Annotated in this window: 34 protein-coding genes and 1 pseudogene (2 of these 35 cut by a window edge); 11 read left to right on the top strand and 24 right to left on the bottom strand. The window is 72.5% G+C overall.

Features of this window, described 5'->3' with window-relative positions; all coding sequences use genetic code 11:
• Positions 1-538, bottom strand: partial view of an inositol monophosphatase family protein gene (locus ACIODU_RS16250; RefSeq protein ID WP_356431394.1) — the 5' portion only. 239 nt of this gene lie to the left of the window's left edge; only the first 538 of its 777 coding nucleotides appear in the window; its start codon is at positions 536-538; its stop codon lies beyond the left edge, outside the window.
• 98 nt (positions 539-636) lie between these two features.
• A complete protein-coding gene (locus tag ACIODU_RS16245; protein ID WP_401768019.1) occupies positions 637-1,764 on the bottom strand; it encodes a ferrochelatase in 1,128 nt (375 codons plus the stop codon).
• Positions 1,765-1,946: 182 nt separating this feature from the next.
• On the opposite strand from ACIODU_RS16245, the gene ACIODU_RS16240 reads away from it, so the two are divergent.
• Complete coding sequence (locus ACIODU_RS16240; RefSeq protein ID WP_401768017.1) at positions 1,947-3,200, top strand: MFS transporter; 1,254 nt, start codon at positions 1,947-1,949, stop codon at positions 3,198-3,200.
• Positions 3,154-4,485 (top strand): D-arabinono-1,4-lactone oxidase, encoded by a 1,332-nt coding sequence (locus tag ACIODU_RS16235; protein ID WP_401768015.1) that lies wholly within the window; start codon positions 3,154-3,156, stop codon positions 4,483-4,485. The genes ACIODU_RS16240 and ACIODU_RS16235 overlap by 47 nt, the downstream gene beginning before the upstream one ends.
• Here the strand turns inward: ACIODU_RS16235 and ACIODU_RS16230 are convergent.
• Positions 4,472-5,377, bottom strand: coding sequence for a hypothetical protein (locus tag ACIODU_RS16230; protein WP_401768013.1), 906 nt, complete (start codon positions 5,375-5,377; stop codon positions 4,472-4,474). The genes ACIODU_RS16235 and ACIODU_RS16230 overlap by 14 nt on opposite strands.
• A 350-nt stretch (positions 5,378-5,727) precedes the next feature.
• Between ACIODU_RS16230 and sepH the strand changes: the two genes are divergently transcribed.
• Complete coding sequence (gene sepH, locus ACIODU_RS16225) at positions 5,728-6,765, top strand: septation protein SepH (RefSeq protein ID WP_401768011.1); 1,038 nt, start codon at positions 5,728-5,730, stop codon at positions 6,763-6,765.
• Between the two features lie 185 nt (positions 6,766-6,950).
• On the opposite strand, the gene ACIODU_RS16220 is transcribed toward sepH, so the two are convergent.
• The gene (locus tag ACIODU_RS16220) at positions 6,951-7,781 is read right to left on the bottom strand and encodes a sulfurtransferase (RefSeq protein WP_401768010.1); all 831 of its coding nucleotides are present in this window, start codon (positions 7,779-7,781) and stop codon (positions 6,951-6,953) included.
• A 59-nt stretch (positions 7,782-7,840) separates the two neighbouring features.
• On the opposite strand from ACIODU_RS16220, the gene ACIODU_RS16215 reads away from it, so the two are divergent.
• Entirely contained in the window at positions 7,841-8,698 is an 858-nt protein-coding gene (locus ACIODU_RS16215; protein WP_401768008.1) for a VOC family protein, read from the top strand.
• On the opposite strand, the gene ACIODU_RS16210 is transcribed toward ACIODU_RS16215, so the two are convergent.
• From ACIODU_RS16210 to ACIODU_RS16195, 4 genes are all read right to left on the bottom strand, one after another.
• Complete coding sequence (locus ACIODU_RS16210) at positions 8,666-9,316, bottom strand: thymidine kinase (protein ID WP_161309558.1); 651 nt, start codon at positions 9,314-9,316, stop codon at positions 8,666-8,668. The genes ACIODU_RS16215 and ACIODU_RS16210 overlap by 33 nt on opposite strands.
• Before the next feature lie 66 nt (positions 9,317-9,382).
• A complete protein-coding gene (locus ACIODU_RS16205; protein WP_401768006.1) occupies positions 9,383-10,693 on the bottom strand; it encodes an alkaline phosphatase family protein in 1,311 nt (436 codons plus the stop codon).
• Positions 10,693-11,289 carry a DUF5998 family protein gene (locus ACIODU_RS16200; protein WP_356431374.1) on the bottom strand — a complete coding sequence of 199 codons (597 nt, stop codon included), beginning with the start codon at positions 11,287-11,289 and terminating at the stop codon, positions 10,693-10,695. Before ACIODU_RS16200 ends, ACIODU_RS16205 begins: the two co-directional genes overlap by 1 nt.
• A 116-nt stretch (positions 11,290-11,405) precedes the next feature.
• On the bottom strand, positions 11,406-14,537 hold the full coding sequence (locus tag ACIODU_RS16195; protein WP_401768004.1) for a GNAT family N-acetyltransferase: 3,132 nt from the start codon (positions 14,535-14,537) through the stop codon (positions 11,406-11,408).
• 156 nt (positions 14,538-14,693) lie between these two features.
• On the opposite strand from ACIODU_RS16195, the gene ACIODU_RS16190 reads away from it, so the two are divergent.
• Positions 14,694-14,975: an HPr family phosphocarrier protein gene (locus tag ACIODU_RS16190; protein ID WP_327234100.1), complete on the top strand. Its 282-nt coding sequence runs from the start codon at positions 14,694-14,696 to the stop codon at positions 14,973-14,975.
• Positions 14,976-15,143: 168 nt separating this feature from the next.
• Here the strand turns inward: ACIODU_RS16190 and ACIODU_RS16185 are convergent, their stop codons facing one another.
• From ACIODU_RS16185 to ACIODU_RS16175, 3 genes are all read right to left on the bottom strand, one after another.
• Positions 15,144-15,833, bottom strand: a complete 690-nt coding sequence (locus ACIODU_RS16185; RefSeq protein ID WP_356431378.1) for a GntR family transcriptional regulator — start codon at positions 15,831-15,833, stop codon at positions 15,144-15,146.
• A gap of 271 nt (positions 15,834-16,104) precedes the next feature.
• Entirely contained in the window at positions 16,105-17,472 is a 1,368-nt protein-coding gene (locus ACIODU_RS16180; RefSeq protein ID WP_401768277.1) for a M16 family metallopeptidase, read from the bottom strand.
• A gap of 17 nt (positions 17,473-17,489) precedes the next feature.
• The gene (locus ACIODU_RS16175; protein WP_356431380.1) at positions 17,490-18,845 is read right to left on the bottom strand and encodes a pitrilysin family protein; all 1,356 of its coding nucleotides are present in this window, start codon (positions 18,843-18,845) and stop codon (positions 17,490-17,492) included.
• Between the two features lie 190 nt (positions 18,846-19,035).
• Between ACIODU_RS16175 and ACIODU_RS16170 the strand changes: the two genes are divergently transcribed.
• Entirely contained in the window at positions 19,036-21,486 is a 2,451-nt protein-coding gene (locus tag ACIODU_RS16170) for a DNA topoisomerase (ATP-hydrolyzing) subunit A (RefSeq protein ID WP_401768001.1), read from the top strand.
• A gap of 39 nt (positions 21,487-21,525) precedes the next feature.
• On the opposite strand, the gene ACIODU_RS16165 is transcribed toward ACIODU_RS16170, so the two are convergent.
• Positions 21,526-22,698, bottom strand: coding sequence for a CobW family GTP-binding protein (locus ACIODU_RS16165; RefSeq protein WP_401767999.1), 1,173 nt, complete (start codon positions 22,696-22,698; stop codon positions 21,526-21,528).
• 110 nt (positions 22,699-22,808) lie between these two features.
• Positions 22,809-23,216, bottom strand: coding sequence for a hypothetical protein (locus tag ACIODU_RS16160; protein WP_401767997.1), 408 nt, complete (start codon positions 23,214-23,216; stop codon positions 22,809-22,811).
• Positions 23,217-23,413: 197 nt separating this feature from the next.
• On the opposite strand from ACIODU_RS16160, the gene ACIODU_RS16155 reads away from it, so the two are divergent.
• On the top strand, positions 23,414-26,629 hold the full coding sequence (locus ACIODU_RS16155; protein ID WP_401768275.1) for an AMP-binding protein: 3,216 nt from the start codon (positions 23,414-23,416) through the stop codon (positions 26,627-26,629).
• An 829-nt stretch (positions 26,630-27,458) separates the two neighbouring features.
• Here the strand turns inward: ACIODU_RS16155 and ACIODU_RS16150 are convergent.
• The 9 genes and pseudogenes from ACIODU_RS16150 to ACIODU_RS16110 form a co-directional block, all read right to left on the bottom strand.
• On the bottom strand, positions 27,459-27,665 hold the full coding sequence (locus ACIODU_RS16150; RefSeq protein ID WP_401767995.1) for an MbtH family protein: 207 nt from the start codon (positions 27,663-27,665) through the stop codon (positions 27,459-27,461).
• A gap of 44 nt (positions 27,666-27,709) precedes the next feature.
• Positions 27,710-31,054: a condensation domain-containing protein gene (locus ACIODU_RS16145; RefSeq protein ID WP_401767993.1), complete on the bottom strand. Its 3,345-nt coding sequence runs from the start codon at positions 31,052-31,054 to the stop codon at positions 27,710-27,712.
• A complete protein-coding gene (locus ACIODU_RS16140) occupies positions 31,038-36,695 on the bottom strand; it encodes an amino acid adenylation domain-containing protein (RefSeq protein WP_401767991.1) in 5,658 nt (1,885 codons plus the stop codon). The genes ACIODU_RS16145 and ACIODU_RS16140 overlap by 17 nt, the downstream gene beginning before the upstream one ends.
• A gap of 276 nt (positions 36,696-36,971) precedes the next feature.
• Entirely contained in the window at positions 36,972-40,172 is a 3,201-nt protein-coding gene (locus tag ACIODU_RS16135) for an amino acid adenylation domain-containing protein (RefSeq protein WP_401767990.1), read from the bottom strand.
• Positions 40,173-40,350: 178 nt separating this feature from the next.
• Positions 40,351-42,211: pseudogene (locus tag ACIODU_RS16130) on the bottom strand (glycosyl hydrolase family 28-related protein); the annotation flags it as partial.
• Between the two features lie 288 nt (positions 42,212-42,499).
• Positions 42,500-44,104, bottom strand: a complete 1,605-nt coding sequence (locus ACIODU_RS16125; RefSeq protein WP_401767988.1) for a glycoside hydrolase family 13 protein — start codon at positions 44,102-44,104, stop codon at positions 42,500-42,502.
• 321 nt (positions 44,105-44,425) lie between these two features.
• On the bottom strand, positions 44,426-45,373 hold the full coding sequence (locus tag ACIODU_RS16120; RefSeq protein WP_356427732.1) for a carbohydrate ABC transporter permease: 948 nt from the start codon (positions 45,371-45,373) through the stop codon (positions 44,426-44,428).
• A 15-nt stretch (positions 45,374-45,388) separates the two neighbouring features.
• Positions 45,389-46,345: a sugar ABC transporter permease gene (locus ACIODU_RS16115; protein WP_356427734.1), complete on the bottom strand. Its 957-nt coding sequence runs from the start codon at positions 46,343-46,345 to the stop codon at positions 45,389-45,391.
• Between the two features lie 7 nt (positions 46,346-46,352).
• Complete coding sequence (locus ACIODU_RS16110; protein ID WP_401767986.1) at positions 46,353-47,702, bottom strand: ABC transporter substrate-binding protein; 1,350 nt, start codon at positions 47,700-47,702, stop codon at positions 46,353-46,355.
• A gap of 605 nt (positions 47,703-48,307) precedes the next feature.
• Here ACIODU_RS16110 and ACIODU_RS16105 point away from each other — a divergent pair.
• From ACIODU_RS16105 to ACIODU_RS16095, 3 genes are read left to right on the top strand one after another with little or no spacing between them, the layout of a single operon-like run.
• Positions 48,308-49,354: an ABC transporter ATP-binding protein gene (locus ACIODU_RS16105; protein ID WP_401767984.1), complete on the top strand. Its 1,047-nt coding sequence runs from the start codon at positions 48,308-48,310 to the stop codon at positions 49,352-49,354.
• Between the two features lie 10 nt (positions 49,355-49,364).
• On the top strand, positions 49,365-50,183 hold the full coding sequence (locus tag ACIODU_RS16100) for an ABC transporter permease (RefSeq protein ID WP_401767982.1): 819 nt from the start codon (positions 49,365-49,367) through the stop codon (positions 50,181-50,183).
• A gap of 21 nt (positions 50,184-50,204) precedes the next feature.
• Positions 50,205-50,963 (top strand): ABC transporter permease, encoded by a 759-nt coding sequence (locus ACIODU_RS16095; RefSeq protein ID WP_356427745.1) that lies wholly within the window; start codon positions 50,205-50,207, stop codon positions 50,961-50,963.
• 112 nt (positions 50,964-51,075) lie between these two features.
• On the opposite strand, the gene ACIODU_RS16090 is transcribed toward ACIODU_RS16095, so the two are convergent.
• Together ACIODU_RS16090 and ACIODU_RS16085 are read right to left on the bottom strand one after the other, a co-directional pair.
• Positions 51,076-52,119, bottom strand: a complete 1,044-nt coding sequence (locus tag ACIODU_RS16090) for a LacI family DNA-binding transcriptional regulator (RefSeq protein ID WP_161307185.1) — start codon at positions 52,117-52,119, stop codon at positions 51,076-51,078.
• Between the two features lie 189 nt (positions 52,120-52,308).
• Positions 52,309-56,595 (bottom strand): discoidin domain-containing protein, encoded by a 4,287-nt coding sequence (locus ACIODU_RS16085; protein WP_401767979.1) that lies wholly within the window; start codon positions 56,593-56,595, stop codon positions 52,309-52,311.
• Between the two features lie 320 nt (positions 56,596-56,915).
• Between ACIODU_RS16085 and ACIODU_RS16080 the strand changes: the two genes are divergently transcribed.
• Positions 56,916-57,671, top strand: the beginning of a protein-coding gene (locus ACIODU_RS16080) for an ATP-binding protein (RefSeq protein ID WP_401767977.1). The gene runs 912 nt beyond the window's last position; 756 of the gene's 1,668 nt are visible here — the first part of the coding sequence; the start codon lies at positions 56,916-56,918; the stop codon falls past the right edge of the window.

Here is a 57,671-nt window from a genome sequence, read left to right as displayed (position 1 = left end):
CCCGCCGGATGTCCCTGAGCCGCGGGATCAGCCGGTGGGCGACGTCCGCCTGGTGGGCGCGGACGGTGGTGACGTAGTTGAAGCCCGTCGACACCAGGGCGCGCTCCAGCGGCGGCGCCGGGCGGCAGCGGACCGGCCGGTCGTTGAGGAAGGCGCCGCCGCCAAGGACTGCCCGGAAGGTCTCGCGGCGCATCGGGATCTCCACCACGCCCGCCAGCCGCTCCCCGTCGCGCTCGGCGGCGATGGAGACGGACCAGGTCGGCAGGCCGTAGAGGTAGTTCACCGTGCCGTCCAGCGGGTCGATGACCCAGCGGATGCCGCTGGTGCCCGCCGAGCTGGCGCCCTCCTCGCCGAGGAAGCCGTCGTCGGGGCGGTGTTCGGTCAGGTAGCCGGTGATCAGCTTCTCGGCGGCGATGTCCATCTCGGTGACCACGTCGATGGGGCTGGACTTCGTGGCGGCGACGGCGAGGTCGTCGGGCCGGCCGTCGCGCAGGAGCGCGCCCGCCCGCCGGGCCGCCTCCAGGGCCAGGGCCAGCAGTTCACCCGCGAGGGGGTCGGTGGCCGGGGCGCCGGCGGGTACGTCGTGCGGGGCGTCGTGCGCGGGGTCGTGCGGGGCGTCGGTCACAGCGGGCTCCTTCAGGCGTACGGACTGTCGGCGCCCGCGGCGGCGGGCCGCGGGGCCCGGGCCGGGCAGCAACCGACCGGGCAGAGGTCGTGGCTGGGACCGAGCGCGCCCAGGGCGCAGCGCTCCACCGGCTGCCCCCGTTCGGCGGCGGCCCGCTCCAGCAGGAGATCGCGTACGGCCGCGGCGAAGCGCGGGTCCGCGCCCACGGTGGCCGAGCGGCGGACGGGCAGGCCCAGCTCGGCGGCCTTGGCGGCGGCCTCGGTGTCGAGGTCGTACAGGACCTCCATGTGGTCCGAGACAAAGCCGATGGGTGCCATCACGACGGCGGGGACGCCCTGTTCGCTCAGCGCCTCCAGGTGGTCGCAGATGTCCGGTTCGAGCCAGGGGATGTGGGGGGCGCCGCTGCGCGACTGGTAGACGAGCCGCCAGGGGTGCTCGACGCCGGTCTCCGCGCGGACGGCCTCCACGATCACCCGCGCCGCGTCGAGGTGCTGGGCGACGTACGCGCCGCCCTCGCCGTGCTCCTCCACGGGGCCCGAGGTGTCGGCCGCCGCGACCGGGACGGAGTGGGTGGTGAAGGCGAGGTGCGCGCCCGCCCGTACGTCCTCGGGCAGGTCGGCCAGGGAGGCGATCACGCTGTCGGTCATGGGGCGCAGGAAGCCGGGGTGGTTGAAGTAGTGCCGCAGCTTGTCCACGCGGGGCGGCTCGATGCCCTCGGCGGCGAGGGTGGCGAGGGCGTCGGCGAGGTTCTCGCGGTACTGCCGGCAGCCCGAGTAGGAGGCGTACGCGCTGGTGGCGAGGACGGCGATCCGGCGCCGGCCGTCCTTGGCCATCTCCCGCAGGGTGTCGGTGAGGTAGGGCGCCCAGTTCCGGTTCCCCCAGTAGACCGGCAGGTCCACGCCGTGGGCGGCGAAGTCCTCGCGCAGCGCGTCCAGGAGGGCGCGGTTCTGTTCGTTGATCGGGCTGACGCCCCCGAACAGGAAGTAGTGCTTGCCCACTTCCTTGAGCCGCTCCTCGGGGATGCCGCGGCCCTTGGTCACGTTGGCCAGGAACGGAACCACGTCGTCCGGTCCTTCGGGGCCGCCGAAGGACAACAGGAGGAGGGCGTCGTACGGGGTGGTGGGGTGCTGTTCGGGCATGTTTTGATCCTGCCATCCGCCGGGGGACGGCGGACCACCGCCGCCCCCGGGGCGCCGCCTTCGGGCCACCCGGGCCGGTACCGCGGACCCGCGGCGGAAAAAGCGATGGGCGCGCCCGGGATCCGGTCGTAGGCTGTGGCGGCCTCAGCGATTCCCTGAGCGTGTCCCTGCCGGAGCGCCGCGTGCCCAGTTCCTACCGCTCGATCTTCGCCGCTCCCGGGACCAGGCGTTTCAGCGCCGCCGGCCTGCTCGGCCGGCTGCCCTTCGCCATGCTCGGCATCGGCGTCGTGACGATGGTCTCCCAGCTCACCGGGCGGTACGGCCTGGCGGGCGCGCTGGCCGCCACCCTCGCCGCCGCCGAGGCCGTGGCGGGCCCGCAGATCGCCCGGCTGGCCGACCGGTACGGGCAGCGGCGGGTGCTGCGCCCGGCGACCCTGGTCGCCGCGACGGGCATCGCGGGCCTGCTGGTCTGCGCCCAGCGGGGCGCCCCGGAGTGGACCCTGTTCGTCTTCGCCGGGGCCGGGGGCTGCATGCCGGGCGTCGGGGCGATGGTCCGGGCCCGCTGGGCGGCGATCCTGCGCGGCTCGCCCCGCGCCCTGCACACCGCGCACGCGTGGGAATCGATCATGGACGAGCTGTGCTTCATCGTCGGCCCCGTCGTCTCCATCGGGCTCTCCACCGCGTGGTTCCCGGAAGCGGGCCCGCTGCTCGCCGGGGTCTTCCTGGTGGCCGGGGTGCTCTGGCTGACGGCGCAGCGCGCGACCGAACCCGTACCGCAGCCGCGCGAGCGGCACATTCGCGGCGGCGCGCTGCGCTCCCCCGGGCTGCGGGTGCTGGTGGCCACCTTCGTCGCGACGGGGGCGATCTTCGGCGCCGTGGACGTGGTGACGGTCGCCTTCGCGGAGGAGCGGGGGCACAAGGCCGCGGCCAGTCTGGTGCTCGCGGGCTACGCGGGCGGATCGTGCCTGGCGGGGATGGTGTTCGGGCTGGTACACGTGAAGGGGCCGCCCGCCCGGGGGTGGGTGGTGGGCGTCGGCGTGATGGCGCTGAGTATGATCCCCCTCCAACTGGCCGGGAACCTGCCGTTCTTGGCCGTGGCGCTCTTTGTCTCGGGCCTGTCCGTCGCACCGACGATGGTCAGCACCATGGCCCTCGTCGAAGCACACGTACCGCGCAGCAAGCTGACCGAGGGCATGAGCTGGACGACCACCGGGCTCGCGGTCGGGGTCGCGCTCGGCGCCTCGACCGCCGGCCGGGTGGTGGACGAGGCCGGGCCCCGCGCGGGGTACGCGGTGCCCGCCGTGGCGGGAGCGCTCGCGGCCGCGGTGGCGTTCCTGGGGTACCGCCGGCTGCGCGAGCCGGTCACTGTTCGGGGAGGGCACGGGCCGGATGAGCGACGACCGTACAGGCACGACGAGCAGGACCGCGTGGCGTAACTGGGCGGGGAACGTCACCGCACGGCCCGCCCGTACCGTCTCCCCCGCCTCCGTGGACGAGCTGTCCGCGGTCGTCCGCAGGGCCGCCGCCGACGGGCTGAAGGTGAAGGCCGGCGGCACGGGGCACTCGTTCACCGCCGTGGCGGCCACCGACGGGGTACGGATACGGCCCGACCTGCTCACCGGCATCCGGGAGATCGACAGGACCGGCAGCCCGGTCACCGTCACGGTCGAGGCGGGCACCCCGCTGAAGCGGCTGAACGCGGCGCTGGCGCGGGAGGGTCTGTCGCTCACCAATATGGGCGACATCATGGAACAGACCGTCGCGGGCGCGATATCCACCGGCACGCACGGCACCGGCCGCGAGTCGGCGTCGATCGCCGCGCAGGTACGCGCCCTGGAGCTGCTCACCGCGGACGGTTCGCTGCTGCGGTGCTCGGCGGAGGAGAACGCGGACGTGTTCGCCGCCGCGCGGGTCGGCCTGGGCGCGCTGGGGGTGATCACGGCGGTCACGTTCGCCGTCGAGCCGGTCTTCCTGCTGACGGCGCGTGAGGAGCCGATGAGCTTCGACCGGGTCACGGCGGAGTTCGACCAGCACGTCGCGGAGAACGAGCACTTCGAGTTCTACTGGTTCCCGCACACCGGGAATTGCAGTACCAAGCGGAACAACCGCAGCGCCGGCCTGCCCGCCCCGCTGGGCCGGGTGGGCGGCTGGGTGGAGGACGAGTTCCTCGCCAACGGTCTCTTCGAGGTCGTCTGTGCGGTCGGCAAGGCCGTTCCCATGGTCGTCCCGCCGCTCGCGCGGGTCTCCAGCCGCGTCCTGTCGGCCCGTACGTATACGGACATCCCTTACAAGGTCTTCACTTCTCCGCGCCGGGTGCGTTTTCTGGAGATGGAGTACGCCCTCCCCCGGGAGCACGTGGTGGAGGCGTTGCGCGAGGTCAGGGCGATGGTCGAGCGGTCGCCGCTGAAGATCAGCTTCCCGGTGGAGATCCGGACGGCACCGGCGGACGACATCCCGCTGTCGACGGCGTCGGGGCGGGAGAGCGCGTACATCGCGGTGCACCTGTACCGGGGCACGCCGCACCGCGCGTACTTCACGGCGGTGGAGCGGATCATGATCGCGTACGGCGGCCGGCCGCACTGGGGCAAGGTCCACACCCGGGACGCGGCGTACCTCGCGGGGGTGTATCCGCGCTTCGCGGAGTTCACGGCGGTACGGGACCGGCTCGACCCGGACCGGCTGTTCGGGAACGACTATCTGCGGCGGGTCATCGGGGACTGACGCCCGCCGGGGGCGCGGCCGGGGTCGTGTCCGGGGTCTTCGCCGGGGGTGACGCGGCGGGCGGGGTCGCCGGGGGCGGGGTGAGGGTGGAGTGCGAGGGCGTCGGGGACGGGGACGCGGGCGGGGTGCCGCCGCCGTCCTGGCCCGTACCTCCGCCGGAGGTGGTGCCCGACGCAGGCGGCGGGGCCGGGGCCGTACCGCCGCCCGATCCGCCACCGCTGTCCGTGCCGGGCGTGCTCCCCGGGTCCCGGGCCGGGGCGCGGGTGCCGCCGGGTGACCGGGAGGGCGAGGACCGGTGGTGGCCGCCGCCGACGGCGGTCCCGACCGTGGTCCCCTTGCCGCCGCTCAGGTCGTGGCCCGAGACCAGTTCAAAGCCGGTGATGCCGATCATCGCCACCAGGAAGACCACCACGGCCGCCCGGACCGGGCGCTTCCATCCACGGACCCGGGTGCCGTGGACGGTGGCCTCGCCGAACTCCCCGGTGGCCCTGCCGAACTCTCCTGCCGCTGGGCCGGACCCCCCGGCCGTGCGGCCGAAGTCGCCGTCCGGGATCCCGCGCGGTGGGGCCTTCCGTAGCGACGGCGGGTCGGCCGGGACCTGACGGCCCTTCGGTTTCGCCTGGACCGTGACCACGCGTATCCGCTCGCCGGTGCGGCGGAAGACGTGCTGGAAGACCGACGCCCCGCAGGTGGCGACCACGCTGACGACGCCGGCGCCGATGATCGTGCCGTACACGCCGAGCTGGGAGGCGAGGACGGCCGCCGTGATCGCCGCCACCGCGCTGCCCGCGACCTGCGGCACGCTCAGATCCAGCCGCTTCTGTGTCGGTTTCGCGTCGTTCTCCCCCCGGTCCTCGTCCCTGTCCCTGCCGCCGGTCTTCCTCTGGTCCATCTCCACCCCCTGCCGACCCATCTGTCCCACCCTGCACCAGGAAGGGACCGTTGAGCGAAGGGAATCGTTCCGCTTCTGTGGATTGTGTGAAGCTTGACACGCACGTGTGAGGGATGCCCGGGCCCAACTCCCCCGCCGGTGGAGAACTTGAGCGGCGTGCCGCTCCACCCGCATGGCCCAAATGGAGTACTGTGGCGAGCCCTGGGGCCGGACTCCCGCGATCCAGGTCACTTGCCCGACACGCCGGGCAGCACGGCAAGGTTGTGGCAGGCTGCACCCGGGCAGGCCACACTCGACTAGCGGAAGCAGCGACGCACGTGACGTCGGCAGGCACCACCCGGGAGGTCCCCATGCCCGAACTGCGTGTCGTGGCCGTCTCCAACGACGGCACACGACTGGTGCTCAAGGCTGCGGACAGCACGGAATACACGCTTCCGATCGACGAGCGGCTCCGGGCCGCCGTCCGCAACGACCGCGCCCGGCTCGGCCAGATCGAGATCGAGGTGGAGAGCCATCTCCGGCCTCGTGACATCCAGGCCCGGATACGGGCCGGCGCCTCCGCCGAGGAGGTCGCGCAGCACGCCGGCATCCCGGTGGACCGGGTCCGCCGGTTCGAGGGCCCGGTGCTGGCGGAGCGCGCCTTCATGGCCGAACGGGCCAGGAAGACCCCCGTACGCCGGCCCGGCGAGAACGCGGGACCCCAGCTCGGCGAGGCCGTGCAGGAGCGGCTGACCCTGCGTGGCGCCGAGAAGGAGACCGTCCAGTGGGACTCCTGGCGCCGCGACGACGGCACGTGGGAAGTCCTGCTCGTCTACCTGGTCGCGGGTGAGCCGCACTCGGCGAGCTGGACGTACGACCCGCCCCGGCGGCTCGTCCAGGCCGTCGACGACGAGGCGCGCGCGCTGATCGGGGACACGGACGACACGCTCGCCACGAAGGAGCCGAGCTTCCCGTTCGTGCCCCGGATCGCCCGGCTGCCGCGTGACCGGCCGATGGACCGCGCGCTGGACCGGGGGCCCGAGCGGGCCTCGCTGCCCGAGTCGGACGAGAGCGAGCGGGACTCGCTGACCAGCCTGCTGGAGGCGGTGCCCAGCTTCCGGGGCGACATGGTCGTGCCCGAGCGGCCCGCGCCGCCGGACCCGCCCGACGCCGATCCAGGGCCGGCCCCGGACGACGAGGAGGAGCCGGTCGCGCCCGCCGCGTCGGCGGGGGCCGGTTCGGCGTACGCGGACGTGCTGATGCCCCGGTCCGTGACGGGTCATCGCGACCGGCTCACGGGCACGACGGACCGCCAGGCGGAGGCGGACGGCGTCCGCCCGGGCCGCCGGGCGGCGGTGCCGAGCTGGGACGAGATCGTGTTCGGTACGAGACGGAAGAAACAGGACTAGCCGGGACCGGCCGGGAGACCGGCGGAGCTGGTCGGAGACCGTGGAGGAGCGCCGCCCGCGCGTGGGCGGCGCTCCTTCGGTCGTACGGGATCCTCCTGCCGTACGCGCTCCTCCTGCCGTACGGGCCGGACTCACGCCGTCGTACGGGATCGGGCTCCAGCCGTCGTACGGATCGGGCACACGCCCTAGCGCGGGTCCGGGCCCGTGGCGACCGGGCGGGACTCGTCCGAGGACCACTCCGACCAGGAGCCCGCGTACAGGGCCGCCCGGTGTCCGGCGATCTCCAGGGCCAGCACCTCATGGGCCCCGGAGACGCCCGAGCCGCAGTACACGCCCACGTTCCCGGTCTCCTCGGCGGCTCCCAGCGCGCCGAACCGGGCGGAAAGGCGGTCGGCGGGCAGGAAGCGGCCGTCCTCGGCCACGTTCTCCGTCGTCGGGGCGGACACCGCGCCCGGGATGTGGCCGCCGACCCGGTCGATCGGCTCCACGTCCCCGCGATAGCGCTCCGCCGCCCGCGCGTCCAGCAGCAGGCCCTCGTCCGCCAGCGCCGCCGCGCCGTCCGCGTCCAGCAGCGGCATCCCGCCCGGCACCGGCGCGAAGTCGCCCTCGGCCGGGGACGGGGTGTCGGTGGAGAGCGGGCCGGTCCAGGCCGCGAGGCCGCCGTCCAGGACCCGTACGTCCGGATGGCCCGCCCAGCGCAGCAGCCACCACGCGCGGGCCGCCGCCCAGCCCTGCCCGCCGTCGTACACGACCACGGGCGTGTCCGCCGAGACGCCGGCCCGGCGCATCACCGCGCCGAAGGCCGCCACGCCCGGCAGCGGGTGCCGGCCGCCGGCGCCGGCCGGGCCCGCCAGCTCCGTGTCGAGGTCGATGTAGACGGCACCCGGCAGGTGCCCCGCGTCGTACGCGGGACGCCCGGGAGGGCCGCCCAGGCTCCAGCGCACATCCAGGAGGACGGGCGGTCGCGGCCCGGCTGACTCGCCCGCGAGTTGGGCGGCGGAGATGATGGCAGTCATGGATGCATCCTCGCGCATCCTTCCCTACGGCCACGACCACGGTCCGAGGAGCAGTGACGATGTCCGACGCACCGGTCCGGGCCACGCCCGGCACCCCCTGCTGGGTCAACCTGATGGTGCACGACGTGCCCGGTGCCGAGGCGTTCTACGGCCCTCTGTTCGGCTGGGAGTTCGCGCAGGGGCCGCCCGAGCTGGGCCTCTACATGCGGGGCCGGATCGGCGACCACGAGATCGCGGGCATCGGCCAGCTCCAGCCGAACCCGATGCTCCACGTCTGCTGGACGACGTACCTGGCCACGGACGACGCCGACGCGACGGCGAGCGCGATCAGGACCAACGGCGGCACGGTCGCGGTCCCGCCCCTGGCGGCGGGGCTGGCCGGGCGGCTCACCATCGCACTGGACCCGGCGGGCGCGCTCTTCGGGACCTGGGAGCCGGGCACCCACCCCGGCACGATGCTCACGGGGCCGCACGGCACCCCCGTCTGGTGCGAGCTGATCACGCCGGAGACGGCGTCCATCGGCGCGTTCTACCGGGGACTGTTCGCGTACGACGAGCGCGCCGGCGGCGACGGCGCGGGCGGCGACGGTCCGGGGCCGGACGTCCAGACGCTGGCGCTGGCGGGGACGCCGGTGGCCTCGCTGCACGGCATCGGCAGCGGCCGCTTCCGGGAGCGGCACCCGTACTGGATCGTCTACTTCGAGGTCGACGACACGGACGGGGCGGCGCGGCTGGCGACCGAGCGGGGCGGCCGGGTGCTGCGGGCGCCGGAGGACGGGGCGTACGGGCGGACGGCGATCGTCACGGACCCGGAGGGCGCGCTCTTCGGGATCGTACGGTCGCCGGACCGGGACGTACGGTCACCGGAGGGCGGGGCCCCGGGGTCAGCCGGGGGTGACGGGCAGGACGTCCGGTGACAGGGCGCCCGCGTGGGAGGCGGCGCTGGTCATCCTGCGCCGGTGGTGGCGCCGGCAGAGCACCTCGTACCCGACGTCCCCCGTCGAGTGGTGCACGTCGCCCACCACGACCTGCGCGCCCTCGACCACCATCCGGCCGCCGACCGTCCTGGCGTTGTGCGTCGCCCGGGCGCCGCACCAGCACATGGCCTCGACCTGGAGCGCCTCGATCCGGTCGGCCAGCTCGATGAGGCGCTGGGACCCGGGGAACAGCTTCGTACGGAAGTCGGTGGTGATGCCGAAGGCGAAGACGTCCAGGTTGAGGTCGTCCACGATCCGGGCGAGCTGGTCGATCTGGCGCGGGGCGAGGAACTGCGCCTCGTCCACGATCACGTGGTCGGCGCGGCCGCCGCGGGTGATGTGGTCCACGAGGTAGGCGTACAGGTCCATGTCCTCGTCCGCCTCGACGGCGTCCGTGACCAGGCCCAGACGCGAGGACAGCTTGCCCTCGCCGGCCCGGTCGTCGCGCGTGAAGATCACGCCCTGGAGGCCACGCGCCGAACGGTTGTGCCCGATCTGGAGGGCCAGCGTGCTCTTCCCGCAGTCCATCGTTCCGGAGAAGAAGACGAGCTCTGGCATGCGGGGTGACGGCCTTTCGGATGTACGGGAACTCTGCGCCACGGCGCGCGATGGGCTACCGGGCGACTAGGAGCGTACTTCGAGGAGGGGGACCAGCTGTTCGACGGGGGTCATCGAGCCGTGCATCCCGACCATCGCGGACTCGTGGGGCTCCTTCACCGAGGCGGTGATCACGACGTCGGTGTGGGCCGCCGCGACCACGTCGCCGATCCTGCCGTACACCCGCTCCTCCACCGTGCCCGGCGGGCCGAACCAGCCCGCCGCGACGGCCTCGTCCCGGCTCGCCACCCAGAAGCGGTCGCCGATCACCTCGCGCCACACGGTCAGGACGTCGGCCTCGGCGCCCGGGACGGCGTACACGTGGCGGGCGCGGCCCTCGCCGCCCAGCAGGGCGACTCCGGCGCGCAGTTCCCAGTCCTCGTCGAAGTCGATGCGCGACTCGTCGTCGAAGGGGATGTCGATCATGCCGTGGTCGGCGGTGACGTAGAGCGCGGCGCGGGGCGGGAGTTGCTCGGCGAGGCGCTGGACGAGGCGGTCGACGTACATCAACTGCCCGCGCCAGGCGTCGGAGTCGACGCCGAAGCGGTGGCCCTTGCCGTCGACCTCGCTGTAGTACGTGTAGACCAGCGACCGGTCTGCGGCGGCGAGTTGGGCGGCGGCGAGGTCCATCCGGTCCTCGCCGGTGAGCCGGCCGTGGAACGTGCCGCCGCTCAGCGCGACCTGGGTGAGCGGGGTGTTCCGGAACGTCGGGGACGACACCTGGGCGGTGTGCACGCCGGCCGCGTCGGCGAGCTGGAAGACCGTCGGGTACGGCTGCCAGACGTGCGGCGCGGTCCAGGGCTGCCAGCGCAGCTGGTTCATCAGCGCGCCGGTCGCGGGGTCGCGGACGGTGTAGCCGGGCAGGCCGTGCGCGCCGGGCGGCAGGCCGGTGCCGACGGAGGCGAGGGAGGTCGCGGTGGTGGCGGGGAACCCGGCGGTGATCGGCCGTCCCGTGGAGCCGCGGGAGGTGCCGAGCAGCGAGGTCAGGTACGGCGCCTCGGCGGGGTGGGCCTTGATCTGCTCCCAGCCGAGGCCGTCGATCAGGAAGACGCAGTTGCGGTCGGCGGGGGTGAGTTCGGGGATGGCCGCGGTCAGGTTCGGTACGCCCTGTCCGGCGGCGAGGGTGGGGAGCAGGTCGGCGAGGGAGCCGCTGCCGTACTCCGGTACGGGGGCGGTGCCGAGGGCGAGCGGGACCGGGTCGTCGGGCCAGTGGGCCGGGGCGGGGGTGTGCGCCTGTGCGGGCCGGGAGGCCGTCTGCGGGGTCGGCGTCGGAGGCTGCCGGGGGCGCGCCGGCTGCGGGTGGGGCCGGGGCCGTGGCCGGGGGGGCTGCGCGGACATCAGCGCGTGGTCGCGGCGGTGGCCGCGGTGGCTTCCGAGAGGGCCTGGGCGAAGGCGAGCGTCTGGCGCACGGTGTCCGGGCCGTCGCCGGCCTCGCTGACCCGCAGGCTCAGGTCGTCGGCGGTGGAGCTGCCCGTATAGCCGTGGTCCGCCTCGCAGTTGGGGTCGCCGCAGGCGGCGGGCTCCAGGTCGATGCGGGAGACCGCGCCCCATCCGATGGTGAGGACGACCTCGCGGGGCAGGGTGCCGGGGGTGTACGACTCCGGGTTGCCGACGACCCTGCTGACCACGACCGACGAGATGCGGTCGATCTTGACGGATTCGGTGGAGGTGGTGGCGTAGGGCGTCGGGGAGCTGGTGTCGGAGGCCTGTTCGTCGGTGTGGCTGACGATGAAGCGGTGGGCCGTCAGGACCAGGACGGTGACGTGGCGGCGCACCTCGTTCGCGTCGAAGGTGGTCTCCTGGTGCACCACGTACGACACGATCGGCTCGCCGCCGACAGCGGCTTCCACCGCCTCGGCCACGAGAGCCGGGTAGTAGCCGCTGCGCTCGATCGCCGTGCGCAGCCCCTGGGTCGTCGTACCGGTCTTCGCCATGGGCTCCATCCTACGGTGGCCGGATGGCTCCGGAGGACGGCGTGCGGGCCCGGTCCGGGACGGCCCGTGTGCCCGGGGTGCGTCCGGGCTGTGTCCTGGCTGCGTCCGGGGGATCGTCAGTAGCTCGGCAGGCGGCGCGGGCCGAAGTCGTCGCGGGCCGGCGGCGGGGCGAGGCGGACGCCCGCGCCGAGGACGGAGAGTCCGTGGGTGGCGACGACGACGGGTTCGAGGTCGACGGAGACGATCTCGGGGTGGTCGTCGACGAGCCGGGAGACGCGGAGCAGCAGTTCTTCGAGGGCGGGGGTGTCGACGGGCGTGGAGCCGCGCCAGCCGAACAGGAGCGGGGCGGCCCTGATGGACCTGATCTGCTCGGCGGCGTCGCGGTCGGTGGCGGGGACGAGGCGGTGGGCGAGGTCGCCGAGGAGTTCGGAGGCGGCGCCGGCGAGGCCGAAGGAGAGGACGGCGCCGGCGGCCGGGTCGATGGCGGCGCGTACGACGGTGTCGACGCCCCGGGGGGCCATGGACTGGACGACGGGGAGGAGTTCGGCGGGGGTGCCGAGGGCGTCGCTCAGCTCGCCGTACGCGAGGCGGAGTTGGGCCTCGTCGCCGAGGTCGAGCCGGACGCCGCCGAGGTCGGCGCGGTGGCGGAGGTGGGGCGCGGTCGTCTTGAGCGCGACGGGGTAGCCGAGCCGCGCGGCGGAGGTGGCGGCGGCGTCGGGCCCTGGCGCGGGGAGGGTCGGCCGTACGGAGATCCCGTACCGCCCGAGCAGTTCCACCGTGTCGTCGTCCCCGAGCCTCACCCCCCGCGGATCGGCCACCCCTTCCGCGAGCGCCCGCCGGATGAGCGCCCCGGCCCCGGCCTCGTCGATGTCGTCGTACTCGGGCACCTTCCCCGGTTCGGCGATCCCCCGCCGCCAGGCGGCATACCGCACCACCTCGGCAAGGGCACGCACGGCCCGCTCGGGCGCGGGGTAGGCGGGAACGGTCCGGGGCGCGGCGGACGGCTCCGCCGGGGCGGGGGCGCCCTGACCGCGACCCGCACGCGCCGGGTCGCCGAGGGCGGCCGGGCGGGCGTCGCCGGGGCCGCCGGAGGGCGCCGCCCCCGGGGCGGAGGAGCCCCCGTCGTCAGCGGCGCGCGCCGCGCTGCCCGGGGCGGCCGGGCGGGCGTCGCCATCGGTGGTGCCGGAGCGGGGCGCCCCCTGGGCCGACCCGCCGTCCGCCGGAGCCGGGGTGGCCGGACGGGTGTGCGCCGTCGCGGACGTGGCCGGGCTGGACGTGGGCGTCGTGGGAGCGGACGCCGGGGCGGGGGCGGCCCCACGGCGACCGGCGGGCTCCGGGTCGCCGGGGGTGGGTGGGGTTGTGGGGGTGGCGCTTGTCGGGGGTGGGGGTGTTGTCGAGAGGGCCTCCGGGAGGTCCGGTAGTTCCACGTGGACCACTGCCACCGGCTTGGGCGGGGTGTGGGTGGTCGCTTCTCTCAGGGCCCGGGCCAGGGCGGTCGCCTCCGTGGTCTCCGGGCGCGGGGGCGTGGACGTCTCGCCCACGTGGGGGATCACCGTGACCACCACCGCGTCGCACGACGGGTCCGACAGCGCCGCGGTCAGGGCCGTACGGAAGTCCCGCGGGGTCGCGGACGTCGTCAGGTCGCGGGGCGGGAGCGGGCGCAGGCCCTCCGCCAGGCAGGCGTCGTACGTGAGGAGCCCCAGGGACTCGGAGTTGCCGAGGATCGCGACACGGGGGCCCGCCGGGAGGGGCTGGGACGCGAGGAGGAGGCCCGCGTCGACCAGTTCCGTCACCGTGTCCACGCGGATCACGCCCGCCTGGCGCAGCAGCGCCGAGACCGTGGCGTCCGGGATGCGGGTCACCGGCACCGCGTGGCCGGGCGGCGCGCTGCCGTTGTGGCGCGCTCCCTTGACCGCGACGACCGGTTTCACGGCGGCCGTGCGGCGGGCGAGGCGGGTGAACTTCCTGGGGTTGCCCAGGGATTCCAGGTACATCAGGACGACGTCGGTGTCCGGGTCCTCGTACCAGTACTGGAGGAAGTCGTTGCCGGACACGTCCGCCCGGTTGCCCGCCGAGATGAAGGTGGACAGGCGCGCCCCGCGCCGGTGCAGGCCCGCCAGCAGCGCGATCCCGATCGAGCCGGACTGCGTGAACAGCCCGATGCGGCCGCGCGCCGGCGGCTCCGGCGCGAGGGACGCGTTCAGCCGTACGGCCGGAGAGGTGTTGATGATCCCGAAGGCGTTGGGACCGATGAGGCGCATCCCGTACGAACGCACCTGCCGGACGAGTTCGCGCTGGCGCGCGCGCCCCTCGTCGCCGCTCTCCGCGTATCCGGCGGAGAGGACCACCAGCCCCTGGACGCCGTGCTCCCCGCAGCGCGCGACCGCTTCGGGCACGCGCCGCGCGGGCACCGCGAGGATCGCGAGGTCGACGGGGCCGGGGATCTCCACGAGCGAGCGGACGGCCGGGACACCGTCCAGCTCCCGGGTGTCCGGGGCGAAGGCGTCGTTCACCGCGTACGTACGGCCCGTGAAGCCCGCGGCCCCGAGGTTCCGCAGGACCGTGCGGCCGACCCCGCCCGGCGTACGCCCCGTGCCGATCACCGCGACCGAGCCGGGCGCGAGCAGGCGCTGCACGGAGCGCGCCTCCGCGCGCTGCTCCCGCCCGCGCTGCACGGCGAGCGACGCGTCGGTCGGCTCCAGGTCGAGGGTCAGGTGGACGGCCCCGTCCTCGAAGCTGCGCCTCTGGGTGAACCCGGCGTCCCGGAAGACCTTGATCATCTTGCCGTTCGCGGGCAGCACCTCCGCCGCGAACCGCCGGATCCCCCGCTCCCTGGCGACCGCCGCGATGTGTTCGAGGAGCGCCGAGGCGATCCCCCGCCCCTGGTGTGCGTCCTGTACGAGGAACGCGACCTCCGCCTCGTCGGCCGGCGCGGACGCGGACCGACCCCGGCCGTCGACGCGGTCGTAGCGCACGGTCGCGATGAACTCGCCGCCCACCGTCGCCGCGAGACCGACCCGGTCCACGTAGTCGTGGTGGGTGAAGCGGTGGACGTCCTTGTCGGACAGCCGGGGATAGGGCGCGAAAAAACGGTAATACTTCGATTCGTCGGAGACCTGTTCGAAAAAGCTGACGAGGCGCTCCGCGTCGCCGGCCGTGATGGGCCTGATGCGGGCGGTGCCCCCGTCCCGCAGCACCACATCCGCTTCCCAGTGACCGGGGTACGCGTGCTCCGACGGCGTCTCCATAGGTCGAAGCCTACGGCGGACGGGCCCAGCGGGTCGGCAGGAGTGGACCGTACCGCACGTGAGAGACTGGTCTAGACAACCTCATGATTCCGACTCATGATTCCGACCTCGCGACCTCCTCGCGACATCGACCTCGTGACACCGAAGGGCACCACCATGGCTGAGCGACACGTCAACGTCGGCTGGACCGAGGGCCTGCACGCCCGCCCCGCCTCCATCTTCGTCCGCGCGGTCACGGCCACCGGCGTCCCCGTCACGGTCGCGAAGGCGGAGAGCAGCCCGGTGAACGCGGCCTCGATGCTCGCGGTGCTGGGCCTGGGAGCGCGGGGCGGCGAGGAGATCGTGCTCGCCTCGGACGCGGAGGGCGCCGACGCGGCGCTGGACCGGCTGGCGAAGCTGGTCACCGAGGGGCTCGACGAATTGCCCGAGACCGTCTGACCCGCCGGGCTGTCGGCCGGACGACCCGCCGACCGGACACCGTCCCGAATTCATTTCACGTCCTGGCCGTGGTGCGCGAGAATTCAGCGCACCACGGCTCGGCCTTTTCCGTGCGGGCAGCGGAAAAGAAGTCCTGCGTATTACGTCTCTTTGTATACGGCGCGGATGTTAAGAACGAGCACTCGCGGTGTTTACGGCATGTTGCGAAGCCCTCACCTTTTCCCGGCCCCGCTCCGGCCGCCGCAGCCGGTGCACGGCCGCCGTGCGCTCGGCGTGCAGCGCCGTGAGCGCCCGCGCGCGCTCGGCGTCGCCGCGCGCCACCGCGTCCACGATCGCGCCGTGCTCGGCCCAGGACTCCACGGGGTGGGCGGGCTGCTCGACCACGTACATCCAGGCGATCTTGTGCCGCAGCTGGGTGAGCAGCGAGGTCAGCGCGGGACTCCCGGAGGCCTGCGCGAGGGTCTCGTGGAACCACGCCCCCAGCGCGCGCAGATCCTCGCCCTGCCCCCGCCTGGCCCGTTCCTGCCCCAGTCTGACCAGGCCGCGCAGCACCTTGAGGTGTGCTTCGGTACGGCGCTGGGCGGCCCGGGCCGCGCCGAGCGGTTCCAGCAGGAGCCGTACCTCAAGGAGGTCCGCCGCCTCCTGGTCGGTGGGCTCGGCCACACACGCGCCGACGTGGCGGCGGGTGGTCACGAAGCCCTCCGACTCCAGCGTGCGCAGCGCCTCGCGCACCGGGACGCGGGAGACTCCGTACCGCCGGGCCAGCTGTTCCTCGGTGAGCCGGCTGCCCCGCTCGAATACACCGGAGACGATGTCGTCGCGGATCGCCGTGCATACCGAGTGCGCGGGAATGCGCATGTCCGAACCTCCGACTTAATCCGCGCGAAACACTGCCGATTGACGCCTGTTCCGTGACTCTATTGCAATCTTCGCGGATTTCCGATGGGTGCCCGGAATTTGTGCATACCTTTTGGCCACCCGGCCGGGTCGGCGGGCCCGTTCGCGGCGGACGCCGGAGGATCGAACGGACATACGGGGAAACCCCGGCGACGTGGTGCCGCCGGGGTTTCCCCGTGTCCGGAAAAGCGCGTGTCCCGAATCAGCCCGAATCGGCCCGGATGAGCCCGAATCAGCCGCTGACGACCGTCACTTCGCCGATTCCCAGCGCCGCGACCGGCGCCTTGATCTGGGACGCGTCGCCGACGAGCACCGTGACCAGCCGGTCCACCGGGAACGCGTTGACCGCGGCGGCGGTCGCCTCGACCGTGCCCGTCTCGGCCAGGCGCGCGTACAACCGCGCCTGGAAGTCGTCCGGGAGGTGCTGCTCGACCTGGTCGGCCAGCGTGCCCGCGACGGAGGCCGCCGTCTCGTACTTGAGCGGGGCCACCCCGACCAGGTTCTGCACGGCCACGTCGCGCTCGGCGTCGGTCAGCCCCTCGGCGGCCAGCGTGCGCAGCACCGTCCAGAGGTCGGAGAGCGCCGGGCCCGTGGACTCCGTGTCGACGGAGCCGCTGATGGCGAGCATCGCGGCGCCCGTGCCGTCCGGGGCGGAGCGCAGCACCTGGCCGAAGGCCCGTACGCCGTAGGTGTAGCCCTTCTCCTCGCGCAGCACCCGGTCGAGCCGGGAGGTGAGCGTGCCTCCCAGGCAGTACGTGCCCAGCACCTGGGCCGGCCAGACCCGGTCGTGCCGGTCGGCGCCGATGCGGCCGATGAGCAGCTGGGTCTGGACGGCGCCGGGGCGGTCCACGATGACGACCCGGCCGGTGTCGTCCGCCGTGATGGCCGGGGCGGGACGCGCGGCGGCGGTGTTGCCGGTCCACGCGCCGAGGGTCTCGGCGAGCAGTCCGTCGACGTCCACGCCCGTGAGGTCGCCGACGATCACAACGGTGGCGGTGGCGGGGCGGATGTGCGCCTCGTAGAACGCGCGTACGGCGGCGGCGTCGATCCGGCCGACCGTCTCCTCGGTGCCCTGGCGGGGCCGGGACATGCGCAGCGAGGCCGGGAACAGCTCCTTGGAGAGCTGCTTGGCGGCGCGGCGGCCGGGGTTGGCCGTCTCGTGCGGGATCTCGTCGAGGCGGTTGCGGACCAGCCGCTCGACCTCGGCGTCCGCGAACGCCGGGGCGCGCAGGGCCTCGGCGAGCAGACCGAGCGCCTTGGGCAGCCGGGAGACCGGGACCTCCAGGGAGACCCGCAGGCCGGGGTGGTCGGCGTGCGCGTCGAGCGTGGCGCCGCAGCGCTCCAGCTCGGCGGCGAACTCCTCGGCGGTGTGCTTGTCGGTGCCCTCGGACAGCGCCCTCGCCATGATCGTGGCGATGCCGTCGAGGCCCTCGGGCTCGGCGTCCAGCGGCGCGTCGAGGTTGATCTCGACGGCCACCACCTGCTGCCCGGGGCGGTGGCAGCGCAGCACGGTCAGCCCGTTGTCGAGCGCACCGCGCTCGGGCGCGGGGAAGGCCCACGGCCTGGCCACGCCGGCGGTCGGCTGCGGGTGGAACTCCATGGTCACGGCAGCGTCGGTCACTGGTCCGCCCCCTCGTGCTCGTCGGTCTCTTCGGCGGCTTCGTCTTCTGCGGTGACCGGTTCGTACACCAGCACGGCCCGGTTGTCCGGGCGCAGCCGGGCGGCGGCGACGGCCCTGACCTCGTCGGCGGTGATGTCCAGCACGCGCGTGACGGCGCTGAGCGCCAGCTGCGGGTCGCCGAACAGCACGGCGTACCGGCACAGTTCGTCCGCGCGGCCCGCGACCGTACCGAGCCGGTCCAGCCACTCGCGCTCCAGCTGGGCCTGGGCGCGCTCCATCTCCTCGGCGGTGGGGCCCTCGGCGGCGAGCCGGGCCAGCTCCTCGTCCACGGCGGCCTCGATCCGCGGGACCTCGACCCCGCCGGACGTCTTGACGTCCAGCCAGCCGAGCGAGGGGGCGCCGGCGAGGCGCAGGAGCCCGAAGCCGGCGGCGACGGCGGTCTGGTCGCGCCGTACCAGCCGGTTGTGCAGGCGGGACGACTCGCCGCCGCCGAGGACCGTCAGCGCCAGGTCGGCGGCGTCACACTCACGGGTGCCGTCGTGCGGCAGCCGGTAGGCGGCCATCAGCGCCCGCGCCGGGACCTCCTCGTGGATCTCCTCGCGCAGCTGGCCGCCCATGGTCTCGGGGAGCGAGCCGTCGCGCGGCGGCTGCTTGCCGTCGTGGGAGGGGATCGAGCCGAAGTACTTCTCGACCCAGGCGAGCGTCTGCTCGGGGTCGATGTCGCCGACGACCGACAGCACCGCGTTGTTCGGCGCGTAGTTCGTACGGAAGAAGGCGCGCGCGTCTTCGAGGGTCGCCGCGTCCAGGTCGGCCATGGAGCCGATCGGCGTGTGGTGGTACGGGTGGCCCTCGGGGTACGCGAGCGCGGTCAGGCGCTCGAAGGCCGTACCGTACGGCACATTGTCGTACCGCTGGCGGCGCTCGTTCTTGACGACGTCCCGCTGGTTCTCCATCGACTCCTCGTCGAGGGCGGCGAGCAGGGAGCCCATCCGGTCGGCTTCCAGCCAGAGCGCCAGCTCCAGCTGGTGGGTGGGCATGGTCTCGAAGTAGTTCGTGCGCTCGAAGCTGGTGGTGCCGTTCAGGGAGCCGCCGGCGCCCTGGACCAGTTCGAAGTGACCGTTCCCCTTCACCTGCGCCGAGCCCTGGAACATCAGGTGCTCGAAGAGGTGGGCGAGTCCCGTACGGCCCTTGACCTCGTGCCGGGAGCCGACGTCGTACCAGAGGCAGACCGCGGCGACCGGGGTCAGGTGGTCCTCGGAGAGCACCACGCGCAGGCCGTTGGCCAGCCGGTGCTCAGTCGCTGTCAGGCCGCCGGAACCGGCCTGCGCTGTGGCCGTGTGACCCATGGGCATGTACGTCCCTTCGATCGCGATATGGAGAAGTCCTGCCACTGTATGCAAGCGGGCCGACGCCTGGCGAAGTTCCCGTGCGTCACACGCTGGGAGACGGGGCGAGGTCGGCGTTGTCGGTGGAGCGGTCCACAATGGTCGGCGTCAGTTCAAGTAGTCGCCGTTCAGAACCTGTGAAGGAGCCGCAGCAGCGATGGCCCGCCGCAGCACGAAGACCCCGCCGCCGGAGGACTTCGAGGAGAAGATCCTCGACATCGACGTGGTCGATGAAATGCAGGGCTCCTTCCTCGAGTACGCGTACTCGGTGATCTACTCCCGCGCTCTGCCGGACGCCCGTGACGGCATGAAACCGGTGCACCGCCGCATCGTGTACCAGATGAACGAGATGGGGCTGCGCCCCGACCGCGGGTATGTGAAGTGCGCCCGTGTCGTGGGCGAGGTGATGGGAAAGCTCCACCCGCACGGGGACGCGTCGATCTACGACGCGCTCGTCCGGATGGCACAGCCGTTCTCCATGCGGCTGCCGCTGGTGGACGGTCATGGCAACTTCGGGTCGCTCGGGAACGACGATCCGCCGGCCGCCATGCGGTACACCGAGTGCCGGATGGCTGACGCCACGTCACTGATGACGGAGTCGATCGACGAGGACACCGTCGATTTCCAGCCGAATTACGACGGCCAGGAGCGGGAACCGGTCACGCTGCCCTCGGCGTACCCGAATCTTCTGGTCAACGGAGCCACCGGGATCGCGGTCGGCATGGCGACGAACATGCCGCCGCACAACCTCGGTGAGGTCGTGGCGGCGGCCCGCCACCTGATCCGGCATCCGTCGGCCGACCTGGACACGCTGATGCGTTTTGTGCCGGGTCCCGACCTGCCGACCGGCGGCCGCGTGGTCGGCCTCGGCGGCATCAAGGACGCGTACGAGACGGGCCGCGGGACCTTCAGGATCAGGTCCACGGTCACGATCGAGGACGTCAGCGCCCGCCGCAAGGGCCTGATCGTCACGGAGCTGCCGTTCACCGTCGGCCCCGAGAAGGTGATCGCGAAGATCAAGGACCTGGTCTCCGCGAAGAAGCTCCAGGGCATCGCTGACGTCAAGGACCTCACGGACCGTTCGCACGGTCTGCGCCTGGTCATCGAGGTCAAGAACGGCTTCGTGCCGGAGGCCGTGCTGGAGCAGCTCTACAAGCTCACGCCGATGGAGGAGACCTTCGGCATCAACAACGTGGCGCTGGTCGACGGCCAGCCGCTGACGCTCGGGCTCAAGGAGCTGCTGGAGGTCTACCTGGACCACCGGTTCACCGTGGTCCGCAGGCGCAGCGAGTTCCGCAGGAGCAAGCGGCGCGACCGGCTGCACCTGGTGGAGGGGCTGCTCGTCGCGCTCATCGACATCGACGAGGTCATCCGCCTCATCAGGTCGAGCGACAACTCCGCGCAGGCGAAGGAGCGGCTCATCGAGCACTTCTCGCTGAGCGACATCCAGACGCAGTACATCCTGGACACGCCGCTGCGCCGGCTCACCCGGTTCGACCGGATCGAGCTGGAGGGCGAGCGCGACCGGCTGACCGGCGAGATCGACGAGCTGACCGGGATCCTGGACTCGGACGCGGAGCTGCGGAAGCTGGTCTCGACCGAACTGGCCGCGGTGGCAAAGAAGTTCGGCACCCCGCGGCGCACGGTGCTGCTGGAGTCCGGCGCCTCGACGGTGGCGGCGGTCCCGCTGGAGGTCGCGGACGACCCGTGCCGGGTGCTGCTGTCCTCGACGGGACTGCTGGCCCGTACGGTCAACGGCGAGCCGCTGGAGGGCGGGGACGGCCGGCGGACGAACCACGACGTGATCCTCTCGGCCGTGCCCGCGACGGCGCGCGGCGACGTGGGCGCGGTGACGTCCGGGGGGCGGATGCTGCGGATCTCGGTGATCGACCTGCCCCAGCTGCCCGACACGGCCTCGGCGCCGAACCTGTCGGGCGGGGCGCCGGTCGCGGAGTTCCTGACGCTGGAGCCCGACGAGGAGCTGATCTGCCTCACCACGCTGGACGAGTCCTCCCCGGGGCTCGCGCTGGGCACGCTCCAGGGCGTGGTCAAGCGGGTGGTCCCCGACTACCCGCCGAACAAGGACGAGTTGGAGGTCATCTCCCTCAAGGAGGGTGACCGGATCGTCGGCGGCCAGGAGTTGCGTACGGGCGAGGAGGACCTGGTCTTCATCACGTCCGACGCGCAACTGCTGCGCTTCCAGGCCGCGCAGGTACGGCCGCAGGGGCGGCCCGCGGGCGGCATGGCGGGCATCAAGCTGGCCGAGGGCGCCACGGTGATCTCGTTCACGGCGGTGGATCCGGCGGCGGACGGGGCGGTGTTCACGGTGACCGGCTCGCTGGGCACGCTGGACGACTCCGTACGGACGGCGAAGCTCACCCCGTTCGACCAGTATCCGCGCAAGGGGCGGGCGACGGGTGGCGTGCGCTGCCACCGGTTCCTCAAGGGGGAGGACTTCCTCGCGCTGGCATGGGCGGGCGCGGGGCCGGCCCGGGGGGCGCGCAAGAACGGGGCTCCGGTGGAGCTGCCCGCGCCGGACCCGAGGCGGGACGGGTCGGGGACGCCGTTCACGGCGGAGATCGCGGCGCTGGCGGGGCCGGCGCACTGACGGGGGCCGCCCACCGCACGCCGCCCACCGCACGGGCTCTCAGTCGCCGGTCGGGCCTTCGGGTCCGTCCGGCGCCTGTGTTTCGGGGGCTGTCCACGGTTCGGGGGCTGTCGACGGTGGCGCTTCGGGGCCGTTCTCGTCGGACGGTACGTACCGCAGGACACCCCACATCGCACGGTCGTCGGCGGCGTCCTGGACGGCGGGGCCCTGGCAGGCCGCCAGCTCCTTGAGCAGGACGTCCCCGTCGATGCCCGCGCCGATCAGGACCAGCTGGGTCAGGCGCTCCTCGCCGGGGCCCCAGGGCTCCGGGCGGAAGCGCAGGAAGCGGCCGACGGTGTGCAGGGCGTAGCGGTTCGCGGGGTCGCCGTCGCCGAAGTCCACAAAGCCCTTGATCCGGTAGAGCCCTTCGGGCCGTGAGTCCAGGAACCGCATGAGGCGGCGCGGGTCCATCGGGGCGGTGGCCGTGAACGACACGGTGTCGTAGGCGGCGTGCGGGTGGCCGTGGTGGGGATCGGTTCCGGCGTCGTGCGGGTGGGGCTCGTCCGCGTACAGGTCCTCGAAGGTCAGTTGGCGTACCTTCTCGTCCTCGGCCGGCCGGACCGCCGGGTCGAAGAGCAGCTCGGGGTCGATCCGTCCGTACGAGGAGGAGATCACCGGCGTCCCGGGGCTCAGCTCGCGCAGGGCGGAGCGGAGGCGCCGCCGGTCGTCCTCCGGGACGCGGTCGGTCTTGTTGAGGACGACCAGGTCCGCGAGGGCCAGGTGACGGTCGATCTCGGGGTGGCGGGTGCGGGTGGAGTCGAACTCGGCGGCGTCGACGACCTGGACGAGTCCCCCGTACACCGTGCCCGGCTGGTCGCCGGTCAGGATCATGCGGACCAGTTCCTGCGGCTCGGCGAGACCGCTCGCCTCGATGACGATGATGTCGATCTTCGCCTCGGGGCGGGTGAGGCGCTCCAGATAGCCGTCGAGTTCGCTGGCGTCCACGGCGCAGCAGAGGCAGCCGTTGCCGAACGAGACGGTGGAGCCGACCTGTCCCGCGACCGTCATGGCGTCGATCTCGATGGCGCCGAAGTCGTTGACCACGACCGCGATCCGGCGGCCAGCGCGGTGGCGGAGCAGGTGGTTGAGGAGGGTCGTCTTGCCGGAGCCGAGGAAGCCGGTGAGCACGACCACCGGGATCTGCCGCCTGCCGGCCGGGTCCGTGCCGCTCATCGTCGTGCCCTCCGTGCTGGTGGTGTCTGTGTCAGTGCGTCCATGCCGCTTGTTCCAGGGTATGCGGCGGGGCGGCGCGCGGCCCGGGGGCGGGACGCGCGTCATCGCCCTTACGGAGAAGTCTCGTCCAGCAGGGCCCAGAGCGCGGTCTCGTCCTCCTCGTCCATCGTGAAGGCCGCCGTGAACAGCCGCAGTGTGTCGGCCGACAGCAGGTGTCCGCCGAGGGCGCGGGAGACCCGGTCGCGCAGGGCGCGGGGCAGGAGTTCGCTTGCGGCGGCGTCGCCGTTGAGCCAGAGCCAGTGGGCCAACACCCGTGCGACGGCGGCCTGGTTGACCGGTTCGTGGGTGGCGCGGACGACCTGGCGGAGCCAGCGGTCGCGGTACGGTCCTGGGCGGGCGAGCAGCTCGGCGAGGTGACGGCCGGCGGCGGATCCGGTGCCTGATCCGGTGCCGGGGCCGGTGCTCGTACCGGCGCCACGGCTCGTACCGGCGGGGCTTCGGGGGTGGGTGACGGCCACGTGGTCCGCTCCTGGGCGTAGAGGTGGCGGGTGCGACACAACTGCGACACAGCGGCGATATTCTGACGAAGACCGCGCATTGGTCCAGACCATAGCGGAGCCGCGGGCGCTGACGCCATGGTCGCCATCTTCTGTTCTCCGGGGAGTGGTTCGGCGCTTCGGCGGGTCCGCGACGGGGTCGCTCGCCGAAGCCGCACCTGGAGGTCGTCATCACCCGCTCCGCGCCCAGCAGCCCGCGTACCGCCCGCCCGCCGGCCGTTCCCGCGTCGACCGTTCCCGAGCTGCTGGACGCGCGGGCCGCCGAACATCCCGACCGGCTCGCCCTCCAGGTCGTCGGCGGTGGCGCGGTCACGTACCGGCAGTGGCGGGACCAGGCGCTCAGGGCCGCCATGGGCCTGGCGGAGGCGGGGGTACGGCCGGGGGCGCGGGTCGCCCTGCGCTTCCGTAACGACGCGTGGGAACGGTTCGCCGTCGCGTTCCTCGCCGTGCAGTACGCGGGCGGGGTGCCGGTGCCCGTACGGGAGGACCTCGCGGAGCCGGAGGCGGCGCGGCTCGCGGCGCTGGCCGGGGCGGGAACGGTGGTGCGTGACGGGGCAGTTGGGCGGGGCACGTCATCGCCCGCTCCCGGTGCTCTGCCCGGCGCGGTGGACCTCGTCCTGGCCGAGCTGCTGACGAAGCATCAGGATACGCCGCCCGAACCCCCGTACCGGGTAGGGCCGTTGGACGAGGCCCAGGTGATCGGCACGTCCGGGACCACCGGTGCGCCCAAGGGGGTGTTCGCCGCGCACGGCAATCTGACGGCGGGGCTGACCCTCAACCCCCGCCCCCGGCCGTACGCGCACTCCCGGCACGCGCTGTACGCGTTCCCCCTCGGCACGAACGCCGGGCAGGTGATGCTGCTGAACGCCCTCACGGGCGCGCCCGCCACCGTGATCCTCCCCCGCTTCGACGCGGACGAATTCGGCCGTACCGTCGAGGAGTTCGGGGTCGGCACGGTGTTCCTCGTCCCGTCGATGGCCATCGAGCTGCTGAACGCGGGCACGGCGCGGACGTACGACCTGTCCAGTGTGCTGCTGGTCAGTTCGTCGGCCGCCGCGCTGCCGGGTCCCGTCGCCACCGCCCTGGCGGCGGCGCTGCCCGGGGCCACCCTGGTCAACACGTACACCTCGGCGGAGGCCGCTCCGGCGCAGATCTCCGCGATCGTGGACGCCCGGCACCCCGGGTCGGTGGGCCGCCCGGCCGACCCCGCGGACCTGCGGATCCTCGACGCGGAGGGGCGGGAGGTGGGGGTCGGCGAGGTGGGCGAGGTGTGGCTGCGGCAGCCGGGGCCGCCACGTGGCTATCTCGGCGGGGGTGCGGGTGCGGGTGCCGATGCGGGTCCCGGTGTGGGTCCCGATGCCGGTGCTGCGGACGGCGCGCGGGTGTTCCGTGACGGGTGGGTGCGGATGGGGGACCTGGGGCGGGTGGACGACGGGGGCCGGCTGTATCTGGTCGACCGGGAGAGCGACGTCATCAAGTCCGGTGCGCTGAAGGTCTCGACGCTGCGGATCGAGGAGGTCCTGCACGCACACCCGCACGTGGCCGACGCGGCGGCGCTCGGCCTGCCGCACGCGGTGATGGGCGCGGTGCCGGTGGCCGTGGTCGTCCCCGGCCCGGACGGCCTCGATCTCGACGAGCTGCGGCTCTTCCTCAGCGCGCGGCTCAGCCGACCCGAACTCCCCCTCCGCGTCCTGCTCGTGGACCAGCTGCCGAAGAACCCGACCGGCAAGGTGGTCAAGCACCTGCTGCGCCCGCTCTTCGACGCTCCGGTGGACGGGGCGGCGGCGGTCGTCGCGCCCTCCTCCCCCACCGAGCTGCGGCTGGCGGCGATCTGGCGCAAGCTGCTGGGCCGGGCGGTGGCGGACGTGTCGGCGGAGTTCTTCGCGCTCGGCGGGGACTCGTTCCGGGCGGTGCAGCTGGCGGCGGCGCTGGAGGCGGAGTTCGGGGTACGGGCGGGCACCGCGCTGATCTTCGAACGCCCCTCGCTGCGGGCGCAGGCGGCGTGGCTGGAGGCGCGGGAGGGCGCGGGCGGCTCCACCGCGGCCGGCGGCGCCGAGCCGGACCCGGCCACGGTGACGGCGTACCTCACCCGCCTCCGCGCCCAGCCGCACGCCGTCCCGCTCACCTCCCAGCAGGAGAACTTCTTCCGCTGGATGGCGGAGGCGCCGGGCCGGGACGCGGGGGCGGTCACCGCGCTGTTCCGGGTCACGGACCGGCTGGAGCCGGAGACCCTGGGGCGGGCGCTGACCGAGGCCGTACGGAGGCATCCCGCGCTGCGGACCCGCTTCGAACCGGTGGCGGGGGAGCCCGGCGTGGTACGGGTCGCGCTGGACGAGGAGCCCGCCGTACGGATCACCCTGCGCGAGGCGCCCGGCGCGAGCGACGCCGAGGTGGACGAACTGCTGCTCGCCGAGCGCGACCGGCTGACGGATCTGGCGCGGGACCCGATGGCGCGGCTGCTGGTGGTGACGCGGGGGCCGGAGGACCACGTGGTGCTGCTGGCGGTGCACCACATGGTCGCCGACGGCTGGTCGGTGGGGGTGCTGCTGTCGGACCTGGGCGTGCTCTACTCGGCGCTGCGACGGGGGCGGACGGCGCCGCCGGTACGGTCGGGGCCCGGTTACGAGGAGTTGGTGGAGTGGTCCCGCGCCCACTGGCCGGAGTCGCGGCGGCACTTCGCGGGCGCGCTCGCGGGCGCTCCGGCGGCGGTGGAGGTGTTCCCGGGGCGCCGGGAGGTGGCGGAAGTCCTCACCAAGGCGTACCGGTTCGACCTGCCGGCCGAGCGGGCGGAGGCCCTGCGGGCGCGGGCGGGTGAGCTGGGGGCGACGCCGTTCCTGGCGGTGACGGCGGCGTGGACGGGCTTGCTGGCGGCCCGGAGCGGGCAGAGCGAACTGGTCCTGATGACCCCGGTCCCCGGGCGGCCGCGCCCGGACGCGGAGCACGTGATCGGCTGCTTCGTCCAGTCGTTGCTGCTTCGGGTGGACGCGTCGGGGAGCCCCGGCTTCGCGGAGCTGGTGGACCGGCTGCGGGTCACGGCGACGGAGGCGCTGGACCACCAGCTGTACCCGTTCGCGGAGTTCAGCCCTGCGGCGCCGTTCGCGGCGTGGCTCCGGTACGAGGCGTGGACGGCGCCCCCGCAGCTCCCGGGCGTACGGTGCGCGCCCTGGGAACTGCCCCGCGGCACGACGGTCCCGTGGCCCCTGCCGGGCGGGGACCGGGGGGTGCCGGAGCTGACGGTGGTGGAGCAGCCGGGGGGTGGTCTGCGCTGCTGGCTCCAGTACAACGCGGTGGCGTTCGAGGAGCGCGTGATCGTGGGCCTGGCGGAGGATTTCGTACGGTCGCTGGAGGAGGCGTGCGGCGCGCCACGGCGTTGACGTGGCGTCCTCGCCGGACGGGCTCGATGGTCGGGCGGCTGGCTCGCCCGCGTCTGGCGGGACCGCGGCTGACGCGGCGGTTGTCCTCAATCGCCGGACGGGCTCAATGGGCCCCCAGACGCTGACGACGCCGGGCGTCAGCGCGCAACCGGCGAACCGCCGCTAACGCGGCGTCGTCCTCAAACGCCGGACGGGCTTGGTGGGCCCAGGCGTTGACGGCGGCGCGCACGCAGCTCGATCACGCCCGGCAGAACCGCCGCTAAGGCGGCGGTGTCCTCAAACGCCGGACGGGCTTGATTTGCCTCGTCGCCGGGCGAACACATCAGGCCGGTCCGGTGTTCCAGAACGAACACCCCCGCGCGTGCCCCCGACATCAGGCGGCCAATTCCAGCCCGTCCGGCGCTTGAAGACACCCCCACGCGAGCCGCAAGCCCCCTCCAATGCCGCGGGCACCTCAAGCCCGTCCGGCGATTGAGGACACCGCCCGTACGACCCGCACACACCCCCCGGCGCCAGGCGCGCAAATCCAGCCCGTCCGGCGATTGAGGACAACCAACCCACCGGCCCGCGCGGGGCCCCCGCCAAGCGCCACACATCGAACTCGCTACGCCGCGAGCCGCGCGTGCCCTCCCGCGCCGGGCGGCCATATAAAGCCCGTCCGGCGATTGAGGACACCCCCCGTGCGACCCGCACACCGCCCCCCGGCGCCAGGCGGACAAATCAAGCCCGTCCGGCGCTTGAGGACACCCGCCCACCGGGCCGCGCGGGCCCGGCAAACCCGTCCGGCGATTCCCCTCGCGGCGGCGGCCCGCGCAACGTCCGCCAAAAGTCAGGCGCGCGCGCTCAGCGGGCGCAGGTCCGTCCACACCTCCCCGATCCTCGCCCCGCACTCCTCCCGCGACCCCCGCGTCCCCTCCGCCCGCCACCCCGCCGGGATCTCCTGGTCGGTCGGCCAGACCGAGTACTGCTCCTCGTGGTTGACGACCACCGCGAACATCGTTCCTCCTGGGGATGTGGGACGTGGGAAATGGGACATGGAGCAAAGGGCCAACACGAAAAAGGACACACACCGCCGTCGCCTCACGGCGACAACCCCTCCACCGCCTCCCCCTCCGACATCGCGTCGATCTCCGCGATCAACAACTCCTCCACCCGCGCCGCCAGATCGGACAGCACCCGGTGGTCGAAGACATCCCGGATGCTGATCTCCAGGCCCGCCACCGTGCGGATCCTCGCCGCCACCCGCGTCACCCGCAGCGAGTCGCCGCCCAGGGAGAAGAAGTCGTCCAGGGCGCCCACCCGCTCGATCCCCAGCACCTCCTCCCACAGCTCCGCGACGAGCGCCTCCGCGTCCGTGCGGGGTGCGACGTACGCGGGGGCCGCCGCGGACGGTCCCGGCAGCGGGAGCGCCGAGACGTCCGGCTTGCCGTTCACCGTCAGAGGGAGCCGGTCGAGGACCACCAGTGCGCTCGGCACCATGTAGGTCGGGAGCACGCCCCCTACGTGAGCCAGGAGTTCGGGCACCTGTGGCCGCGTCGCGGCCGGCAACGGGACCACATAGCCCAGCAGCCTGCCCTCCCGCACGACCACCACCGCCTGCGCCACCCCCGGGTGGCTCGTCAGCGCGTGCTCCACCTCGCCCGGTTCGATCCGGTAGCCGCGAAGCTTCACCTGCCCGTCCGTCCGGCCCAGGAACTCCAGCTCCCCGTCCGGCAGTCGGCGCACCCGGTCGCCCGTGCGGTACATCCGGCCGCCGTCCGCCACGAACGGGTCCGGCAGGAAGCGCTCCGCCGTCAGGTCCGGCCGACCGGCGTATCCACGGGCCAACCCGTGTCCGCCTAGGAAGAGTTCGCCCTCGGTGCCGTCGGGCACCAGCCCGAGCCGTTGGTCCAGCACATAGCACCGCACCCCGGCCAGCGGCCGCCCGATCGGCGGCCGGGCGACCACACCGTCCGACGGCACCGACAGGTCCGCGCTCGTGGCGATCACCGTCGCCTCCGTCGGACCGTACGTGTTCACCAGCCGGACCCGCCCGCCGTGCCGCGCGTGCCACCGCGCCAGAACGGTGCCGTCCACGGCCGAGCCCCCCAGCACCACCAGCCGCAGATCCGCCGGCCAGGTGAACTCGTCCTCCATCAGCACCAGTTCGTGCCAGTACGCGGTCGGCAGATCGAGGACCGTGACCCCCGCCCCGTCCTCCGCGCGCAGGACGTCGGGGAGCGTACGGGAGCCGCCGGGCAGCAGGACACAGCAGGCGCCGGACGCCAGGGCGGGCCAGATCTCCTCGGCGTGGGTGTCGAACCCGATGGAGGCGAACTGGACAATCCGGTCGCCGGGCCGGAGGCCGTACCCCTCCCGGGATCCCTCCCCGTCGGCCGTCCCGATCGGCGCCGCCCCAGTCGCCGCCGCCCCGATCGCCGCCGCCCCCGTAGCCAACATCCCCGTCATCCACTCCACCCGGTCGGCGAGCGCCCCCTGTTCGACCACCACCCCCTTGGGCCGCCCCGTGGACCCCGAGGTGAACAGCACGTACGCCGGATCGGTCGCCCCGACCCCGGGCCACCCACTCGTCGCACGAGCCGCAGGTCCGTCCGGCCACTCATCGGGCACAACCAGCGCCGGTATCCCCAGGTCAGGCCCCTCCCCCGCCGTGATCAGCAGCCGCGCTCCCCCGTCCGCGACCAACTGCCGCAGCCGCTCCGGCGGATACGCCTCGTCCAGCGGCAGGTAGCCGCCGCCCGCCTTCCACACAGCAAGCAGCGCGATCACCAGCGCATAGGACGGAGGGGTCCGTACCGCCGCGACCCCACCCTCCAGCGGCCCGATCCGCGCGGCCAACAGCGAGGAGCGGCGGTCCAGTTCGGCGTACGAGAGCGTGTCCTCGCCGAGCGCCAGCGCGGGCGCGTCGGGCCGCAGGGCGACCTGTTCGGCGAAGCGGGCCGGTACCGTACGGCGCCCGGGGTCCAGCCGGGGCCCGGTGCCGCGCGCGAGCACGGCGGCCCGCTCCGCCGCGTCGAGCAGCCAGTCGCCGTGCACGGGGAGCAGCGGATCGGCGGTGGCCCGGGTCAGCAGGGTGCGGTAGCGCCGGGCCAGGGTCTCGACCGTCGACCGGTCGAACAGCTCCTCGTCGTACGAGAAGGAGCAGGTCAGCCCGGTCTCCGTCCGCCAGGTGTCCAGCAGCAGATCGGCCTTGGCCCGGTCGAAGCCCGAGTCCAGGGACAACAAGGTGACGCCAGGGGGGAGTTCGGGTTCGGCGGCGCCTCCCCCCGTCTCGTGCTGGCTCTGGAGCACGAACAGCGTTCGGAACGGCAGGCCGCCGGGCGGTTCGCCCAGGTCCGCGGCCAGCCGCTCCAGCGGTACGTCCTGGTGGGCGAGCGCGCCCATGGTCGCGGACCGGACGCGCCGCAGCACCGTACGGAAGTCCGGGCCACGGCCCGCGTCCCCCCGCAGGTCCGCGCGGATCACGGCGGTCCGGGTGAAGTAGCCGATCAGCGCCTCGTGCGCCACGTCGGGCCGGCCCGCGAGCGGCGTACCGACCGTGAAGTCGTCCTGGCCGCACCAGCGGCCCAGCACACTCTGGTAGGCGGCGAGCAGCACCATGAAGGGGGTGCAGCGCTCCTGCCGGGCCAACTGATCCACGGCGTCGGTCAGTTCGGGGCCGAGCGCGAGGTCCGCGAATCCGGCGGGCCGCCGCGGATCCGCCGGGCGGGGACGGTCCAGCGGCAGCCGCAGCGGTTCGGCGCCCGCCAGCCGGTCCCGCCAGTGGACGTACGCCTGCTCCCGCTCGTCGGGGCCGAGCCGCGACTCCTCGGCACGCGCGTGGTCCCCGTACTGGATGGCGAGGACGGGCAGTTGGGGTACGGAGTCCGTCAGGGCGGCCCCGTACAGCGTCAGCAGTTCGTGCCAGAGCACCCCGGCCGACCACCCGTCGCCCGCGATGTGGTGCAGGACGAGGCACAGCGTGTGTTCGTGTTCCCCCGCGCGGACCAGCACGGCGCGCAGCGGCGGTCCGGCGGCGAGGTCGAAGGGCGTGTTGACGTACGGCGCCACCGCCCCGGTCAGGGCCCGCTCGACGTCGTCGTCCCCGGCCGGGGACACGTCGTGGCGGACGAGCAGGACGGGGGCGGGCGGGTCGACCACCTGCCGGGGCCCGTCGCCGACCACCACGAACCGGGTACGGAGGATCTCGTGCCGGGCCGTGAGGGCGTCCAGGGCAGTGCGCAGGGCGCGGACGTCGAGCGGGCCGCGCCAGCGCCGTACGAGATACAGGTGGTAGCCGGTGTCAGTGGGGTCGAGCTGTTGCAGGAACCACAGGCGGCGCTGATCCACCGTCAGCGGATAGTCGATTGCGGGACGTGGGGGATGGGGTGGTGTCGGCGCCCGGAACGGCGTCGGCGTCGGCGTCGGGTCAACGGCCGCTGTCATGGGCCACCTTGTCCTTCGTACGGGCTTGCGGGGTCGTCCGGGCTTGCGGGGTCGTACTCGATTGCGGGGTCGTACGGGCTTGCAGGGTCTCCAGGCCGACCAGGTCGTCGGAGACCGCGTCGGGCACCTCGCGGTCGAACCGGGCCAGCACGGGGATCCGCAGGCAGACCACCGCGAGCAGGGCCATCGCGAGGCCGAAGAGCAGATAGAGCAGACCGATCCCCCGGCCCTCGCCGGTCCCGATGACCTGGCCGACGGTGCCGGCGAGCGCGCCGTGCTCCTCCATCAGCGGCTGGAGCAGTCCGGGCGCCAGCGGGGCGATCACGGCGAAACCGACCGGAAGAGTGGACCAGGCGACCATGGTGTTGACGGCGATGATCCGCCCGTGGAAGCGCAGCGGCACCTTGGTCTGGATGATCGTCGCGTACGTGCCGTTGAGCAGCGCCAGGCCGAGCGTCATCCCGAACGCCCCGAGGGCGACCAGCGGCAGCGAGGGCCGCAGCCCGGTGAGGACGCAGGCGACCGCCAGGCCCGCCGTGGCGTAGAGGACCCCGCGCAGCCGGTGGTGCCGGGGGCCGCCCCAGATGAGCAGGGTGAGCCCGCCGACCACCGCGCCCGCCCCTGCCGCGACCGCGACCCAGCCGGTGGCCGCCAGGTCGGCGAAGGAGAGCACCAGCGGGGTGGTGAGGAGGAAGAGCGGGGACAGGAAGATGTTGAGGGCGGCGAAGAACAGCAGCATCGCGCGGAAGTGGCGGCTGCCGAGCGCCCGCCGGAACCCGCCCTTGATCTCTTCCAGCACACTCTCCCTGCGCACGGCGGCCATGGCCTTGGGGAACCGTACGGCGAGAGTGATCGCGACGGCGGCGGTGTAGCTGACGACGTCGAGGACGAGGATGCCGCCGAGTCCGATTCCGGCGAGCAGCCCGACGGCGAACAGCGGGACGAGGAACTGGGCGAAGCCCAGGGCCATTTGGGTTACGCCGTTGGCGCGGCCGAGGAAACGCTTGGGGACGAGTTGGGGCACCGACGAGCCCCAGGCGAAGCGCTGGAAGACGAGGGCGAGGGAGAGCAGGCCGATCAGGGCGTAGGCGTGCCAGACCTGGAGGCTGTCGGTGAGGTAGAGGACGAGCAGCCCGGCCTGGGTGGCACCGGCAGCGAGGTCGCCGGCGAGCATGACCTTGCGGCGGTCGCTGCGGTCGACGACGGCGCCCGCCAGGGGGGCGGCGAGGATGCCGGGGACGAGGGCGCAGGCGGCGAGCAGGCCGAAGCTGGCGAGGGAGCCGGTCCTGAGGTAGATCCAGATGGGGAGCGCGAACTCGGTCAGGGCCGAGCCGATCATCGAGACCTGCTGGCCGGTGGCGACGGCCAGGAAGCGGCCGAGGCTGGGACGTACGGTCGTACGATCCTCCCGGGCCGGACCCGCTGTGTGCGCCCCACCGATCTCAGCGGCTTCACCGGTCTCGGCGGCCCCACTGGTCTCAGCAGCCTCACCGACCGGAACCGGATCCGTGCCTCCCTCCCGCGACACCCCCTCCAGCCACCACGTGGCCCCGGGGGTACGGGCATGGCGCCGGTCCGCGCCCTCCGCGACGGCCGGGGCCACCTCGGTGAGGATCACGGCCAGTTCCTCCGCGCGGTACTTGAGGAAGAAGTGCCCCGCCTCGTCCAGCACCACCACGGCGGCGGTGTCGGTGAGGCGGTGCCACTCGCGGTAGCGCTCCTGGTAGAACTCGGTCGCCGGGTCACGGTCGCCCGCCAGCGCGATGACCGGCGCCCGCAGCCGGCCGCCCTCGGTGCGGAACAGCTCCCCGAAGTAGCGCTCGGCCTCCTTCGTGCCCGTACGCCGGTTGTGGACGATCAGCCGCAGCTGCTCGGCGCTGAAGTCGTCGGTGTCGAGGCCCGCCGCCGTCAGGGCGTTGACCATGTCCTGGTCGCTGCGCAGCCGGTCCACGAACGCCGAGAAGCGTTCCGCGAGCGCGGCGCCCCGGCTCTCCGGACGGGCGAAGGGGAAGATGCCGCCGAGATGGACGGCGTCCACCTCGCGGCCCGCCGCCTCCAGCCGCCGCGCGACCTCGACGATCAGCATGACGCCGAGCCCGCAGTGGCCGTAGAGGACGATCCGGCCCTCGACGCCGTCCAGGATCTCCTGCGCCGTCTCGGCGGCCACCTGGTCGAACGGCCGTGCCTCCTCGCCCAGTTCGTGTCCGGGAACGGCGAGCGAGTGCAGCGCCCAGTCCGCCGGCAGCGCGTCCGCGAGCGGTTTGTAGATGAGCGCGCTGCCACCGCCGTAGGGCGCGCAGACCACACTGCCAGTGGTGCGGGTACGGGGCGGGGTCAGCCGGTGCAGCAGTCTGCGGGGGCCCCGGTCCTCCTCGGAGGAGGTGAGCAGGGCGGCCAGCGCCCGTACGGTCGCGTGCTGGAAGAGGTCCATCACCCCCAGCCCGGCGGCCTGTTCGGGCAGGGCGCGGCGCAGCCGGGCGACCACCTGGGTGGCCATGAGGGAGTGCCCGCCGAGGACGAAGAAGTCGTCCAGCGCGCCGATCCGCTCCACGCCGAGCAGGTCGGCCCAGAGGGACGCGATCAGCTCTTCCGTCTCGCCCTCGGGCGGGACGTGCTCCCCCGCACTGGGGCTGTTGTCCTCGGGGGCGGGCAGCGCGGCGCGGTCGACCTTGCCGTGCGCGAGCAGCGGGAGCCGGTCGAGGACGACGTACCGCGCCGGGATCATGTAGTCCGGCAGGAGGTCGAGCAGGCGGGTGCGCAGGTCGGCGGGGGCGGGCGGTTCGCTGTCGCCCGCCCGTTCCAGGTAGCCGACCAGCTGTTGTCTCACGCCCTCGCCCCGGGCGACGACGACCGCCTGTCCGACGCCGTCCACGGCGCTGAGGGCGGCCTCGATCTCGCCGGGCTCGACGCGGTAGCCGCGTACCTTGATCTGGTGGTCGGCGCGGCCGAGGAACTCCAGCTCGCCGTCGGCCCGTTGGCGCACGAGGTCGCCCGTACGGTACATCCGCGCGCCGGGCTCGCCGGTGAACGGGTCCGGCACGAACCGGTCGGCCGTGAGGTCGGGGCGGCCGAGGTAGCCCCGGGCCAACCGGTCACCGCCGACGTGCAGTTCGCCGGTGACCCCGGGGGGTACGGGCCGCAGCGCCGCGTCGAGGACATAGGTCCGCGCCCCGGCGAGCGGCCGGCCGATCGGGGTGGAACCGTGGTGCGGTCCGTCCGGGGTGACCTCGTGGACGGTGACACCGACAGTGGTCTCGGTGGGTCCGTAGTGGTTGAACACCGCACACCGGCCGAGTGCGGCGAGGCCGCTCGCCCAGGCCGCCGAGGACGCCTCGCCGCCCAGCACCAGCGCCTTGCGCGGCAGAAGGCGCTCAGCGGGTGCGTCGGCCGTCAGGGCGGCCAGGTGGGAGGGGGTCATCTTGAGGTAGTCGATGCCCGACTCCTCGATACGGTCGGCGAGTTCGGCGCCCGAGATGCGGCGGGGCAGCAGGTGCACCCGGCCGCCGGTGGACAGGCCGAGGTAGAGCAGGGTGATGCTGAAGTCGAAGGCGAGCGACTGGAGCAGCCCGTACGACGCGTGGTCCTCGACGCGCAGCCGATCCCGCGCGCCCACAAGGTAGTTGAGGATCTGCCGGTGCTGGACGGCCACCCCCTTGGGGGTTCCGGTGGAGCCCGAGGTGTAGATGACGTACGCCAGGTCATCGGGACCCGCTGACTGGGGCAGTGGATCGGCACCGGCGGTGGTCTCCGCCGCCGGGTCCAGGTGGAGCACCCTCCCCCGGAATCCGGGTGCCTTCGCGGCCAGGTCGGAGTCGGTGACCAGCACCGACACCGCGGCGTCCGCGAGCAGGAACTCGACCCGGGCGGTGGGCTGTTCCGGGTCGAGCGGCAGATACGCGGCGCCGGCCTTGAGGACGCCGAGCATGGCGACGGCCAGCTCCGGGGACTGCTCCAGGCAGAGGGCGACCACCGCGCCGGGGCCCACGCCGAGCGCGCGGAGCCGGTGTCCGAGGCCGGTCGCCCGGCGTTCCAGTTCTCCGTACGAGAGGCTGCCCCGGCCGTCCGTGAGCGCCACGGCCCCGGGGGTCTCCGCCGCCGCCCGGGAAAGCAACTCGGAGAGCGTAGGCGGAGTTTGGGCGGTGAGGGGCGGTCCGGCGGACCACGCCGCCAGCCGGGCCCGCTCGCCGTCGGCCAGCAACGGCAGGGCTCCGAGCGGGCGCCCCGGGTCGGCGAGGGCGGCGGTCAGCAGCACCTCGAAGCGCTCGGCCAGCCGCTCGACCGTCGTCTCCTCGAACAGGTCGGTACGGTAGGTGAACAGGCCGTACACCCCGCCGTCCGCCTCGTCCCGCAGATACAGCGCGAGGTCGTGGTGGGTGGTGGTGGCGCGGTAGCCGAACCCCTCCGCGCGCGGCGCCCCGGCCGTGGCCCCGACGGCGGACTCGCCGTAGTTCTGGAAGGCCAGGGTGGCCTGGAAGACGGCGGCGCGGCTGACGTCACGCTCCACCGCGAGGTCGCCGACGATCTGCTCGAACGGCACCTCCTGGTGCGCGTACGCGTCCAGGGTCCGTTCCCGTACCTGCCCGAGCAGGCGCGCGAACGTCAGGTCCGGGGTGATCCTGGCCCTGATCGGCAGCATGTTGACGAAGATGCCGACCAGCGGCTCCAGTTCACTGTGCAGCCGGCCCGCCACGGGCGAGCCGACCGCGAAGTCCCCCTGGCCGCTGTGCCGGGACAGCAGGGTCTGGTACGCGGCCATGAGCACCATGTAGCGGGACGCGCCGTACGCCGCCGCGACCTCGGTGATCCGCTCGGACAGGGCGCGGTCCCAGCGGAACTCGTGCGCCGCGCCCTCGAAGGTGAAGGTCGGCGGGCGCGGCCGGTCGACCGGCAGCTCCAGCGCGGGCACCCCGTCGAGTTCGGCCCGCCAGTGGTCGCGGGACGCGGTGAGGGTGCCGTCGGCGAGCCGGCCGCGCTGCCAGGCCGCGTAGTCGCCGTACTGGAGCTGGGGTTCGGCCAGTCCGTGCGGGGTGCCGTCGGTGTGGTGGGCGTGGAGCGCGTCCAACTCCCGCTGGAGGAGGTCGATGGACCAGCCGTCGCAGACGATGTGGTGCATGACGAGCGCGAGGACGTGGTCGTGCTCGCCGATCCTGACGAGCAGGACCCTCAGCAGCGGGCCTTCCGCCAGCACGAAGGGCCGGGCGAGCAGGTGCTCGACCGCCTCGGCGGCCCGGGCCTCGCGCGCCTCCGGATCGGGCTCCTGGCTCACGTCGAGGAACTCCGCGCCGAACGGGGCCGGTTCGGCCACCACCGCGTGGGCGGTGCCGTCCTCCGTCGCGGGGAAGACCGTACGGAGCACTTCGTGCCGGGCGACCAGATCGGTGAGCGCGGCGTCGAGCGCGATCCGGTCGTACGGGCCCCGGATGCGGCGGGCCGGGGCGAGGGTGTAGGCGGTGGATCCGGGGGTGAACTGCTCCATGAACCAGAGGCGTTCCTGGCTGCTGGACAGCGGCGGCGCGGTGCCCTCGGGTCTGCGGTCGACCGTACGGCCCCGGCCTCGGCCCCGGCCGCCGCGCAGGCGCTGAGCCAGCAGGGAGCGCTTGGCCTCCGACCACTCCGTGGTCGGGGGGCGTGTTTCTGTCATCGTCGTCCTGTTCAGGTCAAGATCGCCGGTGCTGGGCGGCGCCGGGGGGGCGGCGGGCCAGGGGGCGATGCCGTCGGCCCTGCGGTGGGGCACAGGGGACGCGGTGGACACAGGGGACGCGGTGGGGCGCGGGGGTCGAACGGGGGTGAGGGTCGAGCGGGGGTGGGGTCGAGCGGGGTGATGGTCGACGGGGGGTGGCAGTCGAAAAAGGTCGGACATGGCCCCCATGGTTCGGCGGGCGGGAGTCCGGGGTGACGCCGGGAAGGGGCCGCGCGATCAGCGCGACGCGCTCACCACTTGGGCGATCCCCGCCACCGTCGGGGTGTCGAAGAAGACGTCGAAGTCCACTTCCACACCGAGGGATTCACGGATGCGCGCGGCGATGCGGATGATCGTCAGCGAGTGGCCGCCCAGATCGAAGAGGTCGTCCTCGGGGTCGACGGCCGGCAGGTCCAGCACCTCGCACCAGATCGCGCACAGGGCCGGGACGAGCCCGTCCCCGGCGGAAGCGGCCGGGACGGCGGCGGGCGCGGCGGCGGCCACAGCGGCGGCGGAAGGGGTGAGGGGGACCACTTCCCGTACCGACAGTGCGCGCCGGTCCAGCTTGCCGTTGGGGGTGGTCGGCAGCTCCTCCAGCATGACGTACCGCTGCGGGCACATCACCGACGGCAGGGTGCGCCGCAGGTGCGCGCGCAGCGCGTCGGCGTCCGGGGCGCCCCCGGCCGGCACCACGTACGCGACCAGTACGGGACCGTCGGCGCCGCCCTCGTGCAGGACGACCGCCGCCCGCGCGACCACCGGGTGCTCCAGCAGGACCGCCTCGATCTCGCCCAGCTCGATCCGGTGGCCCCGGATCTTGACCTGCTGGTCGACGCGGCCCAGGCACTCCAGTTCGCCGTCGGCGGTACGGACGGCCAGGTCACCGGTGCGGTAGAGGCGCGACCCGGGCGGCCCGTACGGGTCGGGCACGAAGCGCTCCGCCGTCAGCCCGGGCCGGCCGAGGTAGCCGAAGGCGAGACCGTCCCCGCCGAGCAGCAGCTCCCCGGCCTGTCCGACCGGGACGAGCCGCAGGTGCCGGTCGACCACATGGGCGCGGGTGTGGGCGATCGGGCGGCCGATCCCGACCCGGACCGGTTCCGCGGGGATCTCCGCGCGGGTCGACCAGATCGTCGTCTCGGTCGGGCCGTAGACGTTGAACAACCGGCCCACCAGGGAACGGAGTTCGCGCGCCAGCGGCAGGGACAGCGGCTCGCCGCCGGCCAGGGCGGTGAGCCCGGCGAGACCGGCGGGACCCGTGTGATCCGCGCGTCCCGCCGTGCCCGGCTCCGCCGCCAGCAGCACCTGCCACCCGGTGGGAGTGGCCTGGACGTGGGTGACCTTCTCCTCGCGGATCAGCCGGAGCAGGCCCGGTCCGTCGGTCGCCAGGCCGTCCCGGGCGAGCACCAGCCGCCCGCCCGTGACCAGCGGCAGGAACAGTTCCAGCGCCGAGATGTCGAAGGAGAGCGAGGTCAGGCCGAGCCAGACGTGTCCGGGCCCCGACCCCAGCAGCCCCGCGAACGAGCCGAGGAGGTTGACGAGGGCCCGGTGGCCGACCGCCACGCCCTTGGGACGGCCCGTGGAGCCCGAGGTGTAGAGGACGTACGCGGTGTCCGTCGACACGGCCCGGGCCTCCGGCTCCCACGTCACCGCCGCGCGGTGCGCGACCGGGAGTGCGAGGTCGTCCAGCAGCAACACCGGTGTGGTGGCGGCCAGTTCGGGGGCGGGTGGCCGGTCCGCGAGCAGCAGGGAGGCACCGGAGTCGGCGGCGATGAACGCGAGCCGCTCGGCGGGATAGCCGGGGTCCAGCGGCAGGTAGGCCGCGCCGGTGAGCAGGACGGCGAACAGGGCGACGGGGAGGGCGGAGGTACGGTCCAGATGGACGGCGACCAGGTGCCCGGGGCCGATCCCGCGTGCGCGCAGTGCGGCCGCCAGGGAGGCCGAACGGGCTTGCAGGGTACGGAAGTCGAGCGTCGCGTCCGTGGCGGTGACGGCCACGGCGTCCGGCGTGAGCTCGGCCTGGCGCTCCATCAGGTCCACCACGGTCGGGGCGCCCGCGAAGCCCTCCGGGAGCCGGGCGTCCGGTCCGGGTCCCGGCGTCTGCCAGGTCTCGGTGAGGAGGCGCAGTTCGTCCCCGGCCAGCAGGGGCAGGTGGGCGAGCGGGCGGTCCGGCGTGGTGAGCGCGGCGTCGAGCAGGGTGGTGAAGTGTCCCGCGATGCGTTCTGCGGTGTCCGGGGCCACCACGGCGGGGTCGTACTGGAACGCGATCAGCGTGCGCGCCGGTTCCTCCACGATCTGGAGGTGGAGCGGGGAGCGTGCGGCGCGGTGGAAGACGGCCCGGTCGACCCGGGTCCGCGCGCCCTCGAAGTGCGGGTCCGCGCCGGATCTTCGGTAGCTGAAGGTGACCGGCGTGAGGCCCACGCGCGGGCCGAGTCCGCGCGCCACGGCTCCGTACGGGACCGCGCGGAAGCGGTAGAGCGTACGGAGGTCCTTGCGCAGCGCCGAGGCGAGGTCGGCCAGTCCGGTGGTGCCGGGGTCCACGGCCGGTGCGGGGACGGGGAGTTCGTTGACGAACAGGCCGACGGCGTCCCGCTGTTCGGGGGTGCGGGTGGAGAGGGACACTCCGACGGCGGCGCCCTCGTTGCCGTACCGCAGCAGCAGCGCGTGGACGGCGGCGAGCAGCAGTTCGAAGACGGTCACCCCGGCTTTGTCGGCCGCCGCGCGCAGGTCGTCGTGCGCGGCCCCTTCGAGCCACCGCTCGACGCACTCCCCCGCCCCGGCGGCCCGCGGGGAGACCTGGGCGGCGGGCCGGACGCCGGGCAGCAGGACCGGCGCGTCGGCCAGGCCGGCCGCCGCGTCCTCGCCGTACCACTCGGCGGCTTCCCGTACGGCCGACTCCGGGGGCGCGGCGGACGGCGGTGCCGGCGCGGCGGCCGGGCGTACGGGCGTGGCGCCCCGCAGCCGTGCGGTGTACGCGTCCGCCAGATCGGTGAGCAGGACGTCCTTCGACGTGCCGTCGAAGACCGCGTGGTGGGCGACGGTCAGCAACTCCGCTCCGCCGTCGGCGTGTTGGTAGAGGGTGGCCCGGATCAGCGGGCCCGTGTCCAGCCGGAAGGGGCGCGCGATCTCCGCCTCGACCCGCTCCGCGTACTCGGCCGTGGTGTCGGTGCTCACGTCGGCCACGACCAGGGACGGCCGCGAGGGCGCGGGCACGGAGCCGAGCCGGCCGTCCCGCTCCACCAGCGCGCACGCCAGGGCCGGATGACGGCCGACCGTGTCCTCCCAGGCCCGGGCCAGGGCGTCCGGGTCGATCCGGTCGAAGACCGTACGCACCGGCAGGTGGTAACAACGGCCCGCCAGCTCCAGGCGCTCGGTCAGCCAGACGCCGTACTGAGCCGGGCCGGCCGGAGAAAAAAGAGGGGCAACGTTCTGTTCAGGCATCGTCGCTGCTCACTTCTGCCGCGTGTTGCGGGCCGCAATGGTCCAGACCTGTGCAGAGATTGGCACAGCAAAATGCAGGCCGTCAAGACAAACCGTGAACTACTCCGACGGCCCCCAACTCTTCATGTTCTGCGGTGATTTGGGGGACACGACAGGACGGTCCCGGGCCCTGGACGCGGACAGCCGCCCCCGGCGTCACAGGAGTGACGCCGGGGGCGGCTGTCCAGGCCGGCGGCGGGAAGCCGCGCCGGATCAGGCGGGGTGGGAGCGTGGGATCAGGGCGTGCGCGCGGGCCAGGAGCAGCCCTGCCAGACCGTGTTCCAGCCGGAGTTGCCCCCGCCGTCGGTCAGCGCGAAAGTGCCGCCCGGGTAGGGGCAGTTGTAGATCCCGGCCGCCCCGACACCGGTGGCCCTGACGTTGCTGAGCCGCGCACTGCCCGCGGTCTCCGCCTGGACCGCCACGGTGCCCACCTTGGTGATGGTGGCGCCGTTGATGTTCACGTTCCTGACGACCTTGCCCGTCCCGCCCCCTGAGACGAACTGGAACGCGCTGTACGGGCTGTTGTCGAATGTGGTGTTGTTGATGTTGACCGTCGCGTCGATGGCGCTGTCGTACGCGTCGACCCGCAACGCCCCGTGCGGGTGGCCCCAGTTGGGGTTCAGCGCACCGGTCCGTACCAGAGTGTTGCCCGAGACGGTGATCGTGCCGGCCAGCGGGAAGAAGGGGTCGGCGAACTTCTGGTTGGAGATCGCTATCCCGCTGCCCAGGGCGTTGGTGTCCTGGATCTGGTTGTTGCTGACGGTGATGTCACGGCCGCCGTAGATCGCCACCCCGTTGGCCAGGTTCGGCTGCGAGATGGTGTTGTTGGCGAACGTGCTCGACGCGTTCGTCGAGTTGAGCGACCACATGGCGAGGGAGTCGTCGCCCTGGTTGCGCAGGAAGTTGTTGCGCACCTGGACGCCGTTGGCCCCGCCGTTGAGGTTGAGGCCGTCGGCGGTCGTGTCGAGGATGCGGTTGTTCTCGACCACCAGGTTGTTGTTGTTCCCCATCAGCCAGAAGCCGACCTTGAGGTGCTGGATCCACACCCCGGCGACCACCGAGTTGGGGCCGAGCGAGCCGTTGACGAAGTTGTCGGGGTTGTTGTCGACGCGCTCGGTGACCTCGCCGAGGACGGCGAAGTCCCGCAACTGCACCCGCCCGGTGGGGGCGTTGGACTGGTCGATGAAGCGCGAGGTGCGGATCACCGAGTGCCAGCTGCCCGCGCCCTTGATCTGGACGTTGTCCACCCCGCTGAGCGACTGCGTCAGCCGGTAGGTCCCCGGCGGGACCCAGACGGTGCCGCCGCGCGCCGCGTTGATCGCGTTGCGGAAGGCCTGGGTGGAGTCGCCCGCGCCGCTGGGGTCCGCGCCCTGGGAGACCACGGAGACGGACCCGGCCGGCGCGGCGGACGCGCCCGCGACCTGTTCGAAGTCGGCGACGTCCACGGTGGTCTGGACGCTCGGGACCAGCTTGACCTTGGCCCCGGCGGCGAGGTTCTGGCCCAGCAGCAGACGGGTGTTGTCGAAGAAGTGGTGCGTCCTGGCCCCGGCGATCCAGGGGGTGTCGATGTACGAGTACTTCGACGTGACCGGGAGCGACTTGTTGACGCTCTGCCCGTTGACGTACACCGCGAGTGTGCCGGACTGCCCGTCCGGGACGCTGTAGGCGACGTTGAGGGCGTTGGCGGCGGCCGGGAGGGTGAACTCGACGCTCTGGCCCGCGTTCAGCCGTACCGCCTGGCGGCCCGACGCCTCGGAGGCGAGGGAACCCTGCGTGTAGTCGGGGCCGATCTTCGTACCGTTGGTGGTGGCGCTCTCGGCCTCCACGGACCGGAAGGGGAGACTCGCGCCGGCGGCGGCCACCGCGGGAGCCGCCACTGACGCGCCGGCCTTCACGGGTGGGGCGGCCGTCGCCGTGGGGGCGACGAGGACGAGCCCCGTCGCGGCGACCGCCACCGCTGTGGACAGTGTTGTGGTCATGTACCTGACATGTGCGTGCATGTGCGGATCCTGCACCTTTCTGTGGGGGGGGTGGAGCCTAGGGGGTGTCCGCGAAGTGGGGTCGTCCGCCCGGAGGGCGGGGCTCGCGGCGTCTGGTGCGTGCGATCGCAAGGCGGACGACCCACCCCGTACCGGACGTACGGGGTGGGTCCGACAACGCCGCGAGCGCGCGTGCCAGACGCCGCGAGCCAGACCCCACTTCGCGGACACGCCCTAGGCCTCCGCTCGCCGCTCCGCGCCGTGGGACGGGGCGGAGCGGCGAGTGGTCGTACGGGGCGGGCCGCGGGATCAGGCCCGCAGCCAGGCCGCCGTGTCCCGCGGGAGGCGCCCGCCGGTGCCCAGCGGGTCGCTGGTCAGCAGGACGGCCGAGTGGTCCGGCAGGTCGGCGGGCTCCGCGCCGAGGTTGAGGACGCAGATCAGGCCGTCGGCTCTCGCGAAGGACAGCACACCGGGCGCCGCGTCCAGCCAGTTCACCGGACCGTCGCCGAAGCCGGGCTCGGTCCGCCGCAGCCGCAGCGCCGTGCGGTAGAGGTTCAGCATCGAGGCGGGATCGGCCGCCTGGAGATCGGCCGCGTACGACGCCCAGGACGCGGGCTGCGGCAGCCACGGCTCGGCCTCCGAGCCGAATCCGGCGTACGGCTCGTCCGCGACCCACGGCAGCGGTACGCGGCACCCGTCCCGCCCCGGGTCCTTGCCGCCGGAGCGGAAGTGCATCGGGTCCTGGATGCGGTCGAGCGGGATGTCCGCCTCGGGCAGGCCCAGCTCCTCGCCCTGGTAGAGGTAGACGGCGCCGGGCAGGGCCAGCGACAGCAGCGCGGCGGCGCGCGCCCTGCGGGTGCCCAGCTCCAGGTCCGTCGGCGTGCCGAAGGCCTTGGCCGCGAAGTCGAAGCCGGTGGCCTCGCGACCGTACCGGGTGACCGTGCGGGTCACGTCGTGGTTGCAGAGCACCCAGGTCGCGGGCGCCCCGACCGGGGCGTGTTCGGCGAGCGTCTCGTCGATCGCGGCCCGCAGCAGCGCCGGGTCCCACGGACAGGCCAGGAACTTGAAGTTGAAGGCCGTGTGCAGCTCGTCGGGGCGCAGGTAGCGCACGAAGCGCTCGGTGTCCGGCAGCCACACCTCGCCGACGAAGATCGCGTCGTACTCGTCCGCGATGGCCCGCCACGAGCGGTAGATGTCGTGGAGTTCGTCGCGGTCCACGAACGGGTGCGGGTCGCCCTCCCCGAAGTCGGGCAGCGCCGGGTCCTTGGCGAGCAGGGCCGCCGAGTCGATCCGTACGCCCGCGACCCCCCGCTCGAACCAGAAGCGCAGCACGTCCTCGTGCTCCCGGCGCACCGCCGGGTGCGCCCAGTTGAGGTCGGGCTGCTCGGTGGCGAAGAGGTGGAGGTACCACTCGCCGTCGTCCAGGCGGGTCCAGGGGGTGCCGCCGAACTCGGACACCCAGTCGTTGGGCGGGATCTCACCGTTCTCGCCGCGCCCGGCCTTGAAGTGGAACAGCTCGCGCTCGGGGCTGCCCGACCCGGCGGCCACCGCCGCCCTGAACCAGGCGTGCCGGTCCGAGACATGGTTGGGCACGACGTCGATGATCGTACGGATGCCCAGCTCACGTGCCTCGGCGATGAGCTTCTCGGCCTCGGCCAGGGTGCCGAACGCCGGGTCGATGGTGCGGTAGTCCGCCACGTCGTAGCCGCCGTCCGCGAGCGGCGACAGGTACCACGGGGTGAACCACAGCGCTTCGACACCCAGGTCCACCAGATACGGCAGCCTGGCCCGCACTCCCGCGAGATCCCCGGTGCCGTCTCCGTCACCGTCGGCGAAGCTCCGTACGTAGATCTGGTAGATGGCGGCGTCCCGCCACCAGTTCGGGGCGGCGGGCTCCAGAGGGCTGCCTTCCATGCGATGTTCCTTTCGGGCTGGTGCGTTGGCCCTCACGGCGGTGCCTTCCGTGACGAGACGAGGGTGGAGCGTGGGGAGCTGCGCACCGCCGCGCCGCAGCGGGGACTGAATCGGCGCGGCGGTGCGCAGGATCGTCGGCCCGGCCGGGGCGGCCGGACCCTGGAGCCTGTCCCCGGTGGTGCGGGACACCGGGGACCGCCAGGTGCACGGAGGGACGACGAGGCAGGGGAGAGCTGCCTCACGGTGCGAAGGCTTCGGCAGAGTGAGATGAGGGGGGTGGGACGGACGGGGTGACGCGGTGCGGGACCGATCCTGGCCGGGTCAGCCCTTCGTACTGCCGGCGCTGATGCCGGCGATGATGTGGCGCTGGAACACGAGGAACATCAGCACCATCGGGATACTGGCGATCACCATGGCGGCGATCAGCACCGACAGGGAGATGTTCTGCGACAGCTGGACGAGCGCCACGCTGATGGGCTGCTTGTCGGTGTCCGAGAAGACCATCAGCGGCCAGAGGAAGTCCTGCCAGACCGCGACCAGCGCGAAGATCGACACCACGCCGAGGACCGGCCTGGACATCGGCAGCAGGATCGACCAGAGCGTCCGGAGCTTCCCCGCCCCGTCGATCTCGGCCGCCTCCAGCACGTCACGCGGGATCTGGTCGAAGAACCGCTTGAGCAGATAGAGGTTGAAGGCGTTGGCGACGGCCGGCAGCCAGATGCCCAGCGGGTCGTTGAGCAGGCTGGTGTGGATGAGCGGCAGGTCGGCGACCGTCAGGTACTTCGGTACGACCAGGGCCTGGGCCGGCACCATCAGGGTGGCCAGGATGCCGCCCAGGATGACCTTCCCGAACGCGGGCTTCAGCTTGGACAGGGCATAGGCCGCGGCCGTGCAGAAGACGAGCTGGAGGATCCAGGCACCGGAGGCCTGCACCACCGTGTTCCACAGATGCGTGGGGAGGTCCATCAGCTCCCACGAATCGGTGTACGCGGTGAGGCTCACGGTCTTCGGGATCAGCGTCGGCGGTGTCTGGACGAGTTCGTCCGGCGACTTCATGGCCCCCGTGACCATCCAGTACACGGGGAACAGGAAGGCGAGGACGAAGGCGAGGACGACCCCGGTGAAGACGGTCCAGTAGACCGCCCTGCCCTTGGCGCTCGCGAGGGCGAGCGGGGACACGAGGGTACGTACCGCGGGGCTCGCGGAGCGTTTCCCGGCCGCGAGGTCGTCGGGAGACACCTCCCGGGGAGGCGGCGCGATCTGGGTCATGGCGCTGCGCTCCTCTCAGTCGTCGGTGCGGGTGAGCCGCAGGTAGAGGGCGGAGAACAGGCCGAGCACGACCAGCAGCATCACGCTCAGCGCGCAGGCGCCGCCGAAGTTGTTGTAGAGGAAGGCGTACTTGTAGATCAGGTAGAGGATCGTGACGGTGGAGTTCTCGGGACCGCCCCCGGTGATCACGAAGGGCTCGGTGAACACCTGCATCGTGGCGATGATCTGGAGGAGCATCAGCATCAGGATGATGAAGCGGGTCTGCGGGACCGTCACGTGCCGGATCCGCTGGAAGATGTTCGCGCCGTCCAGCTCCGCCGCCTCGTACAGCTCCCCGGGGATGCCCTGGAGCGCCGCGAGGTAGATGAGGACCGTGCCGCCCAGGTTGGCCCAGGTGGCGACGATCACCAGCGAGATCAGGGCGGTGTCGGCGCCGTTGGACCAGTTCGACGTCGGCAGGTGCAGCGAGCTGAGCACCTCGTTGGCGAGGCCCGCCCCCGGATCGTAGAACCACTTCCAGAGCAGGGCGCTGACCACCGGCGGGATCATCACCGGGAGGTAGACGACAACCCGGAAGAACGACTTCGCGTGCCGCAGCTCGTTGAGGACGAGCGCCATCACGAACGGCACGGCGAAGCCGATCAGCAGGGCGATCAGCGTGAACATCAGGGTGTTGCGCCAGGCCGCACCGAACTCCGGGTCCTGGAAGACCTGGGTGAAGTTGTCGGTCCCCACCCACTCCGGCGCGGATCCGGGGGTGTACTTCTGGAACGCGATGATCACCGCGCGGATCGCCGGGTACCAGGAGAACAGCGCGAAGCAGAGGAGCCCGCCGAGCAGGAACCCGTAGGCACGTGCCTGGTGGGACAGCTTGCGGCGGAAGGGGCTGGGGGCCCCGCGGCCCGCCGGCCGCGGCCCCTGGGTGGGAGGCGGCGCGGCGGCGGACCGCTGGGGGACCTGGGCAGTCTTCATCGGAACGTCAGCCTCGCGCCAGAATTCCGTCGATCTTGGACTGGGCATCCTTCAGCAGGTTGTCGATGTTCGCGTCCTTCTTGGTGAGGACCGCGGACACCGCCCCGTCGAGGACGGAGTAGATCTGCTGCGCCTGCGGCGGCTCCAGCTTGAGGGTCAGCGCCTGGCTGCCGTCGAGGAAGGGCTGGTAGTTCTCCACCGGGACGTTGGCGTACTGCTTCTTGAGCGCCTGGTCCTTGCTGTCCGTGGCGCCGGTCCACAGCCGCGGCTCGGGCAGGCCGACCGGGGCCTTGTTCTCCGACGCGCGCTTCCAGTTGTTGAGCCCGGAGCCGGGGGCGTTCGTCTGGAACTCCAGCCACTTCAGGCCGGCCTTGATCTGGGCCGGGGTGTCCTTCTTGTTGAACATGTAGCCGTCGCCGCCCGCGAGCGTGCCCTTGCCACCGGGCATGGGGGCGAGCGCGAGGTCCTCGTACTTGCCGCCCTTCTCCTTGACCAGGATCGGGATGTTGTCCGGGGCGGAGATGTACATGCCGAGCTTGCCGGAGCCCATCATCTGCTGGACGTCGTTGAGGATCAGCAGCTGCTTGGTCCCCATCGAGTTGTCGGTCCAGCGCATGTCCTTGAGGGTCTGGAGCACGGCCTTGCCCTCGGGGGTGTCGACGGCGCCCTTCTTGCCGTCCGGGGTGACCACGTCACCGCCCTGGGAGTAGATCTCGGCGGTGAAGTGCCAGCCGCCCTGGTTCTGGGCGCTGTAGTCGGCGTACCCGACGTAGCCCTTGCCGAGCGCCGCGATCTTCTTGGCGGCCGCGCGGACCTCTTCCCAGGTGGCCGGCGGCGTGTTGGGGTCGAGTCCCGCCTCCGTGAAGAGCTTCTTGTTGTACAGGAGCCCCATCGAGTAGTTGGTGCGCGGGACACCGTAGACCTTGCCGTCCACGCTGTAGACGTCGCGCAGCGACTGCTGGATGTCGCTGTAGCCCTTCATGTCCTTCACGTACGACGTGATGTCCGCGGCCTGGTTGATGTCGACGACGTGCTTGGCGTCGGTGAAGTACGTGTAGAACACGTCCTCCATCTGGCCGCCGGCGAGCTTGGCGTCGAACGTCTTGGGGTCCTGGCAGGGGAACGCGTCACGGCCGACCACGTCGATGTCCGGATTCGCCTTCTCGAACGCCGCGATGTCGTCCTCGAAGCTCTTCCGGTCGATCTTGGCGCTCTTGGGCGGCATGCAGTTCACGGTGATACGTGTCTTGCCGTCCGCGGCGCTGTCGTCGCCCGAGCCGCAGGCGGCCAGGCCCGTGAGGGCGAGCGCGGTGGCTATCGCGGTGGTACAGGTACGGCGGAACCCGGAACTTCTCATCGGTGGGACCCCTCTTGGGCAGGAGCGTGGCAAACCAACAGCCGCATCGCTGTGTGGCGGCGCTCACTCAACCACTAACTACGGATGTCCGCAATATGTCGCTCCGATTTCGCAAATACTTGACAGCTGCCTGCATGCGCCGACCTCACCGCGAGGTCCCTACCCCACGCTTTCGGACCGCACGCCTCATGGACCCGCGCCGGGCCACCGACCACCCCCCGGGGCGGCCCGGCGAGGCCACGGGGTGACCCGTACCGACCGGAGAAGCCCTGCTCCCACCTGCCTTCCCAGCCCCAACGCACCTCCCTGGAAAAGGATTTCGGCCATCCCGCACCGCGTGTGCGGACTCACATTTCTTGCGGATCCTGCGAGAGCCCGACGTAATTTTTACGCAGATCCCGCAAGCCGCTTGCCCCGGGGTGCCGCGGTGGGCCGGAGTCCCGGCAGGCAGCCGTACGGAGAACGACGCAGCGCGGCTAGACCGGCGCCGACTGATCGGCGTAGACGAAGTCCCTCGCGCTCGGGCGAGGTTCCCAGGGGAGCCCGTCAAATGTCTGGCTTTTGCGTCATCCACGTGAAAAGTTGCTGTCAGCGAGGGGGGTCACATGACAGAACCGGACAAGCGGAACGACGTGAACGACAAGAACGACGTGAACGCCGGGAACGGCCGGGGCGACAGGAACGGCCGGGGCGACCCCGGCGGCCGTACGGGCGGGCCGCTGGTGGAGGCGCGCGCCCTGCGCAAGGCCTACCGGGCCAAGGGCGACCGGGGCGAGTTCACCGCTGTGGACGGGATCGACTTCGAGGTCCGCCGGGGCGAGGCGTTCGGCCTGCTCGGCGCCAACGGGGCGGGCAAGTCCTCCACGATGCGCATGATCGCCTGCGTCTCCCCGGCCTCCGGCGGCAGCCTGCGGGTCCTCGGGCGCGACACCGCCACGGACGGCCCGCACATCCGCTCCCGGCTCGGTGTCGTACCGCAGGACGACAGCGTGGACTCGGAGCTGACCGTACGGGAGAACCTGCTCATCTACGGCCGCTACTTCGGGCTGCCCCGCAAGGTGATCCGTGAACGCGCCGCCGAGCTGCTGGAGTTCGCCCGGCTCACCGAGAAGGCCGACGAGCGGGTGGAGGCGCTGTCCGGCGGCATGCGGCGGCGGCTGACCATCGCCCGCGCCCTGATCAACGAACCGGAGATCGTCCTGCTGGACGAACCGACCACCGGGCTCGACCCCCAGGCCAGGCACCTGCTCTGGGAGCGGCTGTTCCAGCTCAAGCAGAACGGCGTCACCCTCATCCTGACGACCCATTACATGGACGAGGCGGAGCAGCTGTGCGACCGGCTGGTGGTCATGGACGGCGGCCGGATCGTCGCCGAGGGCTCCCCCGCCGCGCTGATCGAGCGGTACGTCACCCGTGAGGTCCTGGAGCTGCGCTTCGAACGCGGCGAGCACCGGGTCCAGGTGGACAAGGCCCGCGAACTGGTCGACCGCGCCGAGGAGTTGCCGGACCGGCTGCTGCTCCATACGGACGACGGCGAGGCCACCCTGGCCGCCGTCCACGCCCGCGGGATCACTCCCGTCACCGCACTCGTCCGCCGGGCGAGCCTGGAGGACGTCTTCCTGACGCTCACCGGCCGCAGCCTGGTCGACTAGGGGGGTGTCCATGTCCGTCCCCGTATCCACAACGGCGGCCGCGCCCAAGGGCGTTCGCCACCACCCCGCCCTGCGGGAACTGTCCTACTGGCTGCACCTCTGGCGCCGCACCTGGCGCGGCACGGTCGTGATCAGCGTGGCCAATCCCCTGCTGTTCCTGACCGGAATCGGCGTCGGACTCGGCCAGTTGGTCGGCGACCACGCCGATCCGGCCCTGCACGGCGGCTCCTACCTGGCCTTCCTCACCCCGGGCCTCCTCGCCGCCGCGAGCATGCAGAACGCCTTCGTCGACTCCGCCGGCCCCGTCCACGAGTCGGTCAGGCCCGGCGGCCACTACCGCGCGGCGGCGGCCACCCCGCTGCGGCCCGCCGACATCCTGTACGGGCACCTGCTCTACATCCTCGTCCGGCTGACGGTCGGCGCGGCCCTGTTCACGGCCGTCGCCACCGTCTTCGGCGCGGTCGACCCCGCCCGGGCCCCCGCCGTGGTCCCGGCGGCCGTCCTGGCCGGGTTCGCCTTCGCGGCGCCCATCGCGGCCTGGGCGGTGACGGTCGACCGGCAGGCCAGGCTGATGGCCCTGTTCCGCTTCGTCATCATGCCGCTCTACATGTTCTCGGGGGCGTTCTTCCCGCTCTCCCAACTGCCCGACCGGCTGGAGCCGTTGGCGTACCTCTCCCCCCTGTGGCACGGCGTGGAGCTGTGCCGCGCACTCGCGCTCGGCACCGCCACACCGGGCGGCACCGCGCTGCACACCGGGGTGCTGGCCGCGCTGACGGCGGCGGGCGTCCTGCTGGCCCGGCGCCGCTACCACCGCCGGCTCCACACCTGACGCGAAGAAAGGCGGACCGCCATGCCGGCCGCGACCATGGTCGAACGCAATCTCATGATCTACCGGCACACCTGGCTGCTGCTGCTCGCCGAGGTCTTCGAACCGGTGCTCTACCTGCTGTCGTTCGGCGTCGGCATCGGACAGCTGGTCGGCCACATCCCCGGCCTGCCCGACCCGTCCGTCGGCTACGCCGAGTTCGTCGCCCCCGCGCTGCTCGCCACCGCCGCCATGAACGGCGCGATGAACGAGACGACCTTCAACATGTTCGGCAAGCTGAAGACGGACCGTACGTACGAGTCGATCCTGACGACGCCGATGACGGTACGGGACGTCGCGCTCGGCGAGGTCGCGTGGGCGCTGCTGCGGGGCACCCTGGTGACGGTCGGGTTCCTCGCCGTCGTCACGGCCTTCGGCCTCGCCCACAGCCCCTGGGCGCTCCTGGTGGTCCCGGGCGCCCTGCTGATCGGCTTCGCCTTCGCGGCGGTCGGCCTGGCCGTGGTGACGTTCCTGCGCGACTGGCAGGACTTCCAGTTCATCCAGCTGGCGATGCTGCCGATGTTCCTCTTCGCGACGACGTTCTACCCGCTGGGGGTCTATCCGCGCCCGTTGCAGATCGTGGTGGAGTGCCTGCCGCTCTACCAGAGCATCGAGCTGCTGCGCGGCCCGTTCCTCGGCGAGGCCGGTACGGGGCTGATCCTGCCCGCCCTCTATCTGCTCGCGCTCGGCGGCCTCGGCCTGGCCGTGGCCGCGCGCCGGCTGGAGGGCATCTTGCGCACCTGAGGGGCGGGCGGGGCCGGTGCACGCAATATTTCACGTGCGTTACGAAAGAGTTCGACAAAGATGTCGCCGTTGACAGCGTTGTCGGCCTGGCCGGCGGCCGGGGGGGCGCCGCTCAGCCGCGGGCCGCCGCCGCCTCGGCCCGTACCGTCGCCCTCGGGGCCTGCGCCGTGGAGCCCCGTACCACCAGCTCCGGCTCGAACAGCAGCTCCCCCGGCGGCACGGCGCCGCCCTGGATCTGCGCGGTCAGCATCTCCACCGCGGCCCGGCCCATGGCCTCGATGGGCTGGCGGACCGTGGTCAGCGGCGGCTCGGTGCAGTTCATGAAGGCGGAGTCGTCGAAGCCGACGACCGACACCTCGCGGGGCACGTCGAGGCCGCGCCGGCGCGCGGCCCGTACCGCCCCGAGGGCCAGCGGGTCGCTCGCGCAGATGATGCCGGTGACACCCCGGTCCAGCAGGCGTGACGTCGCCGCCTGGCCGCCCTCCAGGGAGAACATGGACCGCTCGATGTACTCGTCGGGGAGCTTCGCCCTGGCGGCCTTGGCGGTCGCGAGGGCGGCCGCCAGCTTGCGGCGGGAGGGCACGTGGTCGGAGGGGCCGAGGACCAGCCCGATGCGCTCGTGGCCGAGCGAGGCGAGGTGGCGCCAGGCCTGTTCGACGGCGACGGCGTCGTCGCAGGAGATGCAGGGGAAGTCGAGGTTCTCGATCGGCGCGTTGATCAGCACCACCGGGATCTTGCGCTCGGCGAGCTGCCGGTAGTGGTCGTGCGGGGCGTCCGCCTGCGCGAACAGCCCGCCGGCGAAGACCACGCCGGACACCTGCTGCTGGAGCAGCAGCTCGACGTAGTCCGCCTCGGAGACCCCGCCCTTGGTCTGCGTACAGAGCACGGGCGTGAGCCCCTGCTGGGCCAGCGCACCCCCGATCACCTCGGCGAACGCCGGGAAGATGGGGTTCTGGAGCTCGGGCAGGACCAGGCCGACCAGCCGCGCGCGCTCGCCGCGCAGCTGGGTGGGGCGCTCGTAGCCGAGGACGTCCAGCGCGGTGAGCACGGACTGGCGCGTGGACTGCGAGACACCTGGTTTGCCGTTGAGAACCCGGCTGACCGTGGCCTCGCTGACCCCAACCTTCTTAGCAACCTGAGCAAGTCGTCGCGTCATACACGCAAGACTATCGCAAATGCTGCAAGCGGCTTGCTCCCCAGCGTAAAGAGGCCAGCACGTGCCCGACAAGTGCCCAGCACGTGCCGGGGAAGTGCCGAGCAAGCGCCGAGCAAGCGCGATGCCGGCCGGATCGCTCCGGCCGGCATCACCTTAGGGGGCCCGGGCGAGGGGCGCCCCACCGCCCTCCTACGGGTTGATGATGATCTTGAAGTTGGGCGTCGTGTTCTTGATGTCCACGGCGTTCCCGTTGAGCTTCAGACGGTTGAAGGTGACCTCACCGACCGCAGGTCCCTGGCCCGCCTCCGGCATCTCGTTCGCCCACAGTCCGAAGCCGGACTTGGCGTCGAAGGCGTCGCCGCTCTTCTTGGCCCCGGTGATCGAGATGTCGTTGAGGATGGTGTCCTTGATCGGGAACTGCGGCTGACCGCCCACGTAGTTGGTCTGGAACATGATGCCGCTGTAGGTCGGATCGACGATGTCGACGTTGTTGATCCGGATTCCCTGGAACACCTTCGAGGCGGAGAACAGCCAGATGCCGGGGAAGGTCTGGCTGCCCCAGAAGTGGCCGCCGGCCCGGACGATCGACACGTTCTCGATCGTCGTCGGCTCGGTCCCGAACCCGTTCATCGCGTAGCCGAAGTCCAGCGAGCTGACCGTGATGCCCGAGTAGACGAGGGTGTCCGCGATGTGGATGTTGCGGAACGTGTTGCGGTAGCCGCCGTATACGGCCAGCCCCGCCGCACGCCACACCAGCGTCGCCGAAAGGTTCTCGTAGACGTTGTTGTACATGTCCGCGCCGCCCGCGTCGATCGCCGAGAAGAGGGCGAACGCGTCGTCACCGGTGGCCCGCGCGTCGTTGTTCACGACGTGGTTGTCGGTGCTGCCGTTGGTCATGTTGACCCCGTCGGCGAACGTGTTGCGGATACGGGAGTTGCTGATCGTGATCCGGTCCGCGTTGGCGCCCCAGTAGAGGCAGACCGTGTGCTCGTTCCAGATGTTGTCGATCGTGATGTCGGTGACGTTGGAGAGGTCGAAGACCTTTCCGGGACCGTCGATGCGCGAGGTGTAGTTGCCGAAGAACGAGAAGCTCGTGAAGGACGAGCCCTTCGCGGCGGCCTCGACGCGGAAGCCGGCGTCCGTGTTGTCCTGCGTGGCCGGGGCGAAGAACCTGGTGAACCAGGGTCCCGCGCCGATCACCTTCACGGGCTTGCCGTAGACCTGGAACTTGCTGGACGTCTGGTAGTCACCGGCCGGCAGGTAGACGCCGACGAGCTTGCCCGTCGTGTCCATCCGGACCCGGTCCAGGGCGTTCTGGACGTCCTGGTGGGTGAATCCGGTCGGCACGGTGTACGTGGCCGGGTCCGGGTTCGCCACCGCGGTGGCCTGCTCCAGGTTGATGAAGTCGATCGCGTACGTGGTGGTGTTTGCGGCGTCCTTCTGGAGACGGATCTTGCTGCCCGCCGGAACGGTCCTGCCCAGCAGGATGTTGGCCTCGTCGTAGATGTGACGGGGGCCGCCGGCGCCGGGCGAGTTGCCGGGACCGGTCTCGTTGCCGTACAGCCACGCGTACTTCGATGTGAGGTCGATGGCCTTGAGGAACGTGCCGTCGACGTAGACGTTCAGCGTCGAGTTGATGCCGCCGCCGCCCGCGGAGTCCGGGATGGAGAAGCGGGTGACCAGCGTGTTGGTGCTGGCCCTGGTGGTGAACTCGACATAGTTGCCGGTGTTGTTGAGGGTGACGGCCTTGCGTCCCGAGGCCTCGCCCGCGACGTCGCCGACGGTCCGGTTGGGACCGACGACCTGCGCGCCGCCACCGGCGACCCCGTCCTCCGCCTCGTACATGTCGTACGGCATGTTCGCGCCGCGGCCGACGAAGAGGGGCTGGGTGCTGGTGTTGTTGGCGCGCTTGACCGGGAGTTCGTTCGCGTCGTCCGCGAGGACGACCCGGACGGTGTACGAGCCGTTCACGGCGGCCCAGGTGCCGAGACCCACCGTGGCGGAGGTCGCGCCGGGGGCGAGCGTGCCGTTGTAGGCGCCGGTCAGGGTCTTGACCGTGGCGCCCGTGGAGTTCAGCAGCGTCAGCGTGATGCCGTGGCTGCCGGCCGCGGAGGCCACCGTGCCCTGGTTCTTGATCGTCGCCGAGAAGGTGACGGTCTGGCCGGCCGACGGCGAGGACGGCGAGGTGGTGACCGAGGCGGCGACCAGGTCGGAGCTGTCGACCGGGCGCACCACGAGGTTGGTGGCGCTGGTGAAGGTGTTGTTGGTCTCGTTCGACTCGACGACCGCGTTGGCCGGGTCCGCGACCGCGCTGAGCTGGTACGTACCGGAGTCACGCGGGCCGATGTTCGCCGTGACGGTGGCCGAGGCCCCCGCCGCGAGGGCGCCCACCGAGGCGGAGCCGACCTTCGTGCCGCTGAGCCGCAGGTCGACGGTGCTGGCCGGGGCGGCGAGCGCGCCGGCGTTGCGTACCGTCGCCGACACGGTGATCGCGTCGGACTCGACCGGGGACGCCGGGCTGGCGCTGACGGCCGTGACCTGGAGGTCCGGGTTGGGCGCCGGGTCCCCGAGGATCTGGAACTCGGCCACCTGGCCCGCGCCGGAGCCGGTGTTTGAGTTGATCTTCAGCTGGACGTCGGCGACGCGCGCGCTGACCGGGATGGTCACCGAGTTGCCGGTGCCCGGCGTGAAGGTGTAGTCCTTCGCGGCCACCAGGCTGGTGAGGCCCGTGGCGTTCTGCTCGCGCCCGAGCACCTGGATGTTCTGGGTGCGCTGTCCCCAGCTGCTGTCCGGGTTGAGCTTGACGACGACGGAGCTGGTGTCGGCGTTGGAGCCGAGCTTCACCGTGAGGGTGTTGGGGTAGCTGCCGCCCGCGCCCTCCCAGTAGGTGCTCGTGCTGTTGTCGTTGGCGTTCTCCGCGACGAAGGTGAAGACGGAGGAGGACGCGGTGATCGGCTTGCCGACGGCCAGGTTGGTGGCCGTGCCCGGCGTGCCGTTCCTGGTGACCGTGTTGCTGTTGGCCGAGACGTTCCCGGCCGCGTCCTTGGCCCGTACGACGTACGAGACCGTGGCGCCCGCGGGCTGGGTGTCCGTGTAGGTGAGGACGTTGCCCGCGACGCTGCCGCGCAGCACGTTGTTGGCGTAGACGTCGTAGCCCGTCACGCCCGTGTTGTCGCTCGACGCGCCCCACGCCAGGCGGACCTGGCCGGAGGAGGGCTCCGTGAAGGTGAGGTTCGCGGGCGCGGTCGGCGCCTGCGTGTCACCCGAAGCGCCCGCGCGGGTCACGGTGTTGCTGTTCCCGGAGACGTTCCCGGCCGCGTCCTTCGCCCGTACGTAGTACGTGACGGTCGCGCTCGCGGGCTGGTTGTCCGTGAAGGTCGTGACGTTGCCCGCGACGCTGCTGCGCAGCGTGTTGTTGGCGTAGATGTCGTAGCCCGTGACGCCCGTGTTGTCCGTAGACGGACGCCAGGACAGCCGGATCTGGCCGGAGGCCGGTTCCGTGTACGTCAGCTCGGTGGGCGCGCTCGGGGCCGTGGTGTCACCGGTCTCGGGGCCGTAGACCTCCAGCTCGGAGAGCTGGCCGCCGGGCTGCTGGCTGTTGGCCGTGATGAGGATCCGTATGTAGCGCTGGGTGGTGGCGTTGAAGGAGATCGTCACCGAGTTCGCGCCGGCGGAGTTGAACGTGTAGGCCTTGGACGCCGTCAGGTCGGTGAAGGCGCTGTTGTTGGTGCTGCCCTGGACCTTGAGGGTCTGGTCCCTGGCGCCCCAGCCGTCGGGCAGGCGCAGGACGACCTGGTTGACACCGACGGACGAGCCGAGGTCGGCCTGGATCCACTGCGGGAAGGCGTTGTTGTTGCTCTCCCAGTAGGTGGCCTTGTTGCCGTCGTTGGCGTTGCCGGGCCCGTAGACCTGGGTGAAGCTGCTCGCCGTGAGGGTCTTGCCGAGGGCGAGGTTCACCGAGGCCGCCGCGGCGGCGTGCACCTCCAGCTCGGACAGCTGGGCCTTCTTGCCGGCCGAGTTGCCGGTGAAGTCGGCGCGGACGAAGCGCGCCTTGGTGGCGGGGAAGGCGACGGTGACCTTGTTGCCCGCGCCCTTGCTGAAGGAGTACGTGGCGGACGACTTCAGCGTGGAGAAGCTGGTGCCGTCCTCACTGCCCTGGAGCGAGAGGGTCTGCTTGCGGCTCTCCCACCCTGCGGGGAGCTTCAGCGTCACCTCGTCGATCCGCTTGCTGGACCCGAGGTCCGACTGCACCCACTGGGCGGACTTGCCGTTGCCCTCCCAGTAGGTCGACTGGTTGCCGTCCGTGACACTGCGGGCCGTTCCGTTGCCCGTGGTCGCGTTGGCCGCCGCGGTCCGCCCCGCGGCGATGTTGGGGCCGTCGGCCGCGGATGCGGCGAGTGACGGCCAGCCCACCATCAGAAGACTGGTGGCAACGGCGGTGGAGAGGAACCGCCATCTCCGGCGTAGCGATCTCATGGATCCCCGATCTTCGGCCTCGGCGCGGGGGCGGCGAGGGCGCGGCTCTGGCTGCCTGCCTCATCGGCAAGCGTTTCTGCACTGATCAGCGGAGTCTTTTGCGTTTTGCGGTCAGAGAGTTGCAGAGAAATGCGAGTCCGTCCACATCTCCGGCAGAACCAAATCCCTCGACCCGCCTCCCGAGTTGGCGCCCGGGGCAGGCCAACACCCGGGATCTGGCCCCCGAACAGGGAAACGTAAGTGATCTGCAAACCTTGCAAGTTTTTTGCGTGAATGTGGAAATTTCGGAAAGGCCGCCCGGCCCTCTACCGTTCGTACACATGAGCGCCGGACCGATCACCCTGGGGTTGGCGCCGTCGGAGCGACGACGGCGGTTCGGCCGGCCACGCCGGGTCTTCTCCCAGGTACTGCTGATGCAACTGGCCATCGCCGCCGGGGTGACCGTGCTCGCCACCGGTCTCTTCGTGGCCCCCCTCAGCGCGCAGCTGGACGACCAGGCGATGCGCCGGGCCCTCGCGATCGCCGAGACCACCGCCTCCGCCCGGGTCGCCGACGCGCTGCTGGGCTCGCGCCCGTCGAGCGGCGGTCCCGTGCAGGCCGAGGCGGAACGGATACGGAAGGCCACCGGCGCCGAGTACGTCGTGATCATGGACAGGCGCGGGGTCCGCTGGTCGCACACCGACACCCGCCAGATCGGCCGGGTCGTCTCCACCGACCCGGGCAAGGCGCTCGCCGGCGAACACGTCATGGAGATCGACAGCGGCACCCTCGGCCGCTCGGCGCGGGGCAAGGTCCCGCTGCGCGACGACGCCGGGGACATCGTCGGAGCCGTGTCGGTCGGCATCGCGTACGACAGCGTCCGCGACCGGCTCCTCGCCGCGATCCCGGGCCTGCTCGCCTACGCGGGCGGCGCCCTGGCGGCCGGCGCGCTGGCCGCGTACCTCATCGCGAGGCGTCTCCAGCGCCAGACCCACGACCTGGCCTTCTCCGACATCGCGGCGCTCCTCGCCGAACGCGAGGCGATGCTGCACGGCCTGCGCGAAGGGGTCGTCGCCCTGGACCCCACCGGCCGGATC

The organism is Streptomyces sp. NPDC088261, from assembly GCF_044740805.1.
GTDB lineage: Bacteria > Actinomycetota > Actinomycetes > Streptomycetales > Streptomycetaceae > Streptomyces.
The sequence above is the reverse complement of the archived record's forward strand: the minus strand, read 5'-3'. Positions and strand labels throughout refer to the sequence as shown.

Coding starts and splice junctions, on each gene's coding strand:
- ACIODU_RS16245 (WP_401768019.1), bottom strand. CDS start 1,764: ATGCCCGAACAGCACCCCACCACCCCGTACGACGCCCTCCTCCTGTTG.
- ACIODU_RS16235 (WP_401768015.1), top strand. CDS start 3,154: ATGAGCGACGACCGTACAGGCACGACGAGCAGGACCGCGTGGCGTAAC.
- ACIODU_RS16230 (WP_401768013.1), bottom strand. CDS start 5,377: ATGGACCAGAGGAAGACCGGCGGCAGGGACAGGGACGAGGACCGGGGG.
- sepH (WP_401768011.1), top strand. CDS start 5,728: ATGCCCGAACTGCGTGTCGTGGCCGTCTCCAACGACGGCACACGACTG.
- ACIODU_RS16220 (WP_401768010.1), bottom strand. CDS start 7,781: ATGACTGCCATCATCTCCGCCGCCCAACTCGCGGGCGAGTCAGCCGGG.
- ACIODU_RS16215 (WP_401768008.1), top strand. CDS start 7,841: ATGTCCGACGCACCGGTCCGGGCCACGCCCGGCACCCCCTGCTGGGTC.
- ACIODU_RS16210 (WP_161309558.1), bottom strand. CDS start 9,316: ATGCCAGAGCTCGTCTTCTTCTCCGGAACGATGGACTGCGGGAAGAGC.
- ACIODU_RS16205 (WP_401768006.1), bottom strand. CDS start 10,693: ATGTCCGCGCAGCCCCCCCGGCCACGGCCCCGGCCCCACCCGCAGCCG.
- ACIODU_RS16200 (WP_356431374.1), bottom strand. CDS start 11,289: ATGGCGAAGACCGGTACGACGACCCAGGGGCTGCGCACGGCGATCGAG.
- ACIODU_RS16195 (WP_401768004.1), bottom strand. CDS start 14,537: ATGGAGACGCCGTCGGAGCACGCGTACCCCGGTCACTGGGAAGCGGAT.
- ACIODU_RS16190 (WP_327234100.1), top strand. CDS start 14,694: ATGGCTGAGCGACACGTCAACGTCGGCTGGACCGAGGGCCTGCACGCC.
- ACIODU_RS16185 (WP_356431378.1), bottom strand. CDS start 15,833: ATGCGCATTCCCGCGCACTCGGTATGCACGGCGATCCGCGACGACATC.
- ACIODU_RS16180 (WP_401768277.1), bottom strand. CDS start 17,472: ATGGAGTTCCACCCGCAGCCGACCGCCGGCGTGGCCAGGCCGTGGGCC.
- ACIODU_RS16175 (WP_356431380.1), bottom strand. CDS start 18,845: ATGCCCATGGGTCACACGGCCACAGCGCAGGCCGGTTCCGGCGGCCTG.
- ACIODU_RS16170 (WP_401768001.1), top strand. CDS start 19,036: ATGGCCCGCCGCAGCACGAAGACCCCGCCGCCGGAGGACTTCGAGGAG.
- ACIODU_RS16165 (WP_401767999.1), bottom strand. CDS start 22,698: ATGAGCGGCACGGACCCGGCCGGCAGGCGGCAGATCCCGGTGGTCGTG.
- ACIODU_RS16150 (WP_401767995.1), bottom strand. CDS start 27,665: ATGTCCCATTTCCCACGTCCCACATCCCCAGGAGGAACGATGTTCGCG.
- ACIODU_RS16145 (WP_401767993.1), bottom strand. CDS start 31,054: ATGACAGCGGCCGTTGACCCGACGCCGACGCCGACGCCGTTCCGGGCG.
- ACIODU_RS16140 (WP_401767991.1), bottom strand. CDS start 36,695: ATGACAGAAACACGCCCCCCGACCACGGAGTGGTCGGAGGCCAAGCGC.
- ACIODU_RS16135 (WP_401767990.1), bottom strand. CDS start 40,172: ATGCCTGAACAGAACGTTGCCCCTCTTTTTTCTCCGGCCGGCCCGGCT.
- ACIODU_RS16125 (WP_401767988.1), bottom strand. CDS start 44,104: ATGGAAGGCAGCCCTCTGGAGCCCGCCGCCCCGAACTGGTGGCGGGAC.
- ACIODU_RS16120 (WP_356427732.1), bottom strand. CDS start 45,373: ATGACCCAGATCGCGCCGCCTCCCCGGGAGGTGTCTCCCGACGACCTC.
- ACIODU_RS16115 (WP_356427734.1), bottom strand. CDS start 46,345: ATGAAGACTGCCCAGGTCCCCCAGCGGTCCGCCGCCGCGCCGCCTCCC.
- ACIODU_RS16110 (WP_401767986.1), bottom strand. CDS start 47,702: ATGAGAAGTTCCGGGTTCCGCCGTACCTGTACCACCGCGATAGCCACC.
- ACIODU_RS16105 (WP_401767984.1), top strand. CDS start 48,308: ATGACAGAACCGGACAAGCGGAACGACGTGAACGACAAGAACGACGTG.
- ACIODU_RS16100 (WP_401767982.1), top strand. CDS start 49,365: ATGTCCGTCCCCGTATCCACAACGGCGGCCGCGCCCAAGGGCGTTCGC.
- ACIODU_RS16095 (WP_356427745.1), top strand. CDS start 50,205: ATGCCGGCCGCGACCATGGTCGAACGCAATCTCATGATCTACCGGCAC.
- ACIODU_RS16090 (WP_161307185.1), bottom strand. CDS start 52,119: ATGACGCGACGACTTGCTCAGGTTGCTAAGAAGGTTGGGGTCAGCGAG.
- ACIODU_RS16085 (WP_401767979.1), bottom strand. CDS start 56,595: ATGAGATCGCTACGCCGGAGATGGCGGTTCCTCTCCACCGCCGTTGCC.